This window comes from Archangium lipolyticum (assembly GCF_024623785.1).
GTDB classification, from domain to species: Bacteria; Myxococcota; Myxococcia; order Myxococcales; family Myxococcaceae; genus Archangium; species Archangium lipolyticum.
In genome coordinates this window covers 1-40726 of sequence record NZ_JANKBZ010000055.1, presented here as the reverse complement: position 1 = coordinate 40726, position 40726 = coordinate 1, and the positions used below count along the sequence as shown (strand labels likewise).

Annotated in this window: 27 protein-coding genes and 3 pseudogenes; 14 read left to right on the top strand and 16 right to left on the bottom strand. The window is 68.0% G+C overall.

Annotation, left to right across the window (positions count from 1 at the left end; genetic code table 11):
• Positions 1–217, bottom strand: a pseudogene (locus NR810_RS50415) (MarR family transcriptional regulator); the annotation flags it as partial.
• Between the two features lie 62 nt (positions 218–279).
• Here NR810_RS50415 and NR810_RS50410 point away from each other — a divergent pair.
• Complete coding sequence (locus NR810_RS50410) at positions 280–1794, top strand: FAD-dependent oxidoreductase (RefSeq protein ID WP_257463323.1); 1515 nt, start codon at positions 280–282, stop codon at positions 1792–1794.
• 322 nt (positions 1795–2116) lie between these two features.
• Positions 2117–3553, top strand: a complete 1437-nt coding sequence (locus NR810_RS50405; RefSeq protein ID WP_257463322.1) for an MBL fold metallo-hydrolase — start codon at positions 2117–2119, stop codon at positions 3551–3553.
• Between the two features lie 194 nt (positions 3554–3747).
• Here NR810_RS50405 and NR810_RS50400 read toward each other — a convergent pair whose 3' ends face one another.
• The 3 genes from NR810_RS50400 to NR810_RS50390 all read right to left on the bottom strand — a co-directional run bounded on the left by NR810_RS50400 (position 3748) and on the right by NR810_RS50390 (position 7172).
• The gene (locus tag NR810_RS50400) at positions 3748–4527 is read right to left on the bottom strand and encodes a hypothetical protein (RefSeq protein ID WP_257463321.1); all 780 of its coding nucleotides are present in this window, start codon (positions 4525–4527) and stop codon (positions 3748–3750) included.
• Between the two features lie 339 nt (positions 4528–4866).
• The gene (locus NR810_RS50395; protein WP_257463320.1) at positions 4867–6192 is read right to left on the bottom strand and encodes a glycoside hydrolase family 16 protein; all 1326 of its coding nucleotides are present in this window, start codon (positions 6190–6192) and stop codon (positions 4867–4869) included.
• A 263-nt stretch (positions 6193–6455) separates the two neighbouring features.
• Positions 6456–7172, bottom strand: a complete 717-nt coding sequence (locus NR810_RS50390; RefSeq protein WP_257463319.1) for a glutathione S-transferase N-terminal domain-containing protein — start codon at positions 7170–7172, stop codon at positions 6456–6458.
• 277 nt (positions 7173–7449) lie between these two features.
• Here NR810_RS50390 and NR810_RS50385 point away from each other — a divergent pair.
• Positions 7450–7752: pseudogene (locus tag NR810_RS50385) on the top strand (CHAT domain-containing protein); the annotation flags it as partial.
• A gap of 508 nt (positions 7753–8260) precedes the next feature.
• Positions 8261–10186, top strand: a complete 1926-nt coding sequence (locus tag NR810_RS50380) for a hypothetical protein (protein WP_257463318.1) — start codon at positions 8261–8263, stop codon at positions 10184–10186.
• Positions 10187–10368: 182 nt separating this feature from the next.
• On the opposite strand, the gene NR810_RS50375 is transcribed toward NR810_RS50380, so the two are convergent.
• Both NR810_RS50375 and NR810_RS52750 read right to left on the bottom strand, forming a co-directional pair.
• Positions 10369–11727, bottom strand: coding sequence for a sigma-54-dependent transcriptional regulator (locus NR810_RS50375; protein ID WP_257463317.1), 1359 nt, complete (start codon positions 11725–11727; stop codon positions 10369–10371).
• On the bottom strand, positions 11724–13079 hold the full coding sequence (locus NR810_RS52750; RefSeq protein WP_257463316.1) for a sensor histidine kinase: 1356 nt from the start codon (positions 13077–13079) through the stop codon (positions 11724–11726). Before NR810_RS52750 ends, NR810_RS50375 begins: the two co-directional genes overlap by 4 nt.
• 278 nt (positions 13080–13357) lie before the next feature.
• On the opposite strand from NR810_RS52750, the gene NR810_RS50365 reads away from it, so the two are divergent.
• Entirely contained in the window at positions 13358–14833 is a 1476-nt protein-coding gene (locus NR810_RS50365; RefSeq protein WP_257463315.1) for an erythromycin esterase family protein, read from the top strand.
• A gap of 76 nt (positions 14834–14909) precedes the next feature.
• Here the strand turns inward: NR810_RS50365 and NR810_RS50360 are convergent, their stop codons facing one another.
• Positions 14910–16460 carry a dienelactone hydrolase family protein gene (locus NR810_RS50360; protein ID WP_257463314.1) on the bottom strand — a complete coding sequence of 517 codons (1551 nt, stop codon included), beginning with the start codon at positions 16458–16460 and terminating at the stop codon, positions 14910–14912.
• A 502-nt stretch (positions 16461–16962) separates the two neighbouring features.
• Between NR810_RS50360 and NR810_RS50355 the strand changes: the two genes are divergently transcribed.
• Positions 16963–17469, top strand: a complete 507-nt coding sequence (locus tag NR810_RS50355; RefSeq protein WP_257463313.1) for an ABC transporter ATP-binding protein — start codon at positions 16963–16965, stop codon at positions 17467–17469.
• 160 nt (positions 17470–17629) lie between these two features.
• Here the strand turns inward: NR810_RS50355 and NR810_RS50350 are convergent, their stop codons facing one another.
• Positions 17630–19105 carry an ankyrin repeat domain-containing protein gene (locus NR810_RS50350; protein WP_257463312.1) on the bottom strand — a complete coding sequence of 492 codons (1476 nt, stop codon included), beginning with the start codon at positions 19103–19105 and terminating at the stop codon, positions 17630–17632.
• 17 nt (positions 19106–19122) lie between these two features.
• Positions 19123–20010, bottom strand: a complete 888-nt coding sequence (locus NR810_RS50345; RefSeq protein ID WP_257463311.1) for an EamA family transporter — start codon at positions 20008–20010, stop codon at positions 19123–19125.
• A gap of 277 nt (positions 20011–20287) precedes the next feature.
• Between NR810_RS50345 and argS the strand changes: the two genes are divergently transcribed.
• Positions 20288–22066 carry an arginine--tRNA ligase gene (argS, locus tag NR810_RS50340; protein ID WP_257463310.1) on the top strand — a complete coding sequence of 593 codons (1779 nt, stop codon included), beginning with the start codon at positions 20288–20290 and terminating at the stop codon, positions 22064–22066.
• Positions 22067–22075: 9 nt separating this feature from the next.
• Here argS and NR810_RS50335 read toward each other — a convergent pair whose 3' ends face one another.
• From NR810_RS50335 to NR810_RS50325, 3 genes are all read right to left on the bottom strand, one after another.
• Positions 22076–22990 (bottom strand): ADP-ribosylglycohydrolase family protein, encoded by a 915-nt coding sequence (locus NR810_RS50335; protein WP_257463309.1) that lies wholly within the window; start codon positions 22988–22990, stop codon positions 22076–22078.
• Positions 22991–23075: 85 nt separating this feature from the next.
• On the bottom strand, positions 23076–23969 hold the full coding sequence (locus NR810_RS50330; RefSeq protein WP_257463308.1) for an RNA polymerase subunit sigma-70: 894 nt from the start codon (positions 23967–23969) through the stop codon (positions 23076–23078).
• Complete coding sequence (locus NR810_RS50325) at positions 23966–27073, bottom strand: tetratricopeptide repeat protein (RefSeq protein ID WP_257463307.1); 3108 nt, start codon at positions 27071–27073, stop codon at positions 23966–23968. The genes NR810_RS50330 and NR810_RS50325 overlap by 4 nt, the downstream gene beginning before the upstream one ends.
• A gap of 548 nt (positions 27074–27621) precedes the next feature.
• Here NR810_RS50325 and NR810_RS52500 point away from each other — a divergent pair.
• The 4 genes and pseudogenes from NR810_RS52500 to NR810_RS50300 all read left to right on the top strand — a co-directional run.
• Entirely contained in the window at positions 27622–28953 is a 1332-nt protein-coding gene (locus NR810_RS52500) for a transglycosylase SLT domain-containing protein (RefSeq protein WP_306819200.1), read from the top strand.
• A 107-nt stretch (positions 28954–29060) separates the two neighbouring features.
• A complete protein-coding gene (locus NR810_RS50310; RefSeq protein WP_257463306.1) occupies positions 29061–29690 on the top strand; it encodes a CHAP domain-containing protein in 630 nt (209 codons plus the stop codon).
• A 425-nt stretch (positions 29691–30115) separates the two neighbouring features.
• Complete coding sequence (locus NR810_RS50305) at positions 30116–31471, top strand: hypothetical protein (RefSeq protein WP_257463305.1); 1356 nt, start codon at positions 30116–30118, stop codon at positions 31469–31471.
• Between the two features lie 235 nt (positions 31472–31706).
• Positions 31707–34004 (top strand): annotated as a pseudogene (locus NR810_RS50300) (protein kinase domain-containing protein); the annotation flags it as partial.
• Between the two features lie 103 nt (positions 34005–34107).
• Here the strand turns inward: NR810_RS50300 and NR810_RS50295 are convergent.
• The 3 genes from NR810_RS50295 to NR810_RS50285 form a co-directional block, all read right to left on the bottom strand.
• Positions 34108–34275 carry a hypothetical protein gene (locus NR810_RS50295; protein WP_257463303.1) on the bottom strand — a complete coding sequence of 56 codons (168 nt, stop codon included), beginning with the start codon at positions 34273–34275 and terminating at the stop codon, positions 34108–34110.
• A 9-nt stretch (positions 34276–34284) separates the two neighbouring features.
• Positions 34285–35715, bottom strand: a complete 1431-nt coding sequence (locus tag NR810_RS50290) for a multicopper oxidase family protein (protein WP_257463302.1) — start codon at positions 35713–35715, stop codon at positions 34285–34287.
• 157 nt (positions 35716–35872) lie between these two features.
• The gene (locus NR810_RS50285) at positions 35873–36265 is read right to left on the bottom strand and encodes a hypothetical protein (RefSeq protein ID WP_257463301.1); all 393 of its coding nucleotides are present in this window, start codon (positions 36263–36265) and stop codon (positions 35873–35875) included.
• A 117-nt stretch (positions 36266–36382) separates the two neighbouring features.
• Between NR810_RS50285 and NR810_RS50280 the strand changes: the two genes are divergently transcribed.
• A complete protein-coding gene (locus NR810_RS50280) occupies positions 36383–36955 on the top strand; it encodes a tRNA-uridine aminocarboxypropyltransferase (protein WP_257463300.1) in 573 nt (190 codons plus the stop codon).
• Between the two features lie 17 nt (positions 36956–36972).
• Here the strand turns inward: NR810_RS50280 and NR810_RS50275 are convergent, their stop codons facing one another.
• On the bottom strand, positions 36973–39315 hold the full coding sequence (locus NR810_RS50275; RefSeq protein ID WP_257463299.1) for a helicase-related protein: 2343 nt from the start codon (positions 39313–39315) through the stop codon (positions 36973–36975).
• 237 nt (positions 39316–39552) lie between these two features.
• Here NR810_RS50275 and NR810_RS50270 point away from each other — a divergent pair, with 237 nt between their 5' ends.
• Positions 39553–40287: an outer membrane lipoprotein-sorting protein gene (locus tag NR810_RS50270; RefSeq protein WP_257463298.1), complete on the top strand. Its 735-nt coding sequence runs from the start codon at positions 39553–39555 to the stop codon at positions 40285–40287.
• Positions 40284–40499 (top strand): SDR family oxidoreductase, encoded by a 216-nt coding sequence (locus NR810_RS50265; protein ID WP_257463297.1) that lies wholly within the window; start codon positions 40284–40286, stop codon positions 40497–40499. The genes NR810_RS50270 and NR810_RS50265 overlap by 4 nt, the downstream gene beginning before the upstream one ends.
• Positions 40500–40726 lie beyond the last annotated feature (227 nt).

The following is a 40726-nucleotide window of genomic DNA, read 5'->3' as shown; positions in this document are numbered from 1 at the left end:
TCGTGTAGTCGCGCCCGGCGCGGTCCGCCAGCTCCACGACCCCGATGGGACCCAAGCGCTCGATGCCCACCAGCAGGGGGAACAGGGCCCGGTCGAGCGCGATCCCCGCGGCCTTGACCATGGCCTCGTCCCGCTGCGGCCGGTTCATGGCGCTGACGATGTCCAGCAGCGCCATGTGGAGCTCCCGCATCTTGGAGCCAATATGTGCACTTTGCACATTTCTTCTTGACGTCATTCCTTCCTCCCAGTTATGTGCATCATACACCCATTGAGGAACCCATGACATCCCCAGTGACGACGGACGTGCTGATTTGCGGAGCAGGAGCGGCGGGTCTCACCCTGGCCATCGAGCTGGCCCGGCGGGGCGTGGCCTTCCGCCTCATCGAGAAGATGGCCGAGCCGTTCCGGGGCTCCCGCGGCAAAGGCATCCAGCCCCGCAGCCAGGAGGTCTTCGAGGATCTGGGCGTTCTCGACCGGCTCGTCGCGGCGGGGGGAATCTATCCTCCGCAGCGTGTCTACCGTGAAGGCGGGTACGACGAGGAGCGGGTGGCCATGCCCGCCCCGACGCCCAGCGAGCCCCATCAACGCCCGCTGCTCGTGCCGCAATTCCTGACCGAGACGGTCCTGCGCGAGCGGCTCGCCGAGCTCGGGCACCGTCCCCAGTGGGGCTGTGAGCTGAAGGGCTTCGAGCAGGACGCGGAGGGCGTCACGGCCCACGTGACCGGGATGGCCGGAGAGGAGGCCCTGCGGGTGCGCTACCTGGTCGGCACCGACGGGGGCCGCAGCTTCGTGCGGCACGCGCTCCACATCGACTTCGCGGGCAAGACGCTCGGTATTCGCGCGCTGGTCGCCGACGTGGTGCAGGAGGGGGTAACGGCGGATGCCTGGCACCGCTGGAATGAAGGGACGCCGGAGCAGCTCTCCCTCTGCCCCTTGCCAGGGACTCCCCTGTTCCAGCTCCAGTGTCCCGTGGCATTGGAGGGCGACATCGACGTGTCGGCCCAGGGGTTGACGGCGCTGCTCGCGAGGCGGACGGGCCGCCAGGACATCGTCATCCGGTCGGTGTCCTGGGCCTCGGCGTTCCACATGAACGCGCGGCTGGCCGAGCATTACCGCGTCGGCCGCGTCTTCCTCGCGGGAGATGCGGCCCACATCCACCCGCCGACAGGGGGCCAGGGTCTCAACACGAGCGTGCAGGACGCGTACAACCTCGGCTGGAAGCTGGCGGCCGTGCTGGCGGGGGCGCCCGACACGCTGTTGGACACCTACGAGGAAGAGCGGCGGCCCATCGCCGCGGAGATGCTGGGCCTCTCGACGAGGCTCCTGAAGGCAGCCCAGGCGGGCGACAGGCGGCGGGGCCGCGAGGTCCATCAGTTGGATCTCGGCTACCCGGGCTCGTCCTTGTCCCTGCCGAGCCCCTCACGCACGCAAGGCATCCGGGCGGGAGCGCGCGCACCGGATGCGCCCGTCCTCGGAAGCGCTGGACTGCCCACCCGGCTCTTCAAGCTCTTCCAGGGTCCCCATTGGACGTTGCTCGGCTACGAGACGGCTCGCGACTCGGCACTCCCCCCGCGCCCCCATCTGCACATCCATGCCGTCGGACCGCGCGGTGACATCGTCGATGCCCAGGGCCATTTCCAGCGGGCTTACGGGGTGGAGCCGGGTGACTGGGTGCTGGTGCGGCCGGACGGCTACGTCGGCGCGGTGGTCACCCAGCACGAGCTCGCGGCCTTGAACGACTACCTGGAGCGGGTTGGACTGCGCGCCGGGGTGTTCGCGGCTCGAGCGGCTTGAGCAAGACCCGCCCCGGAAGAGCGACTCCGCCGCCGAAAACCTTGTCGGCGGCCGAGAGCCGGACGGTGAAGAAGTCGTCGGCGTCCTCGCGTGTGCCCCCCTGAGCGGAACGCCACCTTGCCCTTGTACGCGAGTGCAGGTGATGGCCAGTGACGGGAGGCCTCGTCAGGAGGACCCCCCTTCCCCTGATGGGAACATCCGGGCAAGAGCGCCGTGGGCCCATCGCGCTCCCGATGGGCTTGCGGGCAGAGGGGGCCTCGCTCCGGGCCATCTCCCCTCCCAGGACCGTGGACCCCACCCTGAGATGGGGAGGTCCACGTCCATGTTCTTCCAGGCCATCCAGACACCCGGTCTCGCGCACGTCTCCTACGTGCTCGGCAGCGACGGCGCCGCGCTCGTGGTGGATCCGCGGCGCGATCTCGACGTCTACCTCGACGTCCTCCAGTCACAGGGCCTGCGCCTGCGTTACGTGCTCATGACGCACCGGCAGGAGGATTTCGTCCTGGGGACGACCGCGCTCGCCCGCCTCACCGGGGCCCGCATCGTCGCGGGCAAGCATCCCATCACCGGCTACGCCGACCTCCAGATGGGCGAGCGCGAGCGGCTCCAACTCGGCAGCCTCTCCCTGCTCGCCCTCCACACCCCGGGCCATACCCCCGAGAGCTTCAGCTGGGCCGTCTTCCTCGACAGCCACCCCCAGCACGCCTGGGGCATCTTCACCGGCGACGCGCTCCTTGCCGGAGAGACCGGGCGCACCGACCTGCACGACCCCGAGCGCACCTACGAGAACGCCGCGTGGCTGTACGACTCGCTGCACCGCGAGGTGCTCCCGCTGGGAGACCAGACGCTCGTCTTCCCGGCGCATGGCGCGGGCTCGATGTGCGGCGGCCATATCGACGACCGGGCGTTGACCACGCTCGGCATCGAGCGCCAGCGCAACCCCGTCTTCGTCCTCGGCCGCGAGGACTTCATCGCGCACAAGCTGCGCGAGCGCCTCCCCCGGCCGCCCTACTTCTCGCGCATGGCGGAGCTCAACCTGCAAGGCGGCTTCCCGCTCGACCGCGAGCCGCGCACCGCTCCCCCGCTGTCCCCCCGGGAATTCCAGCAGGCCTCGCGGGACGGGCTCGTCATCGACACGCGCGAGCCCGAGGCCTTCGCCGGGGGCCACCTCCCCGGCTCGCTGAACATCTGGATGAAGGGGCTGCCCGTCTTCGCCGGCTGGGTGGCCGACCGGGACACCCCGGTCTTCCTCGTGCTGCCCGAGGGAGCGGACCTCGCGCAGGCGGTGCTCTCGCTGGCCCGCGTCGGCATCGACCGGGTGGAGGGCGTCCTCGCCGGTGGCTTCGGCGCCTGGCGCACCACGGGGCTGCCCATCGAACGCAACTCCACCCTGATTCCCAACGAGCTCCACGAGCACTCCGCGCGCTTCCAGCTGCTGGACGTGCGCGACATCTCCGAGTTCGAGTCGGGCCACATCCCCGGGGCGCGCCACGCCTACGTGGGCGAGTTGGAGGAGCGCCTGCCCGGGCTGGGGCTGAGCCCGGATGACCCGGTGGCGGTGGTGTGTGGCAGCGGCCTGCGGTCGGGTCTGGCCACCAGCCTCCTGCTGCGCCACGGCTTCCAGAGCGTGTCCAACCTGCTCGGCGGGATGACCGCGTGGAAGAAGCTGGACCTGCCGGTGGAGGAAGGCACGCCGCGCCTGGGCGAAGCCCCGCCCCCAGGGCAGCCGATGGCCGGAGAGGAACTCTATTACGAGTAGGCGGGCGCGCGGTGGTCCGCCCCGCCGCCGGACTCTCCGGTTCCTGTCGGGGTCCGGGGCTTTCGTCTAGACCCTCAGGGGCGAGGCAGGCGCTGGTGCTCGAGGCGGAGCAGGCGCCGGTGTCCACGCCTCCGCTCAAGTGAGCTGAGCGCATCCGGGCACCACCGTCGTAAGGTGGGCCCATCGGGTCCCGGTCAGCAGCCCGAGAGCGCCGCGCCGAGGTCCCGGTCCAGACGGCGGATGTCGAGCCGACCGCCGCCGCCGACGTTGAGCCAGTCCCAGAGCGCGTCGTGCACGGTGGTGTCGGTCCCGAACACCGGCGGCATGCCGGCCAGGGTCTCGTCGCTGTCGGGCGTGTGGCTGAGCCCGAACGGGCGCCATTGCTCGAGACCGACGTGCTGGCCGCAACGGGGGGCAATCACTCCGCTCACCGAGTCGTGATCGACGTAGCTCTCGAGCAGCGTGGCCCTCATCAGGACCCTGAAGTCCGCGAGCGTCGTCGGCGTGCCGAACTGACCCCCCATGAGCAACGAGAAGCCCTCGGTATTGGGGTGGGCAGTGTACTGGTCGCTGACCACGGGATCGCTGAGGTCGAAGCGCACGAACGTCGGGGTCTCGATCACCGGCACGCCGCCGATGTTGAAGCGCAGCATCGTCGAGAACTGGCTGCATCGGTCCATGCGGTCGAGTGGCTCGTAAACGTCGCGGCAGGTCGTGTCGGTGAAGGCGTCGATCGCTTCGAAGTATCCTCCCGGCGCCCATTCGGCGTTGGTGAGACCGATCCGGGCCGAGTAGTAGTTGTCGTCGCCCACGCCGTCGTTGTCGTCGTCGATCCACACGTTGTTGCTCGTCAGCACGGTGTCGCTGACGTCGTAGTTGGCATCGAGGACCAGCGACGTGTCGGCGCCGGGGAACTTCGACAGGAACCAGTTGGTGATGTCGGCTGCGTCGGCCGCAGAGGTTGCGAGGATCACGAGTACGGCGACCGTGAGCGCGGCGATCGCCTTAGGACGATGGACATGAGGCCCCCCTGATGCGTGAAGAGGATGAGCATGGGACGGAAGGACCGTGGCAGCCGAGCAGCCGACGGCACATCGGGGTACCGGATGTCGCTAGGCCAGGATTGGTGAAAAAACGGAGGCCGGGGCCGGCGAGCTCCTCCCAGTCTCGCCGGCTCAGCCCTCCTCCCCCCTCACTCACTGAGATGGAACGGGGTGGGCGCGGATGTGACGGCATGAGGACTTCAAGCCAGCGCGGGCAGGCTCAGCACCTGTCCTCCTCCCTCAACAGGCCTTCAATCCGTCCTATGCTCCTCAGGGACTGGTGGGCGGACCCGCGTACCAGCGCACGTAGTCCACCTCGAGCACCTGCGGGAACGTGGTGCCCGAGGGCTCCCCCCCGATGTCGCCGAGCGCGAGGTTGAGCAGCACGTAGTTCGGCTGATCAAAGACCCAGGTCCCGCCGGAGCCCCGCGTGTACGTCATGCGCTTGACACGGTCGACGTACCACTCCACGCGCGTCGAGTCCCAGAACATCCCGAACGTGTGCCAGGCATCGCCAACATTCGCGGGCGCCATGTCGACCAGACCCCCGTTCGAGTCCCACCCGTACGAGAGTCCAGGTGCGTGCAGGGTGCCATGTGCCTGCGTCGGGGCATCCCCCTCGCCCTCGAACAGGTCGAACTCGCCGTTCGCCGGCCACTCTCCCGTGCTCCCCATCATCCACGCCGCGGGCCACGTTCCCTTCCCGGTGGGGGCCTTGAGCCTCACCTCGACGTAGCCGTACTGGCGCTCCATCAGGCCCTGGGTCTGGATGCGCGCGGAGGTGTAGTCCCGGGTCACGCCGTCCTCGCCCGTGTAGCGCTCGCGCCGGGCAATGATTCGCAGGTGCCCGTTGCCATCGAGCTGGCAGTTCTCCGGGCGCGCGGTGTACTGCTGGAGCGTCCGGCCATTGTCCCACATGCCGCCGGTCTCGAGATTCCACACCGCGGGATTCGGGAGGCTCCCGGCGAGCCCGTCGAACTCGTCACTCCACAGGAGCACAGGCTCGGTCGAGACCTTCTGCAGGCTCACCGCGTCGGCGAGGAAGGCGTCACCCGCGGCGGCATTGTCCTGGATGAGGTACACATCAAGCGTGTCGCCGGTCTGCTGCACCGTGGCCTGGACCGAGAGCGTCTGGAACGCCGTCTTCAGGGACACGGGCTCGGACTCCCAGACTTTCACGATAGCGCCCGAGGTGTTCCGCTCGCGGAGCACAATCACCAAGGGCTTGCCGACGGCGCTGCTGCTGCCGGCCGCAACCGAGGCGGAGGCCTCATACATCGTTCCCGCGACGGCGCCCGGCACCGTGTCCGGCGAGTCATCCAGCGAATAGAGGGTGCCGGTGCTCCTCGTGACGCGCGCGACGTAGCTCCCGGCAGGCGCCACCGTCGAGGTCTCACGGAGGAGCGTCCCCTGCCAGCTTGCCCAGCCCGCGGTGCCGGTCTCGAAGGAGGGATTGCTCACGAGGTTGCTCGCCGCGAGCTCCGCTCGCTGCGGCTCGAGCGGCTGCGGGAGCGCGTCGTCTACGCAGCCCAGGGTGCCCGTCAGGAACGCGGCGATCCACCAGAAACGAGCGAGTGAGGAGCATCTGGATGACATGGGTGACCTCTCCAATGGGGGAAGCATCGTCACTGAAGACACACGCCGCTGTCAGATGGCGCATTTTCCCCATTGAGACCTCTAGCGCGAAGCTCCTGCGCAGCAGCCCGGCCCAACCCACCCGCGCCCTCCTCTGCTTCCTCGGCTCCTCCACCGTCTCTCCATCAGGCGTTATTGGCCAACCTGTAGGCGCAAGCGGCGGCGCGGGGGCGCCGTTCCGGTGTCCCTCGCCCGTACCGGAAGCGGGCAGGCCGGCGCGGCTGCTAAGCCGGTTGCGGGTTCCGCCGCGGAATCTCCAGCCCTCGCGCCACCGCCGGCCGCGCCACCAAGGCGTCGACCGCGCGCGTGACGTTGGGGAAGTCCTGGATGCCGACCAGATCGCCGGCGCCATAGAAGCCGATCAGGTTGCGTACCCAGGGCAGAATCGCGATATCCGCGATCGTATAGTCGTCGCCCATCACCCACTGCCGTCCTTCCAGCCGCTGGTTCAGCACGCCGAGCAGGCGGCGCGATTCCGCCGCATAGCGGTCGCGCGGACGCTTGTCTTCATATTCCTTGCCGGCGAATTTATGGAAGAAGCCGAGCTGGCCGAACATCGGCCCGATGCCGCCCATCTGGAACATCAGCCACTGTATGGTTTCGTAGCGGGCCGCAGGATCGTCCGGCATGAATTTGCCGCTCTTCTCCGCCAGGTAGATCAGGATGGCGCCGGACTCGAACAGCGCCAGCGGCCTGCCTCCGGGACCGTCGGGGTCGATGATGGCGGGGATCTTATTGTTCGGGTTCAGGGACAGGAACTCCGGCGACATCTGGTCATTGGTCTCGAAACTGACCAGGTGCGGTTCGTACGGCAGTCCGGTCTCTTCGAGCATGATGGATGCCTTCACACCGTTCGGTGTCGGCAACGAATAAAGCTGGATCCGGTCGGGATGGCTGGCCGGCCATTTTCTGGTGATGGGGTAGGCTGAAAGCTTGCTCATCGTAGCTCCGGTATCGGTGGTGGTGGATTGGGGGCCGGCCGCCGGCGCGATACGGCATCCAGGCCAAGTGTGCAATGATAACAACGTCGCGGCGCGGCGTATAGGCGGGAGAGAAGCCATGTTGAGGGTGAGGGCTGGGCCCCTACGGCTCCTCCCATCATCCAGTCGGTCCGTTTCCGGGCCGATCTCCCCCATCTAAGCTGCGCGGTAACACCTGACGGCACCCGACGGGGTGCGCGCCATTTTGGAGCACCTGGAACCAACCACGCGGCCTGCTCGTGGTGACGTCAAGCTCGGCCAGGGTGTCTACGGCCTGCGCCGAGCGCTCGTTGTGGCTGGAGCACAGACGCTGGTGACGAGCTTGTGGAAGGTCGATGACGAGACGACGCACCAGCTCATGGAGAGCTACTACCACAACCTGATGGCCGGACAGGGGCGCGCCACGGCACTGCGCTCAGCGATGAGGACGCTGCGCCAGAAGAATCCACATCCCTACTACTGGGCTCCGTTCATCGCCATCGGTCAGGACACCCCGCTTCAGGGGCTGCTCACTCATGCCGAGTCGCTTCCGACGCCCTGAGTCGAACGTGGAGGCGGCCCACGCCGCCTCCTTCGCATCCCTTTCTGTACTTCCCCAGCGGGGAGCGAGCCTCCCGCCCGCTGCGCGCGTTCATCGACATGGCGCGAGACATCCTTCCCCGTTGCTGAGCCCTCCTGCGCGGTCCACGGCTTCATGGCGCGGCCAGCCGCGGGGGGGGCAGACACTTCGTACGACACTTCGTACGACGCCGGATGCAGGAAGTGCCCTGATTCCGTGGGGTTGGCGCGCGGCCCGGGAATTATTCCGGCCGAAATGCGCCACCCGGGCCCGGGGTGTGTCCTGCAGTCGAGGCCCCCACGGCCCCATGCACCGAGCGCTCACGCCCCCCGGAAGACCCCGGGCGCGAGTGTATGGGTTTGTATTGTCTTGGAGCGGGTGGGCTGTTTGGGATTGAGAGGAATCAGGCAACTCAAAATCCCGATTGTCGACAATACAAAATCGAGTCAGGTCCGTAGCAATATCACTTCGAGTGTGAGGAGAAGGCACCATGGGCGTCGGACGCGTGGGTGACAGTAGAGCAGCAGAGGCAGCGCGGCGTGCGGCGGAAGCGGCGGCGCGGCGTGCGGCGGAGGCGGCGGCGCGGCGTGCGGCGGAGGCGCAGCAGGCCGCGGAGGCCGCGCGACGTGCGGCGGAGGCGCAGCAGTCGTCCTTCGAGCCGGCGGGCTCGAAGAACACGCTGCGCCTGGACGGCCAGGGCGGCGCGCCCGCCTCGTCGCTGTTCACCGAGAACAGCAAGGACGGCAAGGTCAACTGCCTCGACAAGGCGGCGGACTGGGTGAACAAAAGCTCGTCCGAGCTGCAGAGCCGCTCGGAGCTGGTGTTCCTCAAGGACTCGCGCGGCGGCGCCGAGGGCCAGGCGGGCCACGTGGTGGTGCGCCAGGGCGAGCGCGTGCTCGACCCGAACAGCGGCAAGAGCTACGACGACATGAAGTCGTACCTCAAGGCGCAGCCTCACTACAGAGAGGCGGGCTCGATTCCCGGGACGACGGCCGCGAAGGTGTTCTCCACCGAGGCGGGCTCTCCCGAGCGCGCCAAGGCGCTGGCTGACGCGAAGGTGTCCCCCGAGCTCCAGCGGATGATGGTCGCGGACCCGGCCGTGCCATCGGACGCGCCCAACGCCGCCACCGCCACGCCGTACGAGGTGAACGTCCCGGGTCAGGCTGGACCGGTCTCGGTCGAGCTCAGCAGTACGCTCGAGAAGGAGGTGGAGAAGAAGGACGGCTACACCACGGTGACGCTCACCGCCGAGCTGGAGGCCTCCGCCTCCGGCTCGCTGGACATGAAGAAGGTGAGCGTCGGGGGTGGGGTTTCGACGGGGAAATCCCAGACGTACGAAGTGAAGATGAAGGACGAGGACTTCGAGCGGCTCAAGCGGGGCGAGATTCCGCCTCCGCACCCGCTCAAGCCGGAGACGGTGCCGGACAAGGCCTCGGTGACGATGGAGGCCTCCCAGCTCAAGGGGTGGTCCGGCGAGGCCAGCGTCGAGGCGCTCAAGGTGGAACTGGGCCTGGGGGAGGAGCACAAGAAGGGCAAGGGCCTGTCCATCCAGACCGAGCGCGACGGCGACAAGGTCAAGGTGACAGGAGGTCCCACGGAGTTGCTCGAGAGCGGGCTCTCGGTCAGCGTCGGCGCGGGGCCGGCCACGGTCTCCCTCACGGGAACGACGTCGATGACCCACTACAAGCTCCGCACCGCGGAGTTCGACCTCTCCAGCAAGGAGGGACGCGCCGCCTTCGACAAGTACGCCACCTCGGGTGAGCTTCCCTTCAAGGATGGAAAGGGCATCTCCGGCGCGGCGAAGGTTGAGAAGCTGGACCTCAGCTCGAAGTCCACGCTGGAGGCGGCGCTGGGGCCCCTGAAGGGGTCCGTGGACATCGTTCCCGAGAGCAACTCCTCCATCGTCGAGACGACCCACCCGGACGGCTCGAAGGACGCTTCGCTGGAGCTCGAGCGCTCCAATGGACACGAGCTCAACTACGAGCGCCACATCGACGCCAATGGCAAGGAGGACTACTCGAAGCAGAAGTTCACCCTGTTCATGAAGGGCATGGAGGGCGACGTCGAGGAGATGTACGCCCAGGCCTACCTGGTCGATCAGCACAAGTTCGACAAGGAGAACGACATCCATCTGTCGTTCACCCCGGATCAGATGACGCAGCTGTCCCAGCGCGCCCGCGACTACGTGGCGAAGATGGACAAGATCTCATCCAACGGTTTTGAGGTCCGGACCCGGGGCGATGCGTTCATCGATGCCCTGGCCAGGTCCCAGAACCCGAGTGACGTCGCCAATGCCCTGACGCAGTATTCCAGCGACCCCAACTGGATGGGGGATGCCATGTCGCGGTTGAGGTTGGTCGTGAACCGCGATACCCCGCTTCCGGGAGACATCACCGCGCAAAACCGGAACGACTGAGCGCAGGGAGGTGCATTGGGCTCGCGGGGCCGGCCCACCCTCGGTGCAGCGGTCGGCCACGCCACTCTTCTCGGCAGGGCCTCCGCGATGTGCAGGTAGGGGCCCTGTCGTTCATCCAGGTGACTCCGCACTTTCACTCGCTGGTGCCGCTGAGGATCCGGGCCGCCCCCACCGGCGCCGTCCTACTCCGCCTCCTCCTCGCGCGCCAGGCCGTACTTCCTCAGCTTGTCGTGCAGGGTGGCGCGGCCGATGTCCAGCAGCCGCGCCGCCTCGCTGCGGTTGCCGTGGGCCTCCTCCAGCGCGGCGACGATGAGGGCCCGCTCGTACGCCTCCACCTTCTCCTTGAGGCCCGCTCGCTGCGCTCCCTCGCTGTGCTCCTGTCCCGGTCCTCCCGGCAGCAGCGACAGGTCCAGCATCCCATCCGGGCTCATGGCCACCGCGCTCTCCAGCGCATTCTCCAGCTCGCGCACGTTGCCCGGCCACTTCCACGCCGTCAGCCGCGCCATCAGCTCCGGCGTCATCTGCACCGCCGGCACGTGGAAGCGCTCGGCGAAACGCGTGAGGAAGTGCTTCGCCAGCGCGGCGAGGTCCTCCGGCCGCTCCCGCAGCGGCGGCACGTGCAGGTTCACCACCTTCAGCCGGTAGAAGAGATCCTCCCGGAAGCGCCCCTCCTTCACCCGCTGCACGAGGTCCCGGTGGGTGGCCGCCAGGATGCGCACGTCCACCGGCCAGGACCGGTCCTCCCCCACCGGCCGCACCTCGCCCTCCTGCAGCACGCGCAGCAGTCTGGCCTGGGTGGCCGGGTCCAACTCGCCCACTTCGTCGAGCAGCAGCGTGCCGCCGTCCGCCTCGCGGAACAGGCCCTGCCGCGCGCGCACCGCTCCGGTGAAGGCCCCCCGGGTGTGGCCGAACAGCTCTGCGTCGGCGAGCTCGGGAGTGAGGGCCGCGCAGTTGAAGCGCACGAAGGGCCGGTCCGCCCGGGTGGAGGCGCGAACCAGCGCCTCGGCGATGCGCTCCTTGCCCGTGCCGCTCTCGCCGGTGATGAGTACCGTCACGTCGCGCGGCCCCACCCGCTTCACCAGCAGCGCCAGCCGGCTCATCGCCGGCGAGACGAAGACGAGCGAGCGCAGCAGGTTCACCTCACCCGCCAGCCGCTCGTTCTCCGCCTCCAGCCGAAGGGTGCCCAGCGCCCGGCGCACCACCGCCAGCACGTCATCCACCTCGAAGGGCTTGCGGAAGTAGTCCAGCGCGCCGAGCTTCATGGCCTCCACCGCGTGCCGCTCGCTGCCGTGCGCGGTGATGAGGATGACGCGCGGGACGGGCGAGAGCGCGCGCCCCCGACGCAGCAGCTCCATTCCGTCCACCTTCGGCATCCGCAGGTCGCTGATGACCAGGTCCACCGGGGGCTCGGCGGCCAGCCGTTGCAGCGCGGCCTCTCCGTCCCCCACCTCCTCCACCTGGAACCCGTCATCCTCGAGCAGCCCGCGCAGCGTGTAGCGCACGCCCGCGTCGTCGTCCGCCACCAACACTCGCGCATTCATGCCACGACCTCCGTTCTCGTCTGCTGAGGCGGCGACCCCGCGGGCAGCACCAGCTCGGCCACGCAGCCGCCACCCTCTCGCGGGTGGAGCTCCAGCTCGCCGCCGTGCTGCCGCGCCACCACCCGCGCCAGGGCCAGGCCCAGTCCGTTGCCCTGGGGTTTCGTGGTGACGCCCGGCTCGAAGACGCGCTCGCGCACCTTGGAAGCGATCCCCGGCCCCCGGTCACGCACCTCCACCCGTCCGCCGCCCTCGGGCGTGGGCAGTATCACCAGCTCCACCGTGCTCCCGCGTGGCGCGGCCTCCAGTGCGTTCTGCACCAGGTTGATGAGCACCTGCTTCACCTTGCGCGGGTCACACCCGATGACCACCGGCCGCTCGGCGAACAGGCGCAGGCTCACGCCCCGCTCGCCCGCCATGCCCTCGTGCAGCTCCACCACTTGCCGGCACAACCCATCCAGCGAGGTGCGCTGCTCGTTGAGCGGGAGCAGGGGCCGGGAGAAGTTGAGGAAGCCCTCCAGAATCTCCTGCATCCGGTCCACCTCGCGCCGTAGCACCGCCAGGCGCTCGGCCGGCTTGCCCTCCACGTCCCGCGCCACCATGGCGGCCAGGCCCTTCACGCTGGCCAGCGGGTTCTTCAGCTCGTGGGCAATCTCCCCGCTGAGCCGGGTGAGCGTGTCGATGGCCTCGGTGTGGATGCGCAGCGTCTCGTCGCGCGCGGCCAGCGCGTCCTTCACCATGCCCTGGAAGATGCCCCGCAGGATGGAGCCAACGCCGGCGGAATACGCCACCAGCACGCTCAGCACCGTCACGTGGGACAGCAGCAGGGCGTTATTGTGCCCGGCCCGTGCACCGCCCCCGTAGAGCTGCGGCAGCAGGTCCGGCACCACCCCGGTGATGGAGACCGCGGCCAGCCCCCACAGCGTCGCCACATGCAAGAGCGCGAGAACCCACGCACCTCGAGTGGTGGTGAAGAGGGAGACGAAGAAGCTCACGACGAGCAGCCCCGGCGTGAACGGCCCCTCGAGCCCGCCCATCACCAGGATCAGGCCCCCATTCACCGGGACGCCGAAGCCGATGACGTAGGTAAACGGGAATTTCTGGCGCGGCGTGGGGCGCAGGTACTGGCGAAGAGCCTCGATGCCGTCGGCCACCAACCAGAGTCCCAGCAGCCCCCCGAGCAGCCACTTGCGCCAGACCGCTGGCTCTCGCACGAGGAAATAGAGGAGGAGGAAGACCGACAGCGGCGTCAGGTAGATTTTGATACGCGTCAAGCGCATGAAGCTGCGGGCGAGGGCCTCGCGCAGCACCTGATCGAGGCCGCTCGATGGCGGGGAGGCGGGGGAGGGGTTCACGACGTCTCCTCGGGGGGCGGACTCCTTCATCCTACGTCCGAGCTGCAAGCCGGATGCACGCCCTTCGTGCTCCCTCGCCCAGACGGGCCCGCCAGCCCCCACGGGGGGGCACTGTCCGGAAACCCGGCACCCCGCCCCCTGGGAGTGACGGAGGTCCGGACAGCCAGCCCCCTCACCCCGCCTCCTTTCAGGAGGGAGAGGGGCATTGGCATGGGAGGTGCTCATGGGGTCGCCCAGGTCGCCGGCGATGGTGCGCTGGCCAGCCTTGGAGCACCCTCATGAGCACGCAGAATCCGGAAGAACAAATTCAAGATTTCGGTCGTCGATCATTCCTGGCGGCCACGACCGCCTTCGGCGTCGCAGCCCTGGCCCCTGGCGCCGCTTTCGCCCGGTCCGGGTCGTCCGCTGGAACGGTCAGGTTCGCGTCGCTAGACGAATGGATCGCCCGCGAGGCGCTCCCGTTTTCGTTGGACAAAAGTTTCGACGCCGCCGTCGACAGGATGATGTCCCGCCTCGGCGATCAGGTTTCGCTTCTCGGTTTTGGCGAGGCTCTGCACGGTGGCGAAGAATTCCTGATCCTCCGCAATCGCCTGTTCCAGCGGCTCGTCGAAGCCCATGGCTTCAGCGCCATCACGCTCGAGACCAACTACATGCGCGCGCGGCTCGTCGACGGCTATGTCGCAGGCCGCGGAGCGGCGACTTACGAGGCCATCGAAGACAAGGGTTTCAGCTACGGCTCCGGGAAATATGCCGCCAATCGCGAACTCGTGGAGTGGATGAAGCGCTACAATTCAGATCCGGCGAATGCGGTGAAGCTCAGCCTCTATGGGACCGTTCCGTCGGAAGGCGAGGCGACGGAAAGTCCGCGGCAGGCGCTCGAATTCGCGCTCGCCTATCTGAGATCGGTCGACCCGGTGGCCGCCGCCAAGCACAAGACCATCATGGAGCCGCTGCTGGGCGCGGACGCGGACTGGGAAGACTCGGCCGCCGTCGTCCACAAGGAGATCCTGACGCGGATTTTGGGCGGCGACACCGCGCAGCAGGTTGTGGGCAGAGACGCGCCGGCCGGCGCCAACGATGCGGGGAAGTTCGGCCTTTCGCCCAGGGCTTCGGCGCTTCGGGTGGCGACGGAAGAGCTCGCCTCCGAACTCAGCGTGCGCCGCCCGGAGCTCGTGGCCAAAAGCGATCGCGAATCCTTTGGAGAGGCGCTGCAGCACGTCACCGTCGCCCAGCATCTTCTCGCCATTCACGCGGCGCTGGCGCGGCGAGAGTCGCTCGACAACCTTGTCGGCATGCGCGACGCGATGGCCGCTGAGTATCTCGTCCACATCTCCGAGCGCGAAAAGACGCGTGGAAAGGTGTTGGTCTACCTGCACAGCGCCCATCTTCGGCGGACCAAGACGAAGCTGCCCTGGTATGAATTCTGGCCGACGGGTGCGCATCTCGACCAGCTGTTCGGCGCGCGTTTCGCCGTGATCGGGGGAGCCCTGGGGACGTCCGAGGCCAACCTCATCGGCGCGCCCGAGGCCGGCAGCATCGAGGCGCGGTTGATGGCGCGGCAGTCGGATTGCTTCATTCCGGCCCATCGCGGCAAAGGACTCTATAAGGGCGCGGTGCCTCCGATACGGACCCGCAGCAAGCATCCCTTGGTCCCCTATGAGCCACTGACCCCGGAAAGCGTCGCGGACTTCGACATGATCGCATTCCTGCGCTCCGCCACCTACACGCGCGGTGCGGCAAAGTTGCCGGGCTGACCACCACCGTCGAGCGACGACAGCCAATCCGGTCCAGGGGCTACCCCGCCCGTCATGCCCATACCTGGTGCCACTCTCAGGGCTGGGCGCCCGCGGTATTCCCCAGCGCTTTCAGGCGTTCGACCGCGTTGCCGTTTTTCGGGTTCAGTTCCAGTGAGCGCCGGTAGTTGCGGGTCGCCTGGTCACGGTCCCCCGTCTTTTCCTGCGCTTCGGCCAGGCTGTCGAACAGGTTCGCGTTGTCCGGATAGACGTGGATGCCGAGCTTGAAGATCTCCACTGCATCCTTGCCTCGGCCGCCGCGCAGCAACTGGTAGCCCCATGTGTTGATCTGCGAGTCCTGGAGCCGGAAGGCTTCGGACTTCGCATGCAGCGCGTCGTAGGTGGGGATGGCCCGCGCGAAGCCTTCCTTGCCCAGCGTGCGCACGAACGTTTCCAGTGTGGGTGGCGTGTCGTCGCCGCGGCGCACGTCGAGCGTCAGCATGTGGCGCGGTACCTTGTTCGCGGCGGCGGAATTGTTCATGAAGGTGCGCGCGGCCGTATCGTTCTTCAGGTAGGCATCGAGGAACTGGTGGACGTAGCGCGCCGTCCAGCTGTGCGCGAGCGCCGCCTCATCGCGCGAATACTCCTCGAACGCTCGCTCCGGCGCGAAGCGCAGGTGAATCGAGGAGAAGTCCGGGTGTGTCATCGGATGCATCGTCACGATGTACACATCCGAATACTTCATCTGGTTCATCAGGCTGAAGCTGGTGTCGATCTGGCGCTGGTTGAGGCTTTCGAGCGTGTCGGGGCGCCGCGCGACGTACAGCAGCGGCACCGCCAGACGCGCTGGCGTTACGTATTTCGCGGCGTCCTTGCCGCCGTTGACGAATTCGGGGAAGCCGCGCAGCGAGCCGTCCAGGCTGACCAGTGCGCCGATGCGGTCGTCCCTGGCTGCCGCCAGTACGTTCGCAAGTCCGCCCCAGCTGAAGCCGACGACGGCAATGCGGTTCATGTCCGCCTGCGGCATGGCCTGGGCGGTCGCGATCAGGAATGCGATATCGGCCGCCTGCGCTTCCAGGCCCTCCAGGTCGATCGTCATCGAGCGCGTGCGCGCTCCCAGCGAGGCGCTGGACAGCACGACGTAGCCCTGGCTCGCGAGATATTCGCACAGGTCCACGTTCTCGGCGGCGCTGGCGCTGAAGCTCGGCGCGTAGATCACGACCGGATATTTGCCTGGCAGTGCCGGGGCATCGCGCACCGCCCACATCGGCTTCGCGAGTGCGCCATGCGACGGGGCGGCGCCCTGGCTCGCGAGCCAGGTGTCGGTTGCGTTGCGCACCGCCTGCGCGTCGGCCGTGAAGTTCTCCTCGGTCGCGATCGTCTCCATGTACTGGCGGTAGGTCACGGGTTTGCCCTGGCGCCGCGTGGGGTACCAGCGCAGCACCTGCATCGGACGCGCACGCTCACCCTGGATGGCCGCACCCGTGATCTGGTCCACGCGCAGCTTGTACACGCGCGAGTAGTCGTACATCTGGCTGACGGTCAGGCCGACGCCGTGCGGGCCCTGCACGTTCGAAAACGCAAAATCGGCGGCGGCGCTGGTGGCGCTCGCCATCAGGATGATCAGTGCTGCGAGGAGTCGGGACATGTTGGCAGGGCAGTATAAGAAACCTGGACTGCGCACAACGGGTCTGAGCCTGCCCCGATTTTGTGGACACACCTCATAAAACTCGTTTCAAAAATGGACCAGAGAGGGCGGGTAACATGCCCTGCCTGCTGCTGGGCAGGTAGGTCATGTCACCTACCTGCCTTGGTTCATTACGGGAGCGCTGTTCGGAAACCCGGCACCCCGTCCCCCTGGGAGTGACGAAGGTCCGGACAGCCAGCCCCCTCACCCCGTCTCTTTTCCGGAGGGAGAGGGGGATTGGCATGGGAGGTGCTCATGGGGTCGCCCAGGTCGCCGGCGATGGTGCGCTGGCCAGCCTTGGAGCACTCGATGTGGCCCCTCTTCCGCATTGCCCTTCGCAACGTTGCCCGTAACCGCCGCCGTATCCTCATCACCCTCGCGGCCCTCATGGTGGGCGTCGGGGCGGCCGTGCTCACCCGCGCCATGATGAACGGGCTGCACCTACCGGCTGGAGGGCGAGGAGGTGGGGGACCGCGACTTCAACGACCTGGCCGAGCTGCGCAACCGGAAGATCGGCTTCATCTTCCAGGCCTTCAACCTCATCCCCGTGCTGAACGTGCTGGAGAACATCGAGTTCCCCTGCCTCATCGGTGACGAGCCGAGGCGGACGCTGCGCGAGCGCGCCGAGCGCGTGGCCGCGGACGTGGGGTTGTCGCAGTTCCTGCACCACCGCCCGGACGAGCTGTCCGGCGGCCAGCGGCAGCGCGTGGCCATCGCACGGGCACTCGTCACCCAGCCGCAGCTGGTGCTCGCCGACGAACCCACCGCGAACCTGGACTCCGCCACCAGCGAGCAGATTCTGGACCTGATGGAGGAGCTCAACCGCACCCGCCGCGTCACCTTCCTCTTCTCCACGCATGACCCACGGGTGATGCGCCGCGCCCGCCGGGTGGTGCGGATTGCCGATGGGGTGCTGGTGGACGGCACCGCCGAGGCACGGCACGAGACACGGGCGCTGGAGATGGCCTGACCGTGCGGAGCGAAGCAGAGACACACCCCGTGCCCGTTGACGCACTCTAGAAGCGCATAGGCCACCGCGCTGGACGGCCCGGCGTGCCTCTGCGCGTCGCTTCTGGAGGGCGTGACGCGCTTCGAGGAGGAAGTCGCTCCCCCGGCATGAGCCGTGAGGCTCAGGGCTGCTCGCGGAAGACGGGCTGGCCCTGGTGGAGGCGGTCGAAGAGCTTCGACTCGTCGATGCGGGCCGGCTCTCTCTCTTCCTCCTCCTCTTCCTCGTCGGGCTCGTACACCTCCTGGGGCTCGAACACCTCGTCGACGAACAGCGCCTTCAGCCGGTCGCCCACGCCTTCGCCGTAGCCCTGGCTGTACGTGTTCATGTCGAAGTGGTGCTCGGCCTGCACCTTCGCCATGACGCCGTGGTCGTCCTCGATGACGACGCGAGCGTGGATGGTCGCGGCGGACAGCGTGTGGTCGTTGTAGTAGGCGTAGACGACGTCGCGCGCGTGGATGTCGCCGCGGATGTTGATTTCCCCATCCGTGTAGAGCGCGTGGCAGCGCACGTCCCCCAGGACGTTGACGTTCGAGTCGTTGCTGTTGTCCTGCAGCACGCCGTGGACGATGAGGTTGCCCGTGACGGCGAAGGGCCGGTTGATGTCGAGGTGGCCGTCCACCTCCAGGTCGCCGTGGTGGAAGAAGGGCTTGTCCAGCTTCAGCGGGCCCGTCAGGCGCAGGTGCAGAGGCGGCACGCCGAGCACGTCCCGCAGCGCGGTGAGGAGGGCCAGCGACCTCGAGGGGTCACCCTGGCTGTAGAGCCTCGTGATGAACTCCTGCGCGGAGTCCACCTCGTGCTCGAACCGGAAATGGCCCCGCGGGACGGCGGCGCGCAGCGCGGCGCAGTCGACGGGGAGGGGCGCGAAGGGGTCCTCGCTGCGCGAGTAGGGGACGTGCGGCTTCGCTCCGGCGCGCTCCAGCAGGGCAATGGTGGCGTTGAAGCCGGCGGTGCGGTTGTTCGCCTTGACCCAGACCTTCACGCGCTCGCGCAGCGCGACGCCGAGCGGCGTGCGGCCCAGCCCGTCGAGCGCATTGACCTCGGCGCCCCGGGCGAGCAGCAGCTCGGTGATGGGCGCGTAACCATATGCGGCGGCCCTGTGGAGCGGGGTGGCGCCTTCGTTACCGCGCGCGTCCACCGGTGCGCCCGCGTCGAGCAGCTCCTTGTAGAGCGTCGCATCGGCGTTGAAGCGGAACGCCGCCGACCTGTCATCCTTCACGTCGGAGGGCACCGTCGCCCCCGCGGCGCGCAGGAGCGCGATGAGCTCCAGGGCTCGTGGCGTGTAGTCGGCATCGTCACCGGACGGGAAGGCGGAGAGCAGCGCCGTCTCGCCGTGCTGGGTCCGCGCATTCGGGTCCGCGCCCGCTTCGAGCAGCACGCGCACCACGTCGAGGTTGGGACGTGGGTAGGCCTTCGTGTAGGGCGCCCGGACCGCGAGGTGCAGCGGCGTCGCACCCTGCGCGTTGCGCCCGTTCACGTCCGCTCCCTCGGCCAGCAGCTTGCGGACGGCATCAGGGGTGAGCTCCCCGGCCCAGCGCTTGAAGTCCTCGCACAGGGAGAGCAGGGCCTGGGTGGCGGTCGGATTCTGGGTGGTCGTCATTGCCGTATCTCGGTTCCTCATGCCTCTACTGGTGGAGGCACGCGGCGTGCGGTGAGGGCAGCGCCCGCGGATGCGGCGCTCACGAACACCAGCGCGAGCCACTGCGTCACGGTGAGCTGCTCGTGCAGGAACACCAGGCCCGAGAGGGCCGCGGCCGCGGGCTCCAGGCTCATCAGGATGCCAAAGGTGCGGCTCGGGAGGACGCGCAGCGCCATCATCTCCAGCGTGAACGGCACCGCACTGGAGAGGAGCGCGACGGCCAGACCCGCCGCGAACAGCGGAGGCGTGAGGCGCCCCGCGAGTCCTTCCGCGAACGAGAAGGGCAGCACCGTCAGGGCGGCGAACAGCATTCCCGTCGCGACGCCCTGGGCTCCCTGGAACACCCTGGACACGCGCCCACCGAGCACGATGTAGGCCGCCCAGAATCCACCCGCGACGAGCGCCAGCAGCACGCCGAGCAGGTCGAGCGCGCCGACGCCACCGCGCCACGGGGTGATGAGGGCGATGCCAACCGCCGCGAGCAGCACCCACAGGAAGTCCGAGGCGCGCCGCGACCCGAACACCGCGAGTGCGAGGGGCCCCACGAACTCCAGTGTGACACCGAGCCCCAGCGGGATGCGTTGGAGGGCCCAGTAGAAGCTCAGGTTCATCGCGCCGAGCACCACCCCATACGGGATGACCGCGCCCCACTGGGCGCCTGTGAGCCGCGCGAGCGGCGGACGGAACACCGCGAGCAGCAGGAGCGCGGACAGCCCGATGCGCAAGCCCGCCGTGCCCGCCGGGCCGAGCACCGGGAACAATTCCTTCGCGAAGGCCGCGCCGCCCTGCACGCTCACGACGGCGAGGAGCACCGCGGGGATGGGGGGCAGGAGCAAGGGCGGACGGGCCGCGGGTGCTTCACTCATGCGCGCTACCCTAACCGCCTCCCAGTGCGGATGCTCTCACGACGTCGCCGTCACATCCTGTAAGAACGTCTCGAGGGCTTCAGGGACGCCGTACGGCCCCGTAATCCCGGGCCTGCTCGTCCGGCTGCCCGGAGGGGTGCTCCGGGTGTCATCGGCGCGACAGCGCGCCGGCGACGGACGGAACAGGACATCGGGTGCACGGAAGCCGTGAAGTCCATGCCGATTCGGCTCTAGAGTGCGCGCCTCTCGGTTCTCGACATTTGGAGAAGATGTCCTCATGCGGCAGAAAGTTTTCGCTCTCATTGCTGACACGCTCGCGGCGCTGAAGTCGGCCGGCACGCTCAAGTTGGAGCAGGTGCCTGGCTACACCGTGGAGCCCCCGAAGAACCCCGCCCACGGTGACTGGGCGGTCAACGTGGCGATGCTGCTCACGAAGCCCGAGGGCAAGCCGCCCCGCGACATCGCCAACGCCATCGTGAAGGGCCTGGTGGACAAGGAGGGGCTGGTCGCCAAGGTGGAGGTGGCGGGTCCGGGCTTCCTGAACTTCACGCTCAAGGAGCAGGTCATCCAGCAGGTGGCGCGCGAGGTGCTGAGCGCCGGGGAGACGTTCGGGCGGCGGGCGCCGAAGTCGACGGGCAAGCGCATCATGGTGGAGTTCGTGTCGGCCAACCCCACGGGCCCGGTGCACATCGGCCACGCGCGCGGGGCGTTCATGGGCGACGCGGTGGCCCGGTTGCTGGAGTCGGCCGGGCATGACGTGACGCGCGAGTTCTACATCAACGACTACGGCAAGCAGGTGGAGACGCTGGGCCGCACGGTACACAAGCGCTACCGGCAGCTCTTCGGCGAGCAGGTGGAGCTGGCCGAGGGCGAGTACCCGGCCGAGTACGTCATCGACATCGCGAAGACGTGGAAGGCGGAGGTGGGCGACAAGTACCTGCGCGCGCCCGAGTCCGAGTGGCTCCCGCTGGCGACCGCGGTGGCCATCCGCGAGAACATGAAGGCCATCCAGGCGTCGCTGGAGAAGGCGAACATCCGGCACGACGTGTTCTTCAGCGAGGCCTCGCTGCACGCGGCGGGCAAGGTGAAGGCGGTGGCCGAGGAGTACGCCAGGCGCGGCGTGACGTACGAGGCCGCGGAGGCCCGGCGCGACACGGAGAAGGTCCGCAGCGGGGAGAGCAAGGCCGCGCAGTACACGGACCGTCAGCTGGGCGGCACGTTCCTGATGACGAGCCAGCACGGGGATGACGAGGACCGCATCATCCTCCGGCGCGACGGGACGCCCGTGTACCTGACGGCGGACCTCGCCTACCACAAGGAGAAGTACGACCGGGGCTTCGACCGCATCATCGACGTGCTCGGGGCGGACCACGCCGGGCACACGCCACGCATCAAGGCGGGGATGATCCTGCTGGGGTTGGAGCCGAAGCGGCTCGACTTCCTGCTGGTGCAGCTCGTGCGCATCACGCGCGGCGGCGAGGAGGTCAAGGTCAGCAAGCGCAAGGGCACGGTGTTCGAGCTCGAGGATCTCATCGACGAGGTGGGCCCGGATGTGTGCCGGTTCCTCTTCCTGATGAAGACGGCGAACGCGCGCTTCGACTTCGATCTGGACCTGGTGCAGAAGCAGTCCAAGGACAACCCTGTCTTCTACTTCCAGTATGGCCACGCGCGGTGCGCGAGCATCCTGAAGAAGGCGGCGGAGAAGGGCACTCCGTTCGTCGGGGTGGAGAACCTCACGCAGGCCCAGCTCGCGCGGCTGACCCTGCCCGAGGAACTGGTGATGCTGAAGAAGATGAGCCAGTTGCCCGACGTGGTGGCGAGCGCGGCGGAGCGGCTCGAGCCGCACCATGTGCTGTACTTCTGCCAGGAGCTGATCACCGACTTCCACAGCTACTACACGAAGTACAAGACGGACCCCATCATCAGCGGGGACGCGGAGAAGACGCAGGGCCGGCTGGCGCTGGTGGCGGCGCTCAAGCAGACACTGCGCAGCGCCTTCGCGCTGCTGGGCATCAACGCCCCCGAGTACATGGAGGCCCCCGCCGAGGAGGAGTGAGCGGGGTGGTCAGGCCGCGTCGAGCGGCTCGCGCGCCGAGAGCCAGGCGCGGGGAATGGACTCACGCCCCGCGCTCAGCGCGACGATGCCGCCCACGATGGCACAAGTGGTATCGCGGTCCCCCATCCCCGCCACCGTGCTCCAGAGCGCCTCCTCGTAACTGTCCAGGTGCCGGGCCGCGCACCACACCGAGAAGGGTACGGTGTCCTGCGAGATGACGCGCTGGCCGCTGCCCAGCGCCCGGGCCGCGGACGTGGGTGTCGCCTCGAGCGGCCACTTGCGTGCCTTCTCCAGTCCCTCCCGGGTTTCTCCCGGGGGCGTGTGGTCGAGGACGGTGTCGAAGAGCTGGCTCGCGGGCGAGCGTGTCTCCTTCCAGCGGTGCGCCCACGCGGCCGCCACGGCGATGGCGATGGCTCCCGCCTGTCCCTCCGGGTGGAAGTGAGTCACCTCCGCCGACGCCCGGGCCTCGGACACCACCCGCGCCAGGTCATCCGCGAACCAGGCTCCCAGTGGTGCCACGCGCATGGCCCCACCGTTGCCCATGGAGCCCGAGCCCTCGAAGACCTCGGAGGAGACCGTCCGCCAGGGCATCCCCAGGTGGATCTTCTGCAGGATGTCGTGCGCGGTGGCGCCGTAGCCCCGGCGTGGATTCCTCCGGTAGCGCTGGCCGAACAGCCGTGCCAGCGCGTCCTGGTCGATGCGTCCGTGCTCCTTGAGCACCCGCACGATGGCGAGCGCCATCTCCGTGTCGTCCGTGTAGCTCCACGGCTCGCGTGGCAGGGTCCGCTGCTCCACCATGGACTGGGCGACGGACGGGGACACGAAGAAGCGCTCCCCGAACGCGTCCCCCACGGACAGTCCTTCGAGCGAGAGGCGGGCGCGCTCCCCGCGCGTGGGATCGGCGGGCTTTCCGGGCGTCGTCATGCGCCCGGTTCTCCAACATCCGGCATGTAAGTGTCAAGTGGACACTATCTTCGGTTGGACAGGCTGGCGCGCGGCTGGAGTGGTTTCAGCCCAGCATCCGTTGGATGCTGATATCCAGCTGGCTGCGCACCAGCCCCAGGAGGCTCTCCATCCTGAGGTGGTCCTGTTTCAGCTGGGGAGCCAGCTCCGCATGGACGCGCTCGAGCAGCAGCTCGCGGGCATGGGCGACCTTGCGCGCCACGCCGGAGCGTGAGTCGCCGTACATGAGCGCGAGCCGGTCCATGGTGAAGCCATGGAAGTGGTGCAGGCGCAGCAGGGCGCGCTCGTGCTCGGGGAGCGCCGTCACCGCCTTCCGGAGCACCTCGACGAGGAGCTGGCGTGCGTCCTCGCGGAGCAGCTCGTGCTCCGGGTTGCCCGAGGCCAGCATCCGCGCGAATGCCTCCGGGGGCTCGGTGACGAGGAGCTCGCGCCCGTTGCGGCCCACCAGCTCGCCGGCGATGCGCGCGGCGATGATGCCCACCCAGGTCAGCAGTGGCCCCCGGCCCCCGTAGCTCGCGATCTTCGGAGGCTCTTCCCCGCAGCCCACCAGCAGCCGCTCGCGGAGCACCTGCAGCACCTCCTCCAGCATGCTGGGGGACAACGCCCCGAGCCGGGTGGGGATGTGCCGGAGGATGTTCTGCTCGAAGGCCCGGAGGGCGGAGGGCTCCCCGGTGGAGCAGGCGCACGCCAGGTACAGGTCGGCGCCATGAAGGATGCGCAGCACCTCCGAGGCCTTTCCCGCGGGCAGGTGCCGGGCCAGGTGCCGCACGAAGGCCTCGGCCGGGAGCGACAACGTGGGCCACGCGGTCCGGGCCGCCTCGACGTGCTTGTGCAGCAGCGATTCGAGCCCCTCCAGGGCCTCCAGCTCCGCGCGCTGCGCCGGTGGCACGTGCTCCCGCATCAGCGCCGCCAGGGCGCCTGTCTTTCGTTCCTCGCTCATCGCTTCCCCTCACGCCGCAGCCAGTCCTGCACCTTCTGGAGCTCCGGCCGGCCCCGGACTCCCACGGACTCCAGCCACTTCCGGGCCTCCTCGGCCAGCGCGAGCGCACGCGCCCGGTCCGGGGCGGAGCGCGTTTCCACGAGCGCCCGGGCCAGCAGGAAGGTGGTACTCGCGGCGGTCGCCGGCTCCCGGGGCTCGCCCCATCGGGTCTGGATGCTCCGGGCGCGCTCGAGCAGCGGTACGGCCTTCTCCGCGGCGCCCAGCGCCAGGTGCGCCTTCCCGACACAGGTCAGGGCGCTGGCACCGCTCATGGATTCCGGGCCATCGGCCTTCTCGATGACCTTCAGTGCACGCTCGCAATATTCGAGCGCCTGCTTCGGCGCCTGGGTGTCCAGGGCCAGCTCGGCCAGGGGGAGCAGCACCGTCGCCATGCCCGCCCCCTCCGGGCCTTGCTCCTTCTCCATCCGCTTCAGCGCATCCAGCAGGTCGCGCCGTGCCTCGGGATAGTGGCCCGCGCTCAGGTGAAACCGACCCCGCATCGTCAGTGCCATGGAGGCGCGCGGTGTGTCCGGGCCCAGCGAACGCTGGAGACGCTCCAGGGCCTCGGTGCAGAGGGCGAGCGCCTTGTCGCTCTGGCCTGACTCGGCGGACAGCGTCGCCTGCTCCACGAGCACCTGGACGACGGAGTAGTGGTTGGGTCCACGGGTGCGCTCGAAGATGGCGCGCGCCCGCTCGAGCATGGACCACGCTTCCTCCTGCCGGCCTTCGACGCGCAGGACCATGGCGAGGTTCAGGAGAATACCCGCGAGGACGGGGGTTTCCCGGGCGTGAGACGCCTCCTGGATGGCCAGGGCCTTGCTCCAGAGGTCGACGGCCTCGGCGCGCCGGCCCACCTGTATGGCGGCCGCGGCGACCCTGTTGTAGGAGACCACGAGGTCCGGGTGGTCGGTGCCCAGCAGGCGCTTGCGCTGCTCGAGAGCCTGGAGGTGGAGCTCCAGCGACTCCTGGAAGCGGCGCTGGAGAAGGCGGATCCTGCCGAGCTGGTGGAGGAGGTTGGGCGTGCGGAGGCTGTCCGGTCCATTCCTCCTGCGCGAGAACTCCAGGCCCTGGAGTGCCTCTTCCTCCGCCTGGGTGAGGTTGCCTTGCAGCTCCCGCAGCGAAGCCAGGCGCTGGTGCAGCTCCGTCGTGATGTCCGGGATGCGCTCCCGTCCCAGCCGCTCGACGGCGGCCTGGGCGTGCCGGACGAGCTTCTCCGCCTCCGCGGGGCGGGACATCTCCTCGCCCACCACCCAGATGAGCTCCAGCCAGGCACGCGCCACGGTCTCGTCGTCACGTCCGGCCTCGGCGGCCCATAGGGCCTGATAGAGGACCTCCTCCGCCTCCTTCGGTTTGTTGGCCCCCCCGAGGAACTCGCCGTGAGCCAGGAGCACCTCCGCCTCCAGCGGCTTGTAGTCGAGCCCCTTCAGCTCCTCGAGGAGGGCCGACGTCACCGCGAGGCCCTCGGAGTGCCGGCGCGCCACGAGGTGGGCCCGGGCCTGTGCCAGCTTGTGCCGCACCGCCTCCACCCGGGGGCGGAGGTTATCGGGCGGCTGCGGGCGGCTGGAGAGCACGGGCGCGTCCCGGCAGCCGGTGAGCCCCTCGAGGGAGGCCGTCAGTTGGTCGGCGTTCTGTACCGTCAGCGCGTCCGCCTTCTCCAGGACCTCGGTCACGGCGGCGAGCTGCCAGAGCCGCGCGTCGAGGCACGCGGCCGTCTGCCAGGAGGCGCCGTCCGCGGTGTCGCTGCCCGCGGCCACGCAGGCCTCGGTCCGCAGCGTCCTCCATTGGGAGGTGTAGGCGTCCAGCGCCGTCGCGAGCCGCTCCCAGGCCGGCGGGGCGTAGGGGACGCCCGTGGCGAGGAAGGCCGCACGAACCCGCTCTCGCCGCGCGGGGCTCCAAGCAACCGCGAGCTTCTCCACCTCCTGCTCGCACCGCACCTCGCGCCGATGCGTCACCCCGTAGGCAGCGATGGCCCCCAGTACGCCGGCCACGGCCGCCGTGGCCACCACCCGGGTGAAAATCCGCCGGGGCGGGTCGAGGGCCGCCAGCAGGGACTCCATGGAAGGGAAGCGCTCTCCGGGTTCGGCTCGCAGCCCCCGGAGCACCGCGCGCCGCACCCAGGCGGGTACCTTCACCTCGCGCCCGGGTGGACGCACCCGGCCCTGTTGCATGGCCTCGGCCAGCTCCCTCAGGGTCTCTCCCTGAAAGGGGCGCATGCCGAAGAGGGCCTCGTAGAGCGCCACGCAGAAGCTGAACTCGTCCGAGCGAGCGTCCGCGCGCTGGCCCCGTAGCAATTCCGGGGCGAGGTAGGCGGGCGTGCCCAGGACGAAACCTGTCCGGGTGAGCTGCCCCATCGGATGGACAGGGGTCTCGGGGCTCGCTTGCGGCGAGGGGCCGTCCTCCTGGTGCAGCAGACGGGCGATGCCGAAGTCCGTCACGTACACCCGGCCATCCTTCCCCATGAGGGCATTGGCGGGCTTGAAGTCGCGGTGCACCAGGCCCGCCGCGTGCGCGGCCGCCAGTCCCCGCCCGGCATCCAGGAAGACCCGCAGCACCTCCCTCCAGGGATGCGGCTCCTTCATCCACTCCGCCAGCGTGGTGCCTTCCACCAGCTCCATGGCCAGGAAGATGCCGTCCCCGTAGGTGCCCACGTCATAGAGGGTGACGACGTTGGGGTGGGAGAGCCGGGCCAGCGCCTGCGCCTCGCGCAGCAGCCGCTGCTGCAACTCCTGCCGCTGGTGTCCCTCCGGACGCAACACCTTGAGGGCTACCCGGCGGCCCAGCTCCGGGTCATCCGCCGCGTACACCACCCCCATGGCCCCAGAGCCGATGCGCTCCCGTACCACGAACCGGGAGACCGTGGACCCTGGGGTGAGCAGCGGTGGGGCGTGCTCCCCGGCGAGCGCCGCCGAGGGGCTGGCGAAGGCCCGGGCGCCATCACCCGCGGCCAGCACCCACTGGCAGTCAGCACAGTGCTCCACGTGCTCCAGGACCAGACTTCGGCGCTCCTCGGAGAGCAACCCCGCGAGGAAGTCGCTCAGCGTCGTTTCTTGGGGGCACTCTTTCATTGGATGAGATTTCGAGAAGAATCCTTGTCTTCCAATGCGTCGGAGGCGGGGCACAGGCGCCACGCGAGCGACCGAAGGATTTTTTGGGACGCCGGAAAGGCCACTCCCTCTTTTACCCCCGAAATCGCCAGGAAAGCCCCTGGCCGCTTCACGCACGGAGTGGAGATGAGCCCGCCTGAATTTTTGAAGTCCACTGGTATCCCTTGCCCCGCCGTTCCTCCGTGACTGGCGGATCTGGTCCTGCTCTCGGACGGGCGGCACCCTGGGCCATCCGCCGTGCCCAGCATGTCACGGGAGGGGTTCTGGCTCGCCGGGAATGTGGGCCGTTCTCCGGCGGCCTGGGCGTAGGGGGCGCGTCCTGGGGCTCATCCCGCCGAGCACCTGTTGGAAGGGGGCTCGGGCGACGGGCGGACGACCCATTCTTGTCTGGGATTGTGAATGGGAGCCGCGAAGAAAAGAGTCTGGGGATGCAACACTTTATTCGTGAAGCCGATACATGAATCAGCTGTCAGTCATTTGTGTTTCCACTCTCTTCCTAGGAAATTCCCATGGACCATCGCATCAAGGCAGGTGACACGCTCTCTCGCATTGCGGCGAACAACAGGATCAGCATCGGTGCTCTGATGGAGGTGAATCCGCAAATCAAGAACGCGGATCACATCCAGACGGACGAGATGCTGCACATCCCAGGCATGTCGGATGGGTTTGATGACATGCGTTCCAAGGCCGGATCGTCCTCCGGTGCCGCGGGCGGCGACACCTTCACCGAGGCCGCGGCGAAGGGCGGCGGGCCGGGCAAGGTGCGCGACGACGACGGCCGCAAGTTCCCGACCTCCAAGGACGGCACGCCGATGTATCGCCAGGGTGATTCGGATTGGGGCTCGCGCACGCTGGGCTCCGGCTCCACCGTGGCTGCCCAGGGCTGTGCCATGACGGCCGCCGCCATGGCCGTCAGCAAGATTTCCGGCAAGGTCATCAACCCTGGCGAGCTCGACCGCCACCTCGACAAGAACGGTGGTTACTCGGGCAACGCCATCATCTGGGACAAGGCCGCGAAGGCCGCGGGCCTGGGCGCCAGCAAGCAGGCCTGGAGCCTCGATAAAATCAACAAGCAGATCGACGCGGGCCGCCCGGTGGTGGTCGGCGTGGACTACAAGGCGGGCGGAGACAGCAAGACCGGCACGGACCACTGGATCACCATCACCGGCCGTGGCAAGCAGAACGGCAAGCCCGTCTACTACGCCAATGACCCGGCCACCGGGAAGCAGATTACCCTGAGCGCGGATGGCAAGCAGCTGAAGGGCGGGCCCAAGGGTTACAAGACGACGGGCGAGCTGGTGACGTTCTCCGGCGGCGAGCCGAAGGCCAACAATCCGGCGCGGACGGCCGATGCGAAGGACACGGGTGGCACGAAGTCGTCGCAGGACGCGAAGGGGACGGACAAAGCCGGTTCGGTGAAGGGCAACAACGACCTGAGCGGCTTCTCGTCCAACAAGTACGACAACATCATCAAGGTGATGTCGAAGAAGTACAACGTGCCCGCACGTCTCATCAAGGCCGTCATCCAGGCGGAGTCGGGCTTCAACCCGAACGCCACCTCACCGGCGGGCGCCAAGGGATTGATGCAGCTCATGCCAGAGACGGCGAAGGGACTGGGCGTCAAGGTCCGCTCGGATCCCCGCCAGAGTATCGAGGGCGGTACCAAGTACCTGTCTCAGATGCTCAAGCGCTACAAGGGCGATGAGCGCCTGGCGCTGGCCGCGTACAACGCGGGCCCGGGCAACGTAGACAAGTACAAGGGAGTGCCTCCGTTCTCGGAGACCCAGGCCTACGTGAAGAAGATCCTGGGTTGGTACGACGGCGCGGGCCCCTCGGCGTAGCCCCCGTCCCGCCTCACACCTCCAGTTTCAGTCACCCAGGTGGGTCCATCACTCGCCTGCGATTCTCAACACCCCCGTCGTTCTTCATCCAAGAAAGAGGAATCACCATGGAAGTCTCCGTTTCCGCCAAGAAGAACACCGTCTCCCTCAAGCCGCTCCAGTCGTCCACCGCCAGCTCGAAGATGGGTCCAGCGAAGTCGGATCAGAAGTCCAAGGAGAAGCCCAAGGGCTACTCGACCCGGGACACCTTCGTCGACGGCCCCAAGGAGACCAAGAAGACCTCCAGCGGCAAGGACAAGAAGCTCGACAAGCTCCTCGACGCCGCCAAGGGGCAGATTGGCTACAAGGAGGGGCGCAACAACAGCAACAAGTTCACGAAGGAGATGACTGGCAAGAATGGTCAGGCGTGGTGCGCGGACTTCGTGAGCTGGGCGGCGAAGGAGGCGGGTCTGTCGAAGCCGAAGTCTTCCCTCGCGCAGGGTATTGCCGATCAGCTCGAGGCGAAGGGCCAGTGGAAGGGACGCCACGATCCCAAGAAGGGCGATGCGGTCACCTTCCAGTGGAATGGAAACTCCAAGAAGCCCGCGGACCACGTCGGCATCGTGGAGAAGGTCTTCGAGAAGAACGGCCAGAAGTACATCACGTATATTTCTGGTAACTCCAGCGACAGCGTCGCCCGGCGCACGATGCCTTGGAATGACAAGGCCATCATGGGTTACGGGACGATGATCTCGTAGGGCTCTTCCCGCGCGCATCCCCCGTACACGTATCGGAGTGCACCATGGCAAAGGTATCTCCTTCCCCGAAGCAGTCCACAACTCCCCCCAAGGTTCAGGCGACTCAACCTCCAGAGCCGAAGCCATCCAACAAGACCCGGGAAGCCAAGACGGGTGAGAAGCCCCCACATCAGCGCGACGGTGTGGATTCTTCGGCTCCGGACTATTCCAAGCTGGGAGTTCCGAATCCGCAGCCCAACCCGTCTCCCACTCCTCCTCCGGCGTCCAAGCCGGATACCCCGACCGCCAAGCCTTCGCCGCAGCCCGGTCCCCAGGCCACGCAGCCCCCGCCGGCTCCACCGACCCCGACAGAAAAACCAACATCGAAATCGAATACCAAGGAAAAGGCCAAGGATGCGCCGACGGGCACCGAGGCCGCGGCTTTGTTGAAGGATCCGAACCGGTACCCGGGCCCATTCGGGCGTGACCTCCGGGCGACCGACTTCGTCGAAACGGTTCGCGCGCACCAGAACGACCCCGCGTTCCTGAAGGACCTCTACAAAGGATTGGGTGACAAGGAGTCCGAGGCACTTTTCAAGCACGGTGCCAATCAGGTGGCCGCCCACCACACCTTCAGCAATTCCGGCGAACAGGTCGCCGCGCTGAAGGCCCTGGCCACGAGCACCCACCAGCTTCCGCCCGCTGTCGCCGACAAGATCGCCAAGGACGCGGCGGCGGCCAACGCCAGCCACTTCCTGACACCGGTGCTCAAGCAGCCGGAGGCAAGTGAGTCCATCCGCCGCACCTATCTGGACACGGCGGTGGCGACCGTCGAAAAGAGCAAGTCCGCCATTGAGGCGCAGAAGTTCACGGATGTGCTCGCGTCCGACCCCAAGCTGGTCGTGGACTACGCGGAAAAGCTGGGGAAGGGCCTGCCGGAGGGCAAGGGGGAGGACAGGCTGTCCAACATCCTCAAGACGGCGCTGAGCCGGCCTCCCTTCGACGTCGGGAAGTCGCATCTGGCGGGCTCGCGGCAGGATGGTGCCCAGAAAATCCTCCGCCAGCTCGCGGACAAGCAGGGCCCTCGGTATGACGACCTCAAGACGAGGGTCTTCCGCGATGCCGCCTCGCTGCTGGGAGAGGACGGGGCCAGGCCCGATCGCAAGGCCCTGGTGGAGGATCTCACCCGGCTCTTCAAGAGCGACGCCAAGGGCATCATCCAGCGCCTGAACAACAACAAGGTGGGGAACGATCCCTCGGACCCGTCGGGCAATGCCCTGGGCAACTTCCTCCGCGCGGGGCTCTTCGACAGTGACTCGAAGAACAAGGAGCTCGGGTCCTTCGTCACGAAGCAGCTCATTCCCAAGCTCCGCCAGGAGATGTTCAATCCCAGCACCCTCGGGGGGGCCAACGAGCCGGCCTCGCCCAACAAGCAGTCCGCGCGAGCGTTGGGGGACCTCGTGGGGGCTCTGCACCAGGGATTCGTCAAGGCGGTCAAGGACGCGGGCAAGGACATAGATACCATCAAGAGCCACGCGGACACCCTGTTCAGCGTGGTGACCGAACTCTCGCCGGGGTTCACGAAGACCGCCCTCACCGCCGCGAAGAACTCGCTGGTGAATACGATTTCCAATTTACTGGGTGGGGACACGGACAAGCTCAAGAATGGGATCATCAAGGAACTGCGGAACCAGACCGAGGAGGGATTCCGGGACTTCTCCGACATGAGCACCCAGGCTCAGAACCTGGTGAGCGAGTACAGCCAGGCGGTCACCCGGACCATCGAATACGGCGAGTACTGAGCGAAGTGCTGGCGTGCATGCCGCCCCTTGGTGATTGGAGACGAGGGGCGTGCCCGGCACTGATTTTTTTTGGGACGTCGGCCGGGACATTCCCTCTTTACCCCCGAAAGCCCGGGCAGTCCCCGGCCGCCTCACGTTTGTCCTCGAGTCCTCGAGCTTCATCCATTCCTTGTTGGGCCCTGTCATGTTCTCTCCTCCTCCCGTTCTTGGCACAGGCTCAAAAGCCTCCAGGGCGATGAAGTCCCTGGACAACCGCTCGGCCAGACAGGGGTCCAACGCCACGATCAGCCGCGTGCGCGTGGGAACCATCAACCACATCCGCATCGGTGGCATCATCGATGAGACGTTCCCGCTGACGTCTTCCTCGCCAGACCTCGGTGGGCTCATCATCGTCGACCTCGGCCGGGTGGAGCGCATCAGCTCCTTCGGCGTGCGGCGGTGGATGGAGTTCGCCAGCAAGCTGCCCCCCGAGGGCCTCTCGCTCTACGTGGTCAACGCGCCACCGGTGGTGGTGGACCAGCTCAATATGGTGGAGGGCTTCGCCGGTGTGGCTCGGGTGCTGTCGGTGCTCGCGCCCTACATGTGCCGCGCCTGCGGGGAAGACCGGCTGCGCGTGGTGGATCTGCAGTCGGAGGCGCTCTTACTCACCGGGGGCCAGGCCCCCGAGCACTCCTGCCCGGTATGCGCTGGAAAGCTGGAGTTCGCGGAACCGCCGGGCGAATTCTTCGACTACGTCAAGCGCCAACAGTTCGGCACGGTGGACCCGGTGGTGATGCGCTACCTGCGCGCCACGGCGCCCAGTGCGCCTGGCCCGCTCGTCACGCACCTGAAGATCGTCCAGGACGACATCACGTACATCACCGTGGCCAGCGAGCTGAAGGAGAGCCTGAACGTGCGCCGGCTGGCTTCGGGCCTGGAGGGGCGTGTCGCGTTCGACTTCGCTCACGTCACCCAGGTGGAGCCCGAGGCGATTCCCAGGCTGGAGCAGGTGCTCGCCCTGGCGGCGCAGGGAGCCAGGGAGGTGGTGCTGTGCCGGGTGCCTCCACCGGTGCTCGGCGCGCTGACACGCTTCTCCAAGCCACTCACCGTGCCGATCGGCACGCTGTGGCTGCCGTGCGAGTGCCGCAACTGCGGCCATCAGCACCACCAGCGCGCGCTGGCCTCCGAGTACTTGACCCGGTTGCGCGCCAATGCCAGCCTCGAGCGCGAGTGCCCCATCTGCGGAGGGGCCGCGCGCCTGCCCTCCATTCCCCGGTTGGTGCCGCTGCTCAACCGCTCGTCGCTGGTGGAGCAGCCGCTGGAGGACCTCGAGGCGCTCGAGCCGCGCGCCCTCAGCCAGTACCTCTTCGGCTCCTCCCGGCTGGACGCGAACACCCAGGGCAACAGCCCGGACATCAATAATTCCATTGGCGCCACCCGTCTGCGAATCATCCGCCGGCTGGGCCAGGGCGGCATGGCGGAGGTGTTCCTCGCCAGGCAGGTGGGCGTGAGGGGGTTCGAGAAGTTCGTGGTGATGAAGAAGGTCCTCCCTCAGTTCGCGGAGAACGCCGAGTTCGTCGACATGCTCTTCGCCGAGGCGCGGGCCAACGCGCGCCTCACGCACCCCAACGTCGTGCAGACGTTCGACGTGGGCATGTCCGACGGCGTGGCCTACATCCTCATGGAGTACGTCCGCGGCCCGGACCTCAAGAAGCTGATGAACGAGCTGCGGCGCAAGGGCCTCGCGCTGCCCATGGAGCACGCGCTGCGCATCGTCGCCGAGACGGCTGCGGGCCTGCACTACGCGCACGGCTACGTGGACCCGGCCGGCGTGCCCCACCCGGTGGTGCACCGTGACGTGAGTCCCCACAACATTCTCATCTCGCTCGACGGCGCCATCAAGCTGAGCGACTTCGGCATCGCCAAAGTGCAGGGCGAGGAGAACACCGGGGTGGGGGAGCTGAAGGGGAAGATTTCCTATATCTCGCCCGAGGCCGCCGCGGGCCGCCCCCTGGACGCGCGCAACGACGTGTTCGCCCTGGGGGTGGTGCTCTTCGAACTGCTCACCGGCCAGCTGCCCTTCAAGCGCGACCATGACGCGGCCACGCTCAGCGCCATGCTGAGTGAGCCGCCCCCCGTGCCGTCGCGGCTCAATCCCAACATCCCCCAGGATGTGTCGGAGCTCATCCTGCGCGCCCTGGTGAAGGATCCGGCGCGCCGTACGCCCTCCGCCGCGGCCATGCGCGAGGAGATAGAGGCGGTGATGGCCCACCACCGGCTCAACTCGTCACCGGCGGCGGTTGCCCGGTTCTTCAAGACCACGCTGGGTGAGCGGCTCGCGGAGTTCGGCTCCACCGGCAACGGACCTCCCAGTCCGCCTCGCCCCGTCGCGGCTGACGAGGACGAGCGCACCGAGGTCTACCGCCCCATGGCCTCCGCCGCGACCATGCCGACATGTCCGGTTCGTCGGCCCGAGCCCGCGCGGCGGCCCGTCGTGGCTCCGGCTCCGGTCATTGCCGCGGAGAGACCCTCCGCTCCCAGGCCCGCGCCGGTCGAGTGGGTCGTCATGAGTGTCGTCGGGCTCCTGGCTCGCTGGCGGGGTCGGAGGGATGGCTCCCAGGGTTCTCTCGGGTGAGCCTGCTCCAGGAGGGGAGGGCTCAGGTATCTGCCTTGGGACTCGCGGGATCCCCGGCATCCATCGCCTTCTTCTCCGGCTTCTTGTCCTTGAGGGTGCCCAGGCTCGTGCTCCACCACTCCGGGCACAACACGAGGAAGAAGCCACCAAACACCACGATTCCCACCAACGAGACCAGTATCACTTCCATGGGGTCCTCTCACTCCTTCTCGACGTCAATCATTGTCATCATGCCGGCCTCGGCATGTTCGAGGATATGGCAGTGCATCATCCAACTGCCGACATCCGTGGGGACGAGCGCGATGTCCACCTCCTCGCGTCCGTGGACGAGGACGGTGTCGCGGAAGAACGGCTCCTCCACCGGCACGCCATCGCGCGCGAGCAGCCGGAAGAACATCCCGTGCAGGTGGATGGGGTGCAGGCGCGCCGACTCGTTCACGTACCGCAGCCGGTAGAACCGGCCCTGCTTCAGCGTCAGGCCCGGTTCGTGTGCGTGCGCATGCCCGGCGAAGGCCTTGCCGTCGATGGTCCACTCGATACCCAGGGGGCCTCCACTCCGCGCATTCAACCGGAAGGTGTGGTGCTCCGGCACCTCGAGCCCCACCTTCCAGTCGGGCACGTGTGAGCGTGCCGGCGAGCCAAAGGCCGGGGTGTCCACCACGTCGCCTTCGAGCACGATGTCCGCCAGGTGGTTGGGTTGACGCGCGTAGAACCGGTCGAAGATGCGAAGGGGCGCCCCCGAGAGCTGGTTGAAGGTGAGGTCGATGTCGACGCGGTTGCCGGGGGCGAGCTCGAAGCCCGAGGGGTCGATGGGCGCTCGCAGGTACATCCCATCCACCGCGATGAGCCTGGCGTGGAGGCCCGAGAAGTCCGGAGCCACCACGCGCCCATTCGAGGCATTGAGCAGGCGCAGGCGGACGCGCTCGCCCGGGCGCACGCGCAACACCTCGTCGGTCCGACCGTTCACCGTGATGACGTTGCCCCACCGCCCGTCATGCGCGAGGTCATGCCGGGTGTTGAAGCGCGGGAAGATCTGCCGCGTCTCATCGAGCAGCCAATCGTCGATGACCCACACGACGTCGCGGCTGTAGGGCGGCGGCTCGGCGTCCTCGACGATGAGCACGCCATAGAGACCGCGCTCCACCTGCTCGCTGCTGCGCACGTGCGGGTGGAACCAGAAGGTGCCGGCATCCTTCGGGGTGAACTCGTAGACGAACGTCTCTCCCGGCTGCACCGGCGGCTGGGTGGCGTGGGGCACGCCGTCCATGGCGTTGGGCAGCCTCACGCCGTGCCAGTGGATGGTCGTCTCTTGTGGCAGCCGGTTGGTGAACCGGACCCGTAGCGTCTCGCCCAGGCGGATGCGCAACCGGGGCCCCGGCACCTGGCCGTTGTAGGCCCAGACGCGCAGGGACTGGCCGTCGATGAGTGGCACCTCGGTAGGTTCGGCCACGAGGTCGAAGGTGCGCACCGTGCCGTGGGGACGGGCCTCCAGCGGATAGGCGCCTGCGAACTCGCGAAGGGCCCGCTCGGCCTGGGACGGCTTCTTCCCTCCTGATTGGCAGGAGGGCGGAAAGAGGAGGAGGAATGCGGCGGCCGCGAAGGCCCGCGCGCACCCGGAAGGTGTCAACACGTGAGTCGAGCTCCAGGGCAGAAGGGACTGGCTGGCCGGAGCGGAAAAGCGTGCCCGGCCCCTCAAGGCTTTCGAGAGGAAGAGGGGCAGCGCGGCGCGAACACCCCGGGCCACTCCTCTCCCGTCCGGCGCGGCACTCGGCGCGCGCCGGGAAAGCTCAAATGAGGAGCGAGCGGACTCGGAGGAAGACGGGTGGCCCCTGGGCTTGGGGCGTGTCCCAGAGGGCGAGCGATAGGCGATTGCCACTCTCGGGAGCCTTGGAGGTGGGCCACGCCGACGGGGCCGGTGGGACCGCGAGCGGGGAGGCGTGGCTGGAGACGTCCACGAGGGCCGGCGCGGGGATGTCCCGGTCCAGCGCGTCGCAGCAGTCCTTCCGCAACGTCTTCTCGTCGTGCGAGGCCTTTTCAGCCTTCTTCTCTTCGTGTGGGCACTGGCAGGCGGTGCTCGTCCTCGCCTGCTTCGGGCAGAAGTGCGGCAAGCCTACTCCGCTGGCGATGGCCTGCCAGCCGAGGAGAAGGGCGAGCGTGAAGATGCGGAGAGCCAGTGACACGGTGCCTTCCCTATACGTGGGTCGAATGCCGGTCGCAACTGGAAGGCCAGGGCGGCGCTCCTGGGAGCGGAAACGAACACTTCTCTTCCCACGGCCACCGGAACAGGATGCCAGAGGATGTCTTCTCGTGTCTTCCCCAGGCCCCGCTGTCTCCGCTGCAACCTCCCGTTGCACCTGTGCCTGTGTGCCGAGATCCCCCGGGTGGAGACGCGCACCCGTTTCCTCATCCTCCAGCACGTGGTGGAGATTCCGAAGAAGAGCAACACCGGGCGGGTGGCCGCGTTGGCCCTCGCGAATGCCGAGCTGCTCACCTATGGCGTACAGGCCGGGTCATTCGACACCGCCCTGCTGTCCGAGCCTGGCACCTGGCTGCTCTACCCCGATGGCCCCACCGCGCCGCAGGACGCCCCCATGCCGAGCCGGTTGGTGGTGCTGGACGCGAGCTGGTCGCAGGCGCGGCGGATGACCCAGCGGCTTCCCGCGCTGCGGGCACTCCCCCGGCTGGTGTTGCCGCCGCCCGCGCCCGGGATGCTCCGGCTCCGCGATCCCACGCACCCGTCCGGGATGTCCACCCTGGATGCCATCGCCCGCGCGGTGGCGGTGCTCGAGGGACCGGAGGCGGCGGCGCCGCTGGAGCGACTGGCCGCGCTCAGGGTGCAGCGGATCGCCGAGTGCGGGACGTTGAACTGAGCCGCCTGGGACGGAGGTCAGGCACTTCGTGCCGGCCGCCGCCGTCTCCTCCTCTTCAACGGAACGCCCGCGGCTCGTCCTCCGAGCTCTCGCAGAACCCGTGCGCGAACACCGTTCTCCAGACGCAGCTCCTGCATGATCGTGTGCGCCTGCCGGGCACCCTGCGGGTGGCGCAGCGCCTCGCCGAGCCGTTCGACGACATCGAGCCGCAACGCCACGGTACCGAACACCTCATACCCGAAGGCTCGCGCGTCCCGGCCGCCAAACCCGGCGACATCGACAGCCGGTTCTCGCGGAACGCCCTTGGGTGAGGGCACCTGAAGGAACAGCGCCGTCAGCATGCAGCGCCGCTCGAGCGCGGGCGGTGCGAGCGCCTCGGCGACGTAGAGGAATCGCTGTCCCTCTCGGACGCCCAGTGCCCTCAAGCGCTCGCGTGCCTCATCGTCCAGGATCCGCCACTGCTCGCGCGCCTCACCCTGGGTAATCACGCCCAGCCCCTCGGCCAGGCGGTAGGCGAGTCCCCGCATCGCGGCGGAGCGATCCCCTCCGGTGAGGGCCTCGGCCGGAAAGCCTCCCATGGCTTCGGTGACGAGGTCCCGCGCCAGCGCCACCAGACGGCGCTCGAGCCGCCGCCTCGCGCCTCCGGTCCAGACCTCCGGCTCCGTGAGTGCGATCTGCGGTGAGCGCCGGTCCTTTCCGCGAACCAGACGGGCCAGCGGCTGCCCCTCGAACGAGATGTTTCCCAACGCGTCCACCTGGAAGGCCTCATGCGTCGCGTCGACCACCTGCTGGACGAACTGCTCCTCCGTCACCGCGGCACCGGTGGCGCCCGGCACCTCCCCCAACAGGAGCCCCAACCTGGCGAAGGGGCTGTCCGACCCGGCGGCGGCTTGGGGGGTGGCTCTCACGAAGCGGCGTGCGCTCCTGCGTGCGGCCCGCTGAACGAAGCGCTCCACGAGCCGCTCGTGAAGGGCGTCACCCAATGCGTCCTCGATGTGGCGGGTGCGCTCCTGCCACTGCTCCGCGTCGTGGATCCAGCTCGAACGATGACTGATGTACGTCCAGATGCGGATGGCGGCCAGCCGGTCCATCAGCGTGTGGATGTCTCCGGAAACATCGTCGAGCGGCGACACCTGTCTGGCCAGCCAGTCATGCTCCAGCTTCCCGTCACCCGCGGAGAGCTGAAGGAAGGTCTCACGCAACAGCGCGACGTGCTGACCGAAGAGCCCCTTGCGGAAATCCGGAATCTGGCAGACCTGCCACAGCAACTCGACCGTGGCCCGGTCGGTGGCCACCTCTCGAATGGCTGGAACGTGCGAGAGCTCCTTGAGCGCATCGAAGTCGTCCGCGCGTTCCACCCGGACGAAGGCACTGTGGTTCGGTGCTCGCGACAACGAATCGAGCAGGGACTCCGGGCTCGAGAAATCGAGCGTCGCATTGCGCCAGATGAGACTTCGTACCGACGGGAACCGATGGGACTCGATGGCCGACACGACTCGCGGATGCAGCTCGGGCAGCGTGTTCAGCGTTCCGAAGCTCCCGTCGTTCAGGTGGCGCCCCGCGCGGCCCGCGATCTGGGCCAGCTCGTCCGGGAAGAGCTCCCTCTGCTCGGCACCGTCGAACTTGGAGAGCGCCGCGAAGGCCACGTGGTTGAGGTCGAGGTTCAGGCCCATCCCGATGGCATCGGTGGCCACGAGGTACTGAACCTCCCCGGCCTGGTACATCGCCACCTGGGCATTGCGCGTCCTCGGGGAGAGCGCTCCCAGCACCACGGCGACACCGCCCCGGAGCCGGCGCAACGCCTCGGCTAGCTCGTACACGCGGTCCGCGGAGAACGCGACCACGGCCGAGCGCGGAGGAAGGCTCTTCAGGGACCGGCTCCCGGAATGGCGGAGCTGGGACAGGCGGGTCGCGCGCTTCAACGATACATGGGGGATGAGCGCCTGGACCATCGGCCGCATCGTGTCCGCGCCGAGGAACCAGGTCTCCCGGCGTCCACGCGCATGGAGAAGTCGATCGGTGAAGACGTGCCCGCGTTCCCGGTGGGCGGCGAGCTGGATCTCATCCACGGCGAGGAAGTCGACCGGTCGATCGGTCGGCATCGCCTCGACCGTGCAGATCCAGTAATCGGGGCGAGGAGGTAGGCGCTTCTCTTCACCCGTCATCAATGCGACCCGCCCCTCGCCCACGCGAGCGGTCACCCGGTCGTAGACCTCACGAGCGAGCAGTCGGAGTGGGAGCCCCATCATGCCCGTTTCGTGCTCGAGCATGCGCTCGATGGCACGGTGGGTCTTCCCCGTATTCGTAGGCCCCAGCTCCGCCACGACGACAGATGACCGGCTGGATGGGCTGAAGTTCATTGGCGGATTCTAACCTCGACCCACGCCTTCCGCCCTGGGGTTCGCCCACCTGGAAGCCGGGCTCGGCGACTTCTCCAGCACACGAGACCGGGGAGATGTTTCCGCGTGGTGCGCGGATCGACGCCTCCGAGCACCGTGTTGCCCCGGACCATCGGTGAGAGGAGCATGAAACCGTTGTTGATGAGCGGTCCCACAGGCACTCTCCGCTCGAAGCGAGGAGCAGTGATGATGAAATGGATGGCTGTCTTTTTCGGGACACTTGTCGCGGCGACCCTCACCGCGAGCGGCACGGCCCGCGCCGACGCGGCGGGTGACAAGGTGCTCGCCGCCATGGACGCGGCCATGAACCGCGCCAAGACCCTGACCTTCGAGTACGAGGTCATCAACCAGGAGCCCGGCAAGGCGGAGCGGAAGCTGGGGATGACGGTCAAGCTCAAGGGAGACAAAAGGCTCGGCGAGTTCCTCGCCCCCGCGGACATGAAGGGGACCAAGGTCCTGATCATTTCTCCGACGCAAATGTATGTCTTCCTGCCCGCTTTCGGGAAGGTCCGGCGCATCGCCAGCCACACCGCCGATCAGGGCTTCCTCGGCCTCGCCTTCAGCCAGGACGACATGGCCACGACGTCGTACAGCGGCGCCTACACCGGACGGATCGCCTCGGAGACGCCGACGCAGTGGAAGCTCATCGCCACGCCCAGGGCCGGCCAGGCGACGACGTACTCGAAGATCCAGCTCACGGTGAACAAGGACAAGACCTTGCCGAGCGAGCTACGGTACTCCAACGCGGCGGGCACGAACATCAAGACCGAGACCCGCTCCAATTACACCTGCGAGGGAAACGTCTGCAGCCCGACCGAGCTCAAGATGGTCGACAACACCAGGGGCAATTGGACCAGGCTTGTCCGCAAGAGCTGGAAGGTGAACGAGACCATCGCCGACGACGTCTTCTCGGTTCGCAGCCTGGGCGAGTGAGCCGACGACGCCATCTACGGGCGGCGCGCTTCATCACCGGCCGCTCCATTCCCACCCGCCGGGTCGCGAGCCGCATCGTCCAAGGCATCCGGCGCAACTCCGCCCGGGTCCTCATCGGACTCGATTATCATCTCATCGATTGGCTGGCACGGTTGTCACCCGACCTGTCCCAGGCGGTGACAGCGCGGCTGTCCCAGCGGATGCCCTTCTGAGGTTCTTGAGCTCGGCGGTGTCTCCCACGAAGGACTCGCGCGTGGCTTCGGCTCTGCCCCCGTTTGGGGGAGCCAAGAGAGCCGGCGTCCGGGCGCGAGCTCGAGCAACTGGTCCGATGGCAGGGTTGGTCGGAATAAGGTGACGGGAAAAGTAGGTAACAGCAAGCAACCATGCTGGAGACGACCTGCTGCCCACCAGAAGAGCAGCCGACGAAGCGGAGGCGAGT

Bases quoted from the DNA above. Each gene is read 5' to 3' on its own strand.
- NR810_RS50410 (WP_257463323.1), top strand. From the start codon at position 280: ATGACATCCCCAGTGACGACGGACGTGCTGATTTGCGGAGCAGGAGCG.
- NR810_RS50405 (WP_257463322.1), top strand. From the start codon at position 2,117: ATGTTCTTCCAGGCCATCCAGACACCCGGTCTCGCGCACGTCTCCTAC.
- NR810_RS50395 (WP_257463320.1), bottom strand. From the start codon at position 6,192: ATGTCATCCAGATGCTCCTCACTCGCTCGTTTCTGGTGGATCGCCGCG.
- NR810_RS50390 (WP_257463319.1), bottom strand. From the start codon at position 7,172: ATGAGCAAGCTTTCAGCCTACCCCATCACCAGAAAATGGCCGGCCAGC.
- NR810_RS50380 (WP_257463318.1), top strand. From the start codon at position 8,261: ATGGGCGTCGGACGCGTGGGTGACAGTAGAGCAGCAGAGGCAGCGCGG.
- NR810_RS50375 (WP_257463317.1), bottom strand. From the start codon at position 11,727: ATGAATGCGCGAGTGTTGGTGGCGGACGACGACGCGGGCGTGCGCTAC.
- NR810_RS50365 (WP_257463315.1), top strand. From the start codon at position 13,358: ATGAGCACGCAGAATCCGGAAGAACAAATTCAAGATTTCGGTCGTCGA.
- NR810_RS50360 (WP_257463314.1), bottom strand. From the start codon at position 16,460: ATGTCCCGACTCCTCGCAGCACTGATCATCCTGATGGCGAGCGCCACC.
- NR810_RS50350 (WP_257463312.1), bottom strand. From the start codon at position 19,105: ATGACGACCACCCAGAATCCGACCGCCACCCAGGCCCTGCTCTCCCTG.
- NR810_RS50345 (WP_257463311.1), bottom strand. From the start codon at position 20,010: ATGAGTGAAGCACCCGCGGCCCGTCCGCCCTTGCTCCTGCCCCCCATC.
- argS (WP_257463310.1), top strand. From the start codon at position 20,288: ATGCGGCAGAAAGTTTTCGCTCTCATTGCTGACACGCTCGCGGCGCTG.
- NR810_RS50335 (WP_257463309.1), bottom strand. From the start codon at position 22,990: ATGACGACGCCCGGAAAGCCCGCCGATCCCACGCGCGGGGAGCGCGCC.
- NR810_RS50330 (WP_257463308.1), bottom strand. From the start codon at position 23,969: ATGAGCGAGGAACGAAAGACAGGCGCCCTGGCGGCGCTGATGCGGGAG.
- NR810_RS50325 (WP_257463307.1), bottom strand. From the start codon at position 27,073: ATGAAAGAGTGCCCCCAAGAAACGACGCTGAGCGACTTCCTCGCGGGG.
- NR810_RS52500 (WP_306819200.1), top strand. From the start codon at position 27,622: ATGGACCATCGCATCAAGGCAGGTGACACGCTCTCTCGCATTGCGGCG.
- NR810_RS50310 (WP_257463306.1), top strand. From the start codon at position 29,061: ATGGAAGTCTCCGTTTCCGCCAAGAAGAACACCGTCTCCCTCAAGCCG.
- NR810_RS50295 (WP_257463303.1), bottom strand. From the start codon at position 34,275: ATGGAAGTGATACTGGTCTCGTTGGTGGGAATCGTGGTGTTTGGTGGC.
- NR810_RS50280 (WP_257463300.1), top strand. From the start codon at position 36,383: ATGTCTTCTCGTGTCTTCCCCAGGCCCCGCTGTCTCCGCTGCAACCTC.
- NR810_RS50275 (WP_257463299.1), bottom strand. From the start codon at position 39,315: ATGAACTTCAGCCCATCCAGCCGGTCATCTGTCGTCGTGGCGGAGCTG.
- NR810_RS50270 (WP_257463298.1), top strand. From the start codon at position 39,553: ATGGCTGTCTTTTTCGGGACACTTGTCGCGGCGACCCTCACCGCGAGC.